A 47,587-nucleotide genomic window follows, 5' to 3' on the forward strand; every position below is an offset into this window, starting at 1 on the left:
GCCTTCCTCGCTGCGCTCGCAATGACGGTGGAAGGGATTTGGCAGCGCGTCGAACCAGGTTCGCACAATTATTGCCGCCGCTCGGAAGTTGTGCCTACCGGTTCTGATAGTAATCCCAGACCAGGAAGGCCGGGAATGGGATCATGATGGCGAAGAAAATCCAGTCGAACATCTGAGGCATGGCGAGATCCATTCATTCGGGGGTCTCTGCAATCTACCGATGCGAACCGCCGAAGTTCCTGGAGCGGGCGCCCGCCTCCCCGGCTAATCCCAGAAGTGGGGTCGGCTTTCTTCGAGGTTCGGTCCGAGCCGAACCGCCGCGACCTTGATGGCGAGGCCATCCGCCTGGGTCTCCACCGCGACGCCGCAGAGCGTGGCCTCGCCGCCGGCCACTTCCCAGCGGGAGCCCGGCGTCTTCTGGATCATCCGCCGGATCGGCTCATCCTTCTGCATGCCGATCACCGAGTCGTAATCGCCGCACATGCCGGCATCCGACATGTAGGCGGTGCCGCCGGGCAGGATCCGGTGATCGGCCGTGGGCGTGTGGGTGTGGGTGCCGACCACGAGGCTGGCGCGGCCGTCGAGATAATGGCCGAAAGCCTGCTTCTCGCTGGTGGCCTCCGCGTGGACGTCGACCACCACGGCGTCGGCGGCGGCCCCGAGCGGGCAGGCGGAAATCTCACGCTCGACGGCGGTGAACGGGTCGTCCATGGCGTCGAGGAAGACCCGGCCCATCACGTTGACCACCAGCACCCGGGCGCCGCCCTGCGTCTCGACCACGGTGGCGCCGCGGCCGGGGGTGCCGGGCGGGTAGTTCGCCGGCCGCACCAGGCGCGGCTGTCGGGCGATGAACACAAGCGCCTCGCGCTGGTCGAAGCTGTGATTGCCGAGTGTCACAGCGTCGGCCCCGGCCTGGATCAGCTCGTCACAGATCGACTCGGAGATGCCGAAGCCGCCGGCGGAATTCTCGCCGTTGACCACGACGCAGTCGAGCCGCCAGCGCTCCCGTAGCTTGGGCAGGCGCTCGCACACGACAGTACGGCCCGGGCGACCGATGACGTCGCCGAGAAAGAGCAGCCGCATGGATCAGGACTTCCTGTCGAACCGGGTCACACCCGATTCGGTGATCACGAACTGGAGTGGCCGGTCATGCGGCTCGGCCGGCACGCGATCAACCCGCTGGACGGCGAATCCGACCCCGACGGTGAGGACGGGCCGTGTGCGGGACAGCCGCGTGATCGCGCCATCGTAGTAGCCGCGGCCATAGCCGATGCGCTGGCCTGTGCCATCGAAGGCAGCGAGCGGCACGATCAGAGCGTCGGGCTCCACCGGGGGCAGGGATGCGTCCGGCTCGCTCAGGCCGAAGCGGCCGGCCACCAGCGCGTCCCCGGCCCGCCATTCCCGGAAGATCAATCCGTCCGGGGTGACGTGCGGCAGTGCGACAGCCTGGCCGCGGGCAAGGAGGCCCTCGGCGGCGGGACGCGGATCGACCTCGCTGCGGATCGGCCAATAGGCGCCGACCAATCGGGCCTCGACGAGTTCCGGTAGGGCGAGGAGCGCCTGGACGATGCGCGCAGAGGCGTCGTGCCGAGCAGCCTGTGCGAGCGCGTCGCGCGCAGCCAGGGCGGCGCTGCGCAACTCGGCCTTGAGGACCGCATCGGTCTTGGAGAGGCCGGCTTCAGGAGAGGAAGAGTGCGGAGCCACGTGAGCCGTTGGAGGATCGATCCCGGGAAACCTACAGAGTAGGTGGGCGCCGTGTTGGCCAAGTCCAGGGACGAGGCCAGGGACAGCTCCCGAGGGAGTCGATAAGGCCCCGGGGAAAGTGCTCCTGACGAACTCTGCAGCCCCGCCTCCGCAATGTAGCGATCTCGGGGGGCTCCCGCCAGGGCCGGGGGAAGCGAAATATCGACCGGCCGCGATCAGCCCGGCCGCTCGCGTGCGGTGAGAATCTCAGCGCGCTCGGTCGACCGCTCCGGCGATGACCGCACGGGTGCCGGCCAGGATCTCGGCCCGCACGGTTTCGGTGGGGGCCGCGTCCCAGAGCCGGATCAGTTCGATCAGGCCAGCCTGCGGCATCAACGCGGGGTCGGTGAAGAACGTGTCGACCGGCACACCGACGACCGCGGCGATCCGCGAGAGCTTGTCGCGCAGGGAACGCCGCACAGGCGCATCGGGCCGGATCGTCACGTTCACAGTCATGGAACAGCCACCCTGATGGACCGAATTCCCACGATATCAGACATTCTCAAACCGGAATTCAATCTATGCAATTAATCCCTCCGAATTAAAGCACGTATAAGTTGCGTTATCCACCATAGGGATATGGATCCGCCAGCCGGATACCGTTTTGGCGACTGAAAGCGGAAGGTCGACAGGCCGAAGCAATCAGGCGCGGCGCGGGATCCGGATCCGCGGCGCCCGTGCCGAGCCGTCGATGCATTCGAGGCCGCCGCCGGTGTTCAGGGTATGGAGGCGGCTCCCGGACCAGGACGGGCCGGGCTCGACACGGCCGATCAGGGTCTGGGCGAAGCCCTCCGGGTCGAGGCGGTCGATCCGTGCCAGCCCCAGGGCGCGGCCATACCCCTGCGCGCAATCCTGAACCGGGCGGATCAGGCGGCCGCCGCGCTCGACGATGCGCCCGGCGGGCCGGGCGGTGGCGGGGTCGATCAGCACCGGATTGGCCGGATGCGGCGTATAGGGGCCGCGGAAATCGGGGGCCGACCAGAGACACAGCGCGTCGTGGTAGGATCCCGAACCCGCGAGCGCGTTGGGGCCGGTATCCCGCGAAGTGGCGAAGATCCACCAGCGGCCGTCTCGCTCGAGGAGTGTCGCGTCGCTCGCGACCACGCCCGTGAGCAGCGTCGCCTCCTTCACCCAGCCACCGGGGTAGCGGGTCGCGCGGTAGAGATCGACCGTGCCGGACGCCGAGCTCTCAGGTACCATCCAGGCCTCGCCGTCGCGCTCGAACACGAACGGGTAAGAGAGGTGATGGGCCTCCTCCAGTACCGGGACAGGTGTGCCTTCGGGGCCGTGCGGACCGAAGCGAACGGCGGAGATGATCGCCTTGCCGGTCGCGTGCGGGAATTCCTCAACGAAGACGTGCGTGCTCCCGGCGAAGGCCAGGGGGAACGGGTCGGCATAGAAGCGGTGGCCATCATCCGGCAGGGTGTTCCAGCCGGTCTCGGGATGGCGCCCGAGATCGATCAGGTCAGGCCCGTCGAGGCGGCGCCAGCCGCAGCGCCAATGCGGGGCGCGGTAGCAGAGATGGTACAGGCGGTGGACCACAGCACCGGCCAGCATCCGGGCGGTGCGGCGGCCGAGTTCAGTCCCCGACAGGGTCCGTCCAGGCTCGGAGGGCGGCACGGGCGCGGCCGAGACGGGCGCGCTGGCCCCGGCTGCCCGGCGGCCCAGGGCGGCGACGACCAGCGTCACCGTCCGGGCGAGCGCGTCGTCAACACCGGCGAGCAGGATGCCCGGCCGGTCGGTCCCGAGCCGTCCCGCGGCGAGGATTTTCCCCGCCTCAATAAGAGTCAACCGCGGCACAGCCCCGGCGAGTAGGCTCGCCATCAGGGCGCTGTCGCCGAGCCGATCGTCATAGGCGATCTGCCAGACCGCCGGGCCGGACGGGAGATCGCCGCAGAGGTCGAGCACCAGATCGGGATTCGCGTCGGGCCGCCGCCATGGGTTGAGGGCGGTCGGCGGCAGGCGTTCCGAGCCGAGGCGCGGCAGGCCGTGGATCAGGGCCTCCAGGCGGAACAGCAGTTCGATCGTGTCGGGCCATCCATCCGGAAGCGCAGCGGCATCGACGCTGACGGCCCGGATGCCGCGGATGTCGGCGATTCGCTGCAGCAGGGCGATCTGCCAGCGGCGCGGCTCGGCGCCGTCCAGACGAACTCTCACATGCATGATGAGCGCCCTCACTCATAGCGCTCGCCGCCGAAGTGGATCCCGGTTTGGCGAAAGAGAGCGCGTGGCATCAGGATGCGGAAGCCGCACGCGGTCGCGTGCAGCTTCGTGGCGACGATCCGCCGGATGGCGCCCGCGGATCCGATCTAATTCCCAAACGGTAACGGGAACGATAACTCTACCGGCAGCCGAATTGGGATGAGGGCGTTTACCAGATGCCGAGTAATCGGTGCTTGGGCCGACGACCCTCGGCAGTCTTGAGGGATTGTCAGCAGTCCGCGCGACTCTTGCAGTTGAGGATGGAGCCCGCGAGGGACCGACCGAGTTCGAGACGATGGTGACCGATCGTGGCACAGATCGACCGTAACATTGCCGTCGCGAGCTGGCTTGCGCCGGTCCATTCGGCACAGCCGGAACGGGCGGGCCCGACCCGGCCCGACACCACCGCCGAGTTCGGCGACCTGTGGCGCATCCTGTTGCGGCGCAAGCGGACCGTGCTGGGAACGGCTCTGGTGCTGGGCCTGCTGGTCTTGGCCTATGCCCTCATCACCCCGTCCCTTTACACCGCCACCGCGCAGATCCTGATCGACCCGCGCGACCGGCAGGTGGTGCTGAACGACGTCAATCCGGGTGCCCTGTCGCCGGATGGCGGCATCGCCCAGGTCGAGAGCCAGGTGAAGGTGATCGAGTCCGACGCGGTCCTGGGCCGGGCCGTGACGCAGGCGGGACTGGAGAGCGAGCCGGGCTTCGGGGTCGCCCAGCAGGGCCTGATCTCCCGCACCATCGCGTCGCTGCGCGAGATGGTGCTCGGGCCGAAGGCGGAGCGGCCCGGGGATCCCCGCGGCCGGGCCCTCGACCAGCTGCGGCGCAAGCTGGCGGTCAAGCGCGCCGACAAGGTGTTCGTGATCGACGTGGTCGTCACCACGGTGGATCCGGATCTCTCGGCCCGGATCGTCAACGCGATCGCCAACGCGTACCTCGCCGACCAGACGGAGGCCCGCTCCGATGCGGCCAAGCGCGCTTCGGGCGACCTGCGCGGGCGCCTCGACGAGTTGCGCAACGCGGTGAACGCCGCCGACAAGAAGCTCGAGGATTACAAGGCGCGCAACGGGCTGATCACCTCGAGCGGCCGGCTCGTGAACGAGCAGCAGCTCACGGATTCGAATGCCCGGCTGGTCGCAGCGCGCGGTCGGACCGCCGAGGCCAAGGCGCGCCTGCAGGGCATCAAGGATGCGCGCGGCCAGGCGATCGGCTCCGGGGCGATGCCGGAGGCCGTCCAGTCCTCGGCGGTCGACCGGCTGCGTGGGCAATATGCCGAACTCGCCGCGAAGGAAGCGGATCTGCGCACCAATCTCGGCGAGCGCCATCCCTACATCGCCGCCGTGCGCACGCAGATGCAGGACGTCCGCCGACTGATCGACGCCGAGCTGAACCGCATCGCCGGCGCGGCCGAGACCGAGTACCAGCGCGCCCTGGCGAACGAGAAGTCGATCGCCGCCGATCTGGAGAAGCTGCAGCGGCAATCGGCGGTGACCGCGCAATCCTCGGTCCAGCTGCGTGAATTGGAGCGGGAGGTCGAAGCCGCCCGCACCGTCTACAACACGTTCCTGGTCCGCACCCGCGAGATCAAGGAGCAGTCGGCCATCGACAGCTCGAACGCCCGCATCATCACGTCGGCCCGGCCACCGCAGGATGCGAGCTGGCCGCCGCGGCTGATCCTGGTCGCCGCCGCCCTGGCGGGCGGCCTCGGGCTCGGCGCCGGCCTCGCGCTGACGCGGGAATATCTGGAGCCGACGGTACTGTCGCCGCGCCAGCTGGAGCGTCTGTCGAACGCGCCCGTCGTGGCGGTGATCCCGGGGCTGCAGCCGGGCGGGGCCAACACGGCGGCTGCGAGCTTCACCCTGGACCATCTCGCTACCGCAGCGGGCACCCGCGGCCGGTCCCTTGCGCTGCTGGTCACCTCCGGAGAGGCGGAGGCGACCGAGCGTCGGGCGGTGATCGCGCTGCTCGCCTCGGTGGCGGTGGGACGCGGCGACCGGGTGCTGCTGGTCGATGCGGACCTGCGCGCCGACGGCGCCGGCACGGCCGGCCTCCTCGACGTGCTGCGCGGCGAGCAGAGCCTCAACGCGGTGACGCAAATCGATGCGAAGACCGGCGCCCGGCGGATCGGGCTCGGCGACACGCAGAAACCGATCCGCGACGCACTGGTGCCGGCCAATATCGAGCGCTTCCTGGCCGGCGTGAAAGGCCGGTTCGAACTGGTGATCGTCGACGGCGGCGTGCTGTCCGAGAACCTGCGGCTCGGTCCGATCGCGGCGGCCGCGGACCGGCTGCTGCTGGTCGTCTGCAACGGCGCCACCCGCCAGCGTGACCTGATCGACCTCGTCGACACCTCCGAGGCTCTGGGCCGCCCCGTCTCCGGCTCCCTGCTGCTTGACCGGCGCAGCGCGTGAGCACGGCCCGGCCAGCGGGCTTCGCGCACCGGCAGGCGGCGCGGTCGCGGCCGGAACCGCGCCTCGGCGGCCTGGCGCGATTCGAATCGTTGGCCTTCCTGCTGCTGACCGTGGTTCTGGTCGGCGTCTCGGGCGGCCTGCTCTGGGCCCTCGGCCTCAACTACGACGGGATCAGCGGGTCCGCGCCCTCGAAGATCCATCCGGCAACCTACATGGCGGTGGCGCTCGTCGGCTGGACGATGCTGCGCGCCGGCAACCCGGTGATCCCGGTGGCCCAGGCGCTCAACCGCCGCCCGGCCTGCGTGCTTCTCGCCACCTGCGGCGTGTTGCTGCTCGTGCTGATCGCGGCCCGGGGCGGCACGGGGCTGGCCGGCTCGATCGACACCTTCGTGCTGGCCGGGCTGATCCCGATCCTGCTCATGGATCGCGACACCGCAACCCTGCGGCGGATCGAGACAATCTTCCACCTGATGATGCTCGCCAATGCGCTGCTCGGCCTGTTCGAGTTCGCCAGCGGCCAGCGTTTCTTCCCCTTCCGGTTCGACGGCATGGCGTTCGAGACCGACACGCGCTCGGCCGCACTCCAGGGCCACCCGCTGGTCAACGCGACCCTCACCGCCTGCTACATCCTGGCGCTCGCCAAGGGCGGCGGCCGGCTGAACCCGGCGCTCCGGGCGGGAATGATCGCCGTTCAGCTCGTGGCACTCGTCACGTTCGGCGGCCGGTCGGCGACGGTCACGACCCTGGCGCTCGGCGGGATGGTCGGGCTGTTCGCCCTCAACCGGACCCTGCGGAGCAACCGGATCCCCCTGATCGGGGCGGCCTGCGCCTGCTTCGTGCTGACGGCGCTGCCGGTGATGGTCGCGGTGCTCGCGGCAGTGGGGTTCTTCGACACGCTGCTCAGCCGGTTCGTCTCGGATGGCGGCAGCGCCCAGGCCCGGGTCGACATGCTGGCGATCTTCGACGCGATCCCGTTCCGGCAATTGCTGCTGGCCCCCGACCTCCTGCAGGTGAGCACCCTGCGGCGGATCTACGGCCTGGAATGGGGCATCGAGAACTCGATCGTCTCCGACGTGCTCTACCACGGCATTCTGGTGACGATGCTTCTGGTCGTCGCGGTGGGGCTCTATCTCGGCGAGATCGCCCGGACCTGTCGGCGTGGCGTTTGGCTGCCGATCCTCACCTTCGTGATCCTGATCAACACCTTCGAGGGCCTGGCCGGCAAGACAACCATGCTGGCGAAGTTCGCGCTGATGCTGATCGTGTTGTTTCCGCCGGGTGCGACCCGGGAGCGTGGCTGACGCCGCTGCGGGCCCTCCCCCCGGTCCCCCCTTCTCATCCTGGGGCGCGAGCGCTGCGAGCCGCGAAGGAGCCCTTCAGGAATCGCGCGGCTGGCTGGAGGCCTCCTCCGAGGCCCTCGCTTCGCTTCGTCGCCTCGGGTTGAGGGGGTAGGTGGAAGGAGACGCCTCTGGGCGAACCCGCTTACGGACGTCTGCCAAGCCCCAGCGCCGCGACCAGCGCCGGATCGATGGCGTGGGTGTCGTCCATCAGACCGAGCCCGTCGAACAGGTTCCAGAAGGACCAGCCGAAACCCGCCTGCTCCGCTGCCCGCCGCACGTCGCCGAGATAGGCGGTCCGGTCGGCGGCCCGAGAGGCCGTGTAGCGGGCATCGGTGCGCAAGGCTCCGAACTCCCCCATCAGCACATGCCGGGCCGGGATCCCGTAGAGGTCGGCCCAGGCCGAGACCGGGGCCAGTTCCTTCGCCAGATAGGCCGGTCCCGGCTCCGCCGCGCCGTACTCGCGCAGCTTCGCCTCGATCACCGCGAGGTCCCGGGCCTTCTCGGCCTGCGAAATCTTGGGGTCGGCCGCCATGCGGGCTCGGACCGCCGCCAGGGTTTCGGGCAGGCGCGCCGGATTGCCCGGCCAGGGCACGGCATTCAGCCAGCGGTAGAACGGTTCCTCGGTGAGCCAGGTCGCGCCCTGGTGGGAGAGCAGGTACGGCTCGTAGAAGTGGAAGGTGTAGAGCAGCGGCGCGAACCGGGCGAGGGTCGCCGGGTCGAGGCTGGTCAGACCGGAGACCAGGCTGCCGCAGGCGCCGGTCGCCACCAGGGTCAGGTCCGGCGCGGCCTCCCGGGCGGCGGTGAGAAGCCCCGCCTGGACCCGGGTCCAGGCGCCGGCCCCGCAAGCCTGCGGCGGCTCGTTCACCGGCTCCAGCGCCACCCGGCCGCTGCCCTTCCGGGCGCAGAGCCGGGCGAGTTCGGCGATCAGCGCGCGATAGGTCGGGTAGAGCGGCGCCCGATCGGAGCCGTAGAAGGCGTCGGGCGTGTAATGGTGTGTGGCGGCATTCGCCTGAACGTTGACGAGGACACGCATCCCGGTCGCCAACACCGCGTCGATCGCGTTGGACAGCATGCCGAAGAGTTCGGAACGGCGTGCGCCCGTGAACGCCATGAACGGTCCGGGATCCAAGGGAAGCCGCGTGAAGTCGAAGCCGAGCCCGGCCAGCCGGCGCAGGTCGTCGTGGGTCGGGATCGGGCGATCGGCCTGGAACGGCGGCCAGGCATAATCGGTCCGGGGCGCCGGAAATTCGGTTGTCAGCGAGAACCACGGCCACAGGGCAATGCCGCGGCGGAGCGGTAGCGGCTCGGTGACGGCCGAGGCCGGGAGCGCGCAGGTCCCTGCGGCCGCGAGGCCGCCGGCCAGGACATCCCGCCGGCTCGCCCTCATCCGTCCGTCCCAGCCGTGGCCCGGGCGGGGCTCGCGTCGACCCGGGATCTCGCCGCCGCCGAAGCAGGCGTCGGGAAGCCACCGACCCGGCACAACTCGCTCTCATAGGCCGCAAGCACGTCGTCCCAGCGGAAGCTCTCGGCTCGCGCCCGCGCCGCAGCGGCAGCGGTCGCCACCGCAGCGTCGTCGGCGATCACACGCTCGATGGCGTCTGCACAGCTGTAGCCGTCCGTGAAGTAGAACTGGCCGTCACCCGCGGTACCGCGGTTGAACGGGTTGTCGTGGGCGATCACGGCATTGCCGGCCCACAGCGCTTCAACCAACGACGGGTTCGTGCCGCCGACGGTGTGACCGTGGAGATAGGCGCGGGCGTGGACGCGCAGGCTCTGGACCAGTTCCGGCTCGTAGATCGCCCCCGGCATCAGAACCTCCAGCCCGGCGGCGTCCTCGACCGCCCGGTGATAGGCATTGCCGACCTTCAGGGTTCCCAGCACCACCAGCCGCATGCCCCTCGGCTTGCGGGAGAACGCTTCGACGAGGGTCAGGATGTTGTTGTCAGGCTCGATGCGGGCGATCGAGATCAAGTACCGGCCGGGTTCGAGCCCGAGCGGCGGCGGCCTCAGTTCTGCCGGGGGCGGATCGCCTCCGTAGGGGATCGTCGCGATGGCCTGCCGCGGGCGGCGGCGGGCGAGATGGTCCGCGATGGCCGGATGGTCGGCGACGAGCCGCTGCGACGACCAGGCCGCGATCCACTCGCTCACATAGAAGAACGCCCGCACCGGCAGGGGCCATTTCGGTCGGCGCCACTCGATCCCGTCCATGTTGGTCAGAATCCGCCCCCCGCGCGCCCGCAGGTACGGCAGGAACGCCGCGCCGTTGTAGCCGAGGACGAGGCAGACGCCGCCCCGCGCCGCCGCGTCGCGCACGCAGAACGCATCGAACGCCAAGGTCGCGGCCGGGCCGCGTAGGGCCACCTCGACGGTGATCAGCGTGATGCCGTTCCAGGTTCGGGTCGAGACCCGATCCCGCACCCGTTCAACCTCCTCCTGACAATACACGCCGACCCGCCAACCGCGATCGGCGAGATAGAACGCGAGTCGTTCCGCGAAAGTCTCGAAGCCGCCATGGGCGGCCGGAATCCCGCGCGTCCCAAGAATAAGTAGTGTGGGCGCATCGACGGGCACGGCTCTTCCTTTTCTGTGAGCGGCTCATATTGTACAGCGATAGGAATAACGGTCGCCTAAATAGGCGATACAACCCACGGTTGTTACATCCTGATAAGTATTCATCTTATGGTAGATAGCTCGATACTCGCGACATCTTCTAGCTCAGTTGGCACCGGCCCGGCACCGCATCCCTTCGCCCTGCGCCCGGATTCCGCCCAGACCCTGCGCCGCGACGCGTTCCCCGCCGAGGCGCGCGCCACCGGGACCACGGGGACGTTCGCGTTTCGGCGCGCTCCGGCGCTTGGCCCGGTCACGCGCATCACCTGCGTGCACCAGGGTTTCGAGCTCTACGGTTCGGATCGCTGCTTCATCGAGACGGTGCGGACCATCCGGGCCGCTCATCCGGCCGCGCAGATCGACGTAGTCCTGCCCCGGCACGGGCCGATCGTGGCGGCGCTAGAGCCCTATGCCAGCGCCATCGTGATCGAGCCCCTATGGATCCTGCGGCGGAAGAACCTCGCGCGGCTCGCCACGCTGGGGATGATGGCACTGCCCTTCGCGATGGCCCGGGCGCTTCGGCGCATCCGCAACAGCGACCTCGTCTACATCAACACCACCGTGGTCGCCGACTACCTGCTGGCCGCCCGGTTGCTGCCGGGGCGCAGCATCGTCCACGTGCATGAGATCCCGGAAGGCGCCGTGCTGAAGGTCCTGCGCGGGCTGATCCGCTGGAGCGGCGCCAACGTGGTGTTCAATTCCCGCGCCACCGAACGCACCTACGCCCTGCCCGCGGAATCGACGGCACGCGTCGTCTATAATGGTATCGCCGGGCCGACAGAGCCGAATGGTCGGGACTATGACGGCACGCGCCCCCTGCGGGTGCTGATGCTCGGCCGGATCAGCCGGATCAAGGGGCAGGACGTTCTGGTCGAGGCTTTGGCTTCCCTGCCCGAGGCCATCCGCAGCCGGATCGAGCTCAAGATCGTTGGCAGCGCCTTCGAGGACGCCGCCCGCGAGGAGGCGCTGGCCGCACGCATCGCCGAGACCGGCCTGTCGAAGCAGGTCACGCTCCAGCCCTTCATGGACGATCCGTCCGAACTCTACCGGTGGGCCGACGTGGTGACGATGCCGTCGCAGCGCCCGGAATCGCTCGGCCGGGTGGCGATCGAGGCGATGTCCTACGGCGTGCCGCCGCTGGTCACCGATATCGGCGGCCTCCCGGAGGTGGTGGCCGACGGCAAGACGGGCTGGATCGTCCCCCCCGGCGGCCCGGAGCCGATCGCCAACGTGCTCGCCCGCATCGCCACCGATCCGGCCAGCTGGCGCGGTTTCGGCGCGGCGGCCCGGGCGCGCTACGAGAGCCTGTTCTCGGAGGCCTCGGCGGCCGAGGGGATCGACGCCATGGTGCGGTCGACCCTGCGGCGGGCCCGCAACAGCGACGCAGCGGTGACGGTGGAACGGACCGCGCGCCCGACGGCCTGACCGCGGCGTTTTTGCTTGTCGCGCGGTTGCGACCGGAATTCGACTTCCATCGATCTTCGGTGGACAATCACCGGTGCTGTCGGATTCGGTAAGTACCAGTCGATGATAATGACCGCTTGGCCAGACGCTGGCGGCCCGGCGGCTTTGTCGGAGCTGCGGGTCTCACTCGCCGCGCGCGTCGGGCGTCTGAGAGGTTAGTCCGGCCGTCGCCCGCCGGCATGCGGGCCGGCCCGGCGGAGGGAAGGCCTCGTCATGGATGTCGTCCAGTTCATCACGCGGATCATCGACAAGGTCTCGGCCGAGAACCTCGTCGCCGCCGGCATGCTATTCGCGACCGCGTTCGGCTGCGCCCTGATCGCGTACCTGCGCACCGCGGAACGCTACTCGTTCGCCGAGTTCTTCGAATTCGCGTTGCCGCACGCGGTGATGACCCACCCCTCCGCCCGGGCCGACCTGCTGTTCTACATCACCCGCAAGGCGATCATGCCGTTCCTGCTGATCCCGGCCGGGGTCACTTTCGTGGTGGCGGTGGGCTACGCGACCAATCGGGTGCTGGGCACAATCTTCGGCATCGATCAGCCGGTCTTCGGTGAACCCGGTCCGGTGACCGTGGTGCTGTTCACGCTCACCATGCTGCTGGCCTACGATCTGTCCTACTACCTCTACCACACGGCCCAGCACCGCTACCCGTTCCTGTGGGAGCTGCATAAGGTCCACCACTCGGCCGAGGTGATGGTCGGCATCACCAAGGACCGCGTTCACCCTCTCGACGAGCTGATGAACCGCGCCTGGGATGGGGTGATCCCGGGGATCTGTTTCGGCATCTGGAGCCTGGTCGCCCTGAACCCGGTCGAGCTGACGGTGTTCGGGATCAACGTCTACATCATGCGCAACATCCTGATGATGGACTTCGTGCGCCACACGCATTTCAAGATCTCGTTCGGGCGGCTCAACGCCGTCATCCTGTGTCCGCACTGGCACCAGCTCCACCACTCGACGGCGCCACAGCATTACGACAAGAACTTCGGGCTGCTGTTCTCGTTCTGGGACCGCCTGTTCGGGACGCTGCACGTCCCGCATCCGAACGAGGATTTCACCTTCGGCCTCGTCGATCGGGATGTGGCCGATTATCAATCCCTTTCGGGGCTTTACCTCCTGCCCCTCAAAAAGATGGGCCGGCGGATCGCCCGGCAGGTTCGGCGCCTGCGCGGCATCCCGGCTCAGCCTCGCTCTGGCGCCTGACCATGTCCCCTGAACGCTTCGAGATCGTCCGCACCGCCGAGCGGCTGGCCGCCGTCGGACCGGCCTGGACGGATTTGTGGACCCGCAGCGACGCCCTGGTGTTTCAGAGCCATCCCTGGGTCTCGGCCTGGTGGGCCAGCGCCCCCGACCGCGAGCGGCGGGCCCTGGCGATCGTGCTGGCCTGGCGCGGCGACACCCTGGTCGGCGTGCTTCCGCTGGCGACCGTCCGGCGAAAAGGCTTTCGCGTGCTCGAATGGGCCGCCAAGGACTGCTCCGATTTCGGCGACGCCGTGCTGGCGGATCGCACGAATGCCGGGCTCGTCCGGCGGATGTGGCAGCAGGCCAGCCGGGCCGGCGGCTTCGATCTCGCCTATCTCAACCGGCTCCTGCCCGACGCCGCCGCGCGGGCGCTGCTGACCTCCATCTCGGGCAGCACACGGCTACGCCTCAACCATCGCGACGAGGCGAACTGGCGGGTGCGTGGTCCCTGGCCCACCGGGCAGGCCTGGTTCGACGCACAGTCGAAGAAGACCCGCCAGAATTACCGGCGCGGCCAGAAATTCCTAGGCGAGCAGGGCCCGCTGACCTTCCGGCTGCTCGGCCCCGAGGAACCGCTCTGGCCCATTCTGAATCAGCTCACGCAGTTCAAGCGGGCCTGGCTCGCGACTCACAACCTGCCCTCCACGGCCTTCTACGACGAGGGCTCCCAGGCCCTGCCCGCGATGGTCCGCGTGCTGCAGGAGACGGGGCTGCTGCACGCCTTCGTGCTCGAATGCGGCGGCGCCCTCGTCGCCGTCTCAATCAACTTCGTCCAGGCCGGCACGATGATGGCTTTCGTCACCACCTACGATCCGGCCTTCGAGCGCGGCTCGCCCGGCATGGTGCTGATGATGGACTACATCATGTGGTCGATCGACCGTGGGCTGCACACGGTCGATTTTCTCTGCGGCGACGAGGGCTTCAAGGGCCGCTTCGGCACCGAAAGTCTGACCCTGGCCTCGATGATGGGCGGCCGCACCCCGCAGGGCGCGGCGGCGCATCTCGTGGACCGTACGCGGCACGCGCTGCAACAGCGCTTCGGCAAACTGGAGGGCGCAGAGGCACCGGCGGCTGAGGCTGCAGCCTGACGGACTGAACCCACGGCACTCAGGTCAATCCTGAGCCGCCTTCGGAGTCGGCATACCTGCGGAGGCTCAGAGCGGTCGCGCTATGAAATCACCGCGGCCGCCGGCGCCTCGACCCCCACCCGTCCCGCCAAACGGCGAAACGCCGCCACCGACCACACGAGCGTCGCGATCTCGGACGCCAGAAGTCCGAGCAGCGCAGTGGCTGGCGGCAGCAGGAGGAGCAGCGGCACCATAAGGGCGAAGCCCAGGGCAGCGCTCGCCACCGCCCCGGCGGTGATCGTCCGGAAGGCGGCGCAGGCTTCGAGGTAGGCGCGTGGGATCGCGTAGAGCAGCGACGTCGTCACGACGGCCCAGACGCCCAGCCCGATCCAGCCCATGGCCTCACCAGCGAAGCGCCCCTTGAAAAGCACCTGCTCGATCAGCGGCAGGGTCGCGGCCATGATAAAGCCGTAGACCAGGCAGGCACAGCCGATCAGCAGAACGTGGCGCATCACGAGCCGCCGGGCGGCTTGGACTTGCCCGGCGGCCAGGAGGCCGCTGATCTCGGGTAGGACCATGTTCATCAGCGCGCTCGTGGGGATCCGCAACGGCGCGTAGAGCACCAGCGTTGCGGCGATAGGCGCGTAGGCGGCCGGCCCGGCCAGCAGAGCGAACAGGAGCGTCAGGCCCTGGCCCTGCACGGTGAGGCTCGTGACCCCGGCGAGCGACCAAGCCAGGGTCCGCCAGATCGCCCGGTAGCGTGCCCGCGCCCGGGGATGGAGCGAGATCCGCAGGCGCTGGCGCAGGGCCCCGTAGGCCACCGCGATGGCGATGGCATGCGCCAGAGCGATCGCCAGGAACGCCCGGTCGAGCAGAGCCGTGCCCTCGCCGCTCACCCCACGCCAGACGAACAGCGCGCCGCAGATCGCGTAGACAAGGTCGCTCAGCCCTGCGATCCGCGGTCGTCCGCGGGCGAGCAGCACGATTCGCAGATAGCTGCGGAAGCCGTAGAGCCCCACGAAGGCCCCGGCCGCCAGGGCGCCGGGGCCGATCACCGGAACGAGCGCCACGGTCGTGGCGAGCGCCATCAGCACGGAAACCAGGACCGCGCCGGAGCCGAACATCACGTCGTAGCCGAGAGCCGCCGGGCGGCCGAGGCTCCGGGCCAGATGGAGCGTCGCCGGTACCGCCACCAAAGCGCGGATATAGGTGATGCCGACGGCCCCGACCGTGAACACGATCGCGAACAGCCCGTAATCATGCGCCCCGAGTTCGCGCACCAGCAGGATGTTCAGCGCGAAGTGGAACAGGCTCTGGATCAGCTCTCCGGACAGGATCACGGCGAACCGTCCGGACAGGCCGGCGCGCACCGTCGCCGCGAGGCGCAGGCTGCGGGCCGGCATGGGAATCGTCTCACCGGGTCGCGGCATGAGTCTCGGCATGATCGTGTGTGCGGCATCCATCCGGGGACGACGGCCGCGCTTCGCCCGGAGGATCTAGAAGCGGCGCCCGTCGCGGCATCCGCATTCGCCCGGCGGACATACGGAAACTATCACCCGCTCGCTTCCGTTCGGTTTCCCGCGTCGTGGCCGAGCCCGTGTGCGAGTGCGGCGAGGCAACGGGTGACGTCATCTAGGTCGGCCCAGACATGGGGGCTGAAACGCAAGGCCCCCGACCGCTCGCTCACGAAGACGTTGGCCGCCTGGAGGCGATCCACCAAGTGTTTGGGCAGCCCGCCGGGCACACGTGCCCCGAGGATGTGGCCGGCACGCAGGTGGGGCTGTGGGATAGCAAGGCCGAGTTCGGCGACGCCATCAGCGAGGTGATCGGTGAGCCCACGCAGCCGCATCGCGATGGATGGCGCCCCCCATGCGGCGATCAGCTCAAGGCCGGTCGCAGCCATCGCAAGGGCCACGGGATCGTTCAGTTCACTGCGGTCGTAGCGTCGGGCACCCACGGCAGATGAGCGGTTTCCCGTATGCTCCTCGATCGGCACCCCTTGCTGCCGATGGGGCGCCGCATAGAGGAACGCGACACCATACGGGCCGAGTGCCCATTTGTAGGTCGGGAAGGCGAGAAAATCCGGCCGCCAGCGGGCCACGTCCACGGGCATCGCACCCACGGCCTGCGTTGCGTCGATCACCAAGGCCGCACCGGATGCATGCACCGCCGGTGCGAGCCGATCGAGGTCGATCAGGCCGCCATCGGTCCAATGCAGGGGCGTCAGGGTGGCGATGGCGAGCGGGTTTGCCGCCGGCCGACGGATCGTCTCCAACACGGCGCCGGTCCAGTCCCCATCCGGAGGTCGGGGAACCTCCTCGACGAAGAGATCGTGGGCGGCCGCCAGCCGATCGAAAGCGTAGCGCAGGGACGGGAACTCATCTTCAACCCGCAACAGGCGTCCGCCCGGCGCGGGAACGAGATTGCGCGCCGCCGTCGCCATGGCGTGGCTGACGGAGCCCACGATCGCGATGTCATCGGCACCAGCCCCGATCAGTTGGGCTGCAACCGCGCGGGTCCGCTCGGCGAGAGCCGGTATCCCCGTCCTGGGATAGGTCCAGGGCCGGCTCTTCATCAGGATGCCGGCCTCACCGGCCGCTCGAACGGCGCGGGGCAGCGGCGACCAGGCTGCGGCATCCAGGTAGGCGACGTCCGCCGGCACCTCGAACAGGTGGCGCTGGCAGGGAATCGCTTCGATGCTCGGCATCATCGGGCAAGCGTAGAGGATCGTACGCGATGCCGCCATGGTCCGGGCTTGATCGCTCCGCCCCGATGCCGCAAGCCGGCAGGCCACAGCCCCGCGAGGCCCCCGTGCCGACCCGCTCCTTGTCCAAGACTGCCAGCGCGTCACGATGGGACGCCTGAGCCGCGACTGCTTTGACGTAGCACCCGCACCGATGCGGGTCGCCGACGCGGTGGCGCTGCTGCGCGCGCGGCTGCCTGTCCTGTCGGGGATCGAAACGGTTTCGATCGATCGCGCGGACGGACGTGTCCTGGCGGAGGATCTGATCGCCCCGATCGACCTGCCCCCGTTCGATAATGCGGCGGTCGACGGCTATGCCGTGCGGGCCGGCGACCTTGCGCCCGGGGGCGAGACACGCCTGCCGCTGAGCGGCCGCGTTCCGGCCGGTCACGCGCCCGCCGATCCCGGGCCGGGCTTCGCGGTGCGGATCTTCACGGGGGCGCCGATACCGCCGGGCACCGACACGGTGGCGATGCAGGAGGATGTCCGGATCGATGGCGAGGCGGTGATCATGCCCACCGGCCTCGCCACGGGCGCCAACCGCCGCCGGGCCGGGGAGGATGTCGCGCAGGGCAGCCGCGCGATCCTGGCCGGTACCCGGCTGGGGCCGCGCCACCTTGCGCTCGCCACCGCATTCGGCCTGCCCGCCTTGCCCCTGCGGGTACCGCTCAAAGTCGCTCTGTTCTCCACGGGCGACGAACTGACGCCGCCCGGCCAACCGCTGCTGCCAGCCGGCATTTACGACGCCAACCGGCCGATGCTCGCCGCCCTGCTGAAGAGGCTCGGAGCCGACCCCGTCGACCTCGGCATCCTGCGCGACGCGCCCGGCCCCCTGCGCCAGCGCCTCGAAGCGGCGGCCGCCACACACGATCTGATCCTCACCTCCGGAGGCGTTTCGGTGGGCGAGGAGGATCACGTGCGCAACGCCGTGGAGGCGTCGGGCGCGCTGACCTTCTGGCGGCTGGCGATGAAGCCCGGCCGGCCGGTGGCCCTGGGCCAGGTGGCGGGAACCCCCTTCGCCGGCCTCCCGGGCAACCCGGCCGCCGCCTACGTCACCGCCCTGGCCGTGCTCCGCCCCCTGGTGCTCCATCTCTCGGGCGCGCGGGACGATGCGCCGACCCTGACGGTACGCAGCGGTTTCGCCCGGGAGAAGCGCCCCGGCCGGCGGGAATATTTGCGCGTCTGCCTGCGTGTCGGCGCCGACGGCATGCCCGAGGCTCTGCCCGCACCCGGCGGCGCCCTGTCCGGCCTGTCGATCAGCGATGGGCTGGTGGAACTGGCCGAGGATCTCACTGCGATCCGGATCGGCGATGCCCTGCCCTATCGGTCACATGGAGATCTGGGCTGACCTGTTGCTCCCGCCCATGACTCTGTAGAGCGTCAGGCCCGATCACGCCGACCCGTTCGAGATATCGTGCCCCTGCTTGCCGACCGCGCGCCCGCCAAAGTCAACCTCACGCTCCACGTCCTCGGGCGGCGTGCCGGCGACGGCTATCATGAGCTGGAGAGCCTGGTGGCTTTCGCGGGCACCGCCGATCGGCTGACGCTGGACCCCGGCGCACCGCTCGGCCTGACTGTCAGCGGCCCGACCGCCGGTCCGGCTGGGCCGAACGCGGACAATCTCGTCCTGCGCGCCGCCCGCGGGCTGGCGGCGCGGGTGCCGTCGCTGCGGATGGGGGCCTTCCATCTGGTCAAACGCCTGCCGGTGGCGGCCGGCATTGGCGGAGGCTCGTCCGATGCCGCGGCCGGCCTGCGTCTGCTCGCGTGCCTCAACGGCCTGCCGCTCGATCATCCGGCCATGATTGCCGCCGCCCGCGAGACCGGAGCCGACGTGCCGGTCTGCCTCGATCCGCGGGCGCGGATGATGCGCGGCGCCGGGGAAGAGATCGGCCCCGTCCTCGGCCTCGCGCCGCTGCCGGCAGTGCTGATCAATCCCGGCGTTCCGGTACCGACCGCGCCGGTGTTCAAGGCCTTGGGCCTGACGGTCGGGCAGCGTCTCGACGGCGCGGCCCATCCCATAGTCGCCGAGCGTCTCGGCGCGGATGCCCTCGTGGCGGCCCTCGCCCCGGCGCGGAACGACCTGGAGGCGCCGGCTCTCACGGTCGCCCCAGTGATCGGCGAGGCCCTGGCAGCGCTGCGGGACCAGGCCGGATGCCGCCTCGCGCGGATGTCGGGCTCGGGGGCGACGGTCTTCGCCCTGTTCACCGACCGGCGCGCGGCGGTGAGGGCCGCCGCCGCCCTGCGGGCCGCCCATCCGGGCTGGTGGGTGGCGCCGACCTTCCTGCGCTGACCGGAGGGACGGATCCCGTCAGCCCCCGATCGCACCCGCCGGCGCCCGGCCGCGGCGGAAATAGGCCCGGCGCTCGGCCTCGGCCCGAACCGTCGTGGCGCGCACCTGCAGCAGGTCCTTGCGGGTCAGGAGGCCGACCAGCACGCCGGTTCCCGGATCGGTCACCGGCAGGCGGCCCTGCCCGGCCGAAAGCATCACGTCGAGGGCGTGCGAGATCACGTCGCCCGGGTGAACCACCGCCAGGCTGGTATCCGACACGCGCTCCGCCAGCGTGCCAACGGCCGCATCGCCCTCTCCCGTCTCCACGGTCCAGCGGAGCGCATCGTCGCGGGTGACGAGCCCCACCGGCCGGCCGGCGCTGTCGAGAACGGGATAAGCGTGATGATCACCGGTGGTGATCGCCGCCAGCGCCTCGGCGAGTGGAAGATCACCGCTGAGGGTGACGACGTCGCGGCTCATCACCGCCTCGACCCGGGCGAGGTCGTAGGGGTCGATGCCGTATTCCCGGGTCACGTGCTGGCCGCGCCGAGCGATCTTCTCCGTGAGGATCGAGCGCTTGAGCAGCAGCACGGTCACCGCATAGGCCGCCATGGTGGCGGCGAGCAGCGGCGCCAGGGCGGCGACGTCGCCGGTCACCTCGACGGCAAACACCACCCCGGTGAGCGGTGCCGGTAAGGTGCCGCCGAGCATCGCCGCCATGCCGAGCAGGGCCCAGAAGCCGTGCGCGCCCGGGAGAACGAGGCCGATCAGCCAGCCGATCGCCCCACCGAGGATCAGCAGCGGCGCGAGCACGCCCCCGGAGGTGCCCGAGGACAGAGCCGCGAGCCAGATCACCGCCTTCACGACGAGAATCGTCAGAACGGCGCCGGCCAGCAGATGCCCGGCGAGGAGGTCACGGATCACATCGTAGCCGACGCCGAGCGCCCGGGGCTCGATCAGGCCGCCGAGGCCGACCACGAGGGCGCCGATGGCGGGCCACCACATCCAGTGGATCGGCAGCCGGCCGAACCCGTCCTCCAGCGCGTAGAGCGCGCGGGTCAGCGCGCCCGAGATCAGCCCGCAGGCGATGCCGAGCAGGACGCAGGCGGGAAGCCCCCACCACGGCAGGGCAGGATTGTCGGTGAAGGGGAACAGTGGCCCCGCCTCGAACAGCGCCGGGCGCCAGCACGCCGCCGTCACCGCCCCAACCGTCACCGGCACGAGGCTGCGCGGTCGCCACTCGAACAGCAGCACCTCGACGGCGAGCAGCACGGCCGCCACCGGCGTCCCGAAGATCGCCGTCATGCCGGCGGCAGCGCCCGCCACCAGCAGGGTCTTCCGCTCGGCCGAGCTGAGATGGAAGAACTGCGCGAACAGGGATCCCACCGCGCCGCCCGTGACGATGATCGGTCCCTCGGCGCCGAACGGGCCGCCGGTACCGATCGCCACCGCCGACGAGAGCGGCTTGAGCACGGCCACCTTGGGCGACATCCGGCTGCCACCGATCAGGATCGCCTCCATGGCCTCCGGGATGCCGTGGCCGCGGATCTTCTCCGAGCCATAGCGAGCCATCACGCCGACGATCAGCGCGCCGATCACCGGGATCGCGATCATCCACGGCCCGGGCGTGGCGCCGGCCAGGGATGTCAGGGCGGTGTCGAAGCGGCCGTACCAGACGGCATTGGTCACGAGACCGATCAGCGACAGCAGGATCCAAGCGGTGCCGGAGGCCGCTGTCCCTGTGATCACCGCCAGCCCGGCCAATGTCAGCACGCGTCGGTCCGCACTGAAATCGCCGAGCGCTCTCCGCAACGGCATGTCGCCGCTGCGCTCGATTTCTGATCCGCCGTCCATCCGATACTCCAATCTGCCCCCGTCAATTATATCGCAACACGATACATTCAATGGTCGGATGATCATCGAGAATGGCAGGTGCGACGCGGCTTCCGAGACCCTATGGATTGGACAGGGAATGCCGAATGCCCTTCGATCGACGTCGAGGAGACCAGGGTGAAGGCTCAAGAGCCCGAGGCCGAAGCGCTTTCGGCAGAGCAATATGCGGCACTGGCAGAATTCCGTTACCGGCTGCGGCGCTTCCTGGCCTTCAGCGAGGCGGCTGCGGCCCGGGCCGGCATTCCGACCCAACAGCACCAAGCGCTTCTGGCGTTGGCCGGCCATGCGGGCCGTATGCCGCCGACGGTGGGCTTGCTGGCCGAGCAACTTTTGATCGCGCCGCACAGCGCCGCCGAGCTGGTCGCCCGGATGGTCGAGGGCGGTCTCCTGACCAAGGTACGGTCCGCACAGGATCGCCGGCGCAGCGAACTCGCGCTCACGCCCCGGGCCGAAGCCGTGCTGCGGACCCTCACCGCGGCCCACCTGAAGGAACTGCGCGGGCTCGCACCAGCGCTGGTAGGCGCCCTCGGCCCTACGGCTTCTTGACGCGCATCCAGGCGACTGCTCTGTTTTACTGCGGGGTGACGGGATGGCGAATCAAGACGGTTCGATCGCGCAGAGCGCCAAGCTCCGCAGCTTCTACGCGGACCTCGTGGCCACCCCGAACGCGGCCGACCCGCGGATCGCAGTGGCCTTCGCGGCAGTGCCGCGGGAGCCTTTTGCCGGCCCCGGCTCGTGGTCGATCCTGGCTGCCAATGTCTGGCGGTCGCGGGAGCGAGGTCCGCTCTAAGTCACGACACCCGACGACGACCCGGCCTTCCTCTATCAGGACGTGCTCATTGCCCTCGACGCGGCGCGCGCCATCAATATCGGCCAGCCAAGCCTGCACGCCCTCTGCCTCGACGCGCTAGCGCCCCTGCCCGGGGAGACAGTGATCCAGGTCGGCACCGGCAGCGGATACTACACGGCCCTGCTCGCCCATCTGGTGGGGCTGGGGGGCCGCGTCCTCGGCTTCGAGATCGATCCCGGCCTCGCGGCGCGATCGGCGTGTAACCTCACTCCCTGGCCCTGGGCTCACATCGTGGCGCGCTCCGGCGCGGCGGACGTGCTGCCCTCCGCCGACGCAATCTACGTCAATGCCGGGGCGCCGCGTCCGGCCCGAGCCTGGCTCGACGCCCTGCGGCCGGAGGGACGGCTGTTATTTCCGCTCCAGCCCATGATGAGCCGGGGCGGAATGCTGCTGATCCGGCGGATCGCCAACGCCACCGCGTGGCCGGCCCGGTTCGTCTCACCGGCGGTGTTCATTCCCCTTCAAGGCCTGCCGGAGGACGCGAGTGGCAGCTTGGCCAAGGCTTTCGCGCACGGATCAATCACGGGTGTCCGTACGATCCGCTTCGGCGAGGAACCCGATGCCAGTTGCTGGTACGATGGCGGCGATTGGTGGCTGTCCACGCGAGATCCGTAAAGAAGGCCGCAGCTACCGGAACGGACAGGCCTGGAACGCCGGCAGCGCCTCGGCGCGGGCGCAGAGGGCGGCGAGGTTCGGATGCTCGACTTCTGAGACTGCCTCATTCCGGATGCTGTGGGTGAACCGGCAGACCACGGCGGCGGTGATGTCCGGCTGGAGCGGCGCCGAGCCGAACAGCCAAGGCCCCTGCGTACCGACCTCCCGCTCCAGTTCCGCATAGGCGGCCGCGAGCTGACCCTCGATCCGATCGAGCCAAGGCGCGTGCCGCTTCTCCTCGGGACGCAGGTTGCGCTCATAGACAAGCTGTACCGTCTTGTCCGCGGCGGCCAGCGCGAGGCCGAGGATGCGGCAGGCCTTGGCATGCGCCTCGGGCGCCGTGGGCATCAAGCGCGCCAGCCCGGGATGCAATTCAGCCAGGTGGGCCAGGATCAGCGTCGAGTCCATCAGCGTGATCCCCGCATCGGTGATGAGCGTCGGCGCCTTGACCACGGGGTTGACCGCGCGGAACGCCTCGACTTCCCGCAGGACCGACAGAGGCTCGTGCGTGAACGGGATACCGGCCATCCGCAGCGTGATCGCGACGCGGCGGACATAGGGCGAATCGAGCATACCGATCAGGCGCATGGCGCATCCTCATATGGGCCGCATCCCTCTGTGCGGACACGCGGATTGTCCCCAGCCAGCGTGACCGTTGCCAGTGGCACGATCGGCCATTACCGACGCGATCATGCCAAAATCGTCCCGACGCACTGTGATCATCCTGGCCTATGACGGGCTCTGCACCTTCGAGTACGGCTGCGCCGTCGAGGTCTTCGCCCTGCCCCGGCCGGAATTCGGGGACCGCTGGTACCGCTGCGCCATCGCGGCGGTCGAACCGGGGCCTTTGCGCGGCACCGGCGGGGTCGTGGTCCAGGCCGATGGCGGCCTCGAACTGCTCGATACGGCCGAAACGATCGTCATCCCGGGCTGGCGCGGGCCCTCGGGAGCGATCCCGCCCGGATTGCTCGACGCGTTGCGGCGCGCGCATGCGCGCGGAACGCGCCTCGTGTCGATCTGCGCCGGGGCCTTCGTGCTGGCAGAAGCTGGACTTCTCACAGGCCGCCGGGCGACGACCCACTGGCATTTTACCGACCGGCTCGCGGCTTACCCGGGCGTGGAGGTCGCGGCCGACGTGCTGTATGTCGACGCCGGCTCGATCCTGACATCGGCCGGGAGCGCGGCCGGACTCGATCTCTGCCTTCACGTGGTGCGGACGGATTTCGGCGCACAGATCGCCAACCGGGTTGCCCGCCGCATGGTGGTTCATGCCCATCGCGACGGCGGCCAGGCACAGTTCGTCCAGCGGCCGGTGCAGAAGCGGGCCGGCACCAAGCTCGGGCTGCTGTTCGATCGCGTCCGCGAAAGCCTCGGCGAGATCTGGACGGTCGAGCGCATGGCGTCCGAGGCGGGCCTCAGCCTGCGGAGCCTCCACCGCCATGTCCGGGCTGCCACCGGCCATGCACCCGGGACTTGGCTCATCGCCGAGCGGCTGGCCGAGGCGCGGACGATGCTCGAGGAGACGACCCACTCGGTGGACGAGATCGCCCGGCTGGTCGGGTTCGGATCGGCGCCGGTCCTGCGCAGCCATTTCCGCGAGCACGTCGGCGTGACGCCGACAGCCTACCGGCGTAGCTTCACCACCAACCCCGCTGGGCCGCTACGAGAGGCTGCCTGAGGGCGTAGCTCAGCGTGCCCGAGCGACGCAGAATTCCACCGCGCCATTAAGCGCGGCCTTGACCGGACCATCCGGGAAGATGTCGAGCGCGGCGCGGGCCTGGGCCCCGTAATGGTGGGCGCGGGCCACCGTCTCCTCCAGGGCGCCGTGGCGCTGGAGCAGATCGAGGGCGGTGCCGAGGTCGTCCTCGCCGATCTCGCCCTGCTGCAGGGTCCGCCGCCAGAAGCCGCGCTCGCCCTCGCTCGCCCGGCGGTGGGCCAGCACGATCGGCAGGGTGATCTTGCCCTCGCGAAAATCATCGCCGACATTCTTGCCGAGCTCGGCCGAGGTGCCCCCGTAATCGAGCACGTCATCGATCAGCTGAAAGGCGATGCCGAGATTCATCCCGTAGGCGCGGGCGGCGACCTGCTCGGCCTCGGGCCGGCCGGCGAGCACCGGCCCGACCTCGCAGGCGGCGGCGAACAGTTCGGCGGTCTTGCCGCGGATCACCGCGAGATACGCGGCCTCGTCGGTCTCCAGGTTCTTGGCGTTGGTGAGCTGCATCACCTCGCCCTCGGCGATCACCGTGGCGGCGGCCGACAGGATGTCGAGCGCCCGCAGGGAGCCGACCTCGACCATCATCCGGAAGGCCTGGCCAAGCAGGAAGTCGCCGACCAGCACCGAGGCCTCGTTGCCCCATTTGATCCGGGCAGCGACGCGGCCGCGGCGCATGTCGCTCTCGTCCACCACGTCGTCGTGCAGCAGGGTCGCGGTGTGCATGAACTCGACGCTGGCGGCGAGCTTCACATCGCCGTCGCCGGCATAGCCGCAGAGCTTGGCGCAGGCGAGCGTCAGGATCGGGCGAAGCCGCTTGCCGCCGGACGCGATCAGGTGGTTGGCCACCTCCGGGATCATCGCCACGTCGGAGCCGGTGCGCGACAGGATCGTGGTGTTGACCCGCGCCATGTCGTCCGCCACCAGCGCGACGAGGTCGTTCAGCCCCGCCTCGACCTCGGGCTTCGGATTCTCGATGGAGAGGGCCATACCCAAGATCCGCGACCTCCAGTCCGGTTCCCCCGCAGGGAGCGGGCGATCCCTTCGCACGCGCCTCGCGGCGCCGCAACATCGACGCGTGGGAGATATGGTGCGCCGGGAATGCGCAGCGAACGCGACGAATGCGCCGGACGACCGGCATTCCGCCGAAGAATTGCGATGATCGTGCTGATTTCCGCGAATGATCCGGTCCTGATCGGCTTCGCCCGCTCGGTGCTCGAGGCGGCCGAGATTCCGGTCCTGGTGGCCGACACGCATATGAGCGTGATGGAAGGCTCGATCGGGGCGTTCGGCCAGCGGCTGATGGTGCCGGGGGATTGGGCAGCCCAGGCCCGCCGGTTGCTGAAGGATGCCGGGCTCGCCCACGAGTTGCGCGACCCGTGACGGACGGGCCGGATGCCTTCCTGGGCGGGATCCTGCACCTGCATCAGCCGCCCCGGGGCGCGCACCGGGCCGGGACCGACGCCGTGCTGCTCGCGCGGCTGTTCGCGCCGGCGCCGGGGGACCGGCTCTGCGACATCGGCGCCGGCACCGGCGCTGTCGGCTTGGCCTGCGCGGTGCTCCACCCCGGCACATGCCTGACCCTGGTCGAGCGCGATCCGGCGTTGATCGCGCTGGCCCGGGCCAACGCCACCCGCAACGGCATCGCGGCGGCGGTGATCGAGGCCGACGTGCTCGCTTCCGCGGCTGAGCGTCGCGCCGCCGGGCTGGTGCCGGACAGTTTCGATCTGGTCCTGACCAATCCGCCGTTCTTCACCCCGGGCCGCCACCGCCCCTCCCCGCATCCCGGGAAGGCGACGGCGCACGATTTTCCCGAAGGCGGCCTGGACCTCTGGATCCGCACCTGCACGGCGATCCTGCGGCCGGGGGGACGGCTCGGACTGATCCACCGGGCGGACGCCCTGCCGGCCTGTCTCGACGCCCTGAAGGGCCGCTGCGGCGGCATTGCGATCCGCCCGGTTCAGGCCAAAGCCGAGACCCCGGCGATCCGCGTCCTGATCGCCGCGACCCGGGGCAGCCGGGCGGCCCTGGGCCTGCTGCCGCCGCTGGTGCTGCACGGCTCGGATCCCAACATGTTCACCCCGGAGGCAGAGGCGCTCCACCGGGGCGCCCCCTGGCCGCCGGACTGAGAGGCGGGCGCGTCAGGCTGCCAAGGCGGTCAGCGCCGCATCGTCGATCCCCAGAAACCGCTCCACGGCGGGCAGGTCCGAAAACCCGAGAAATTCCGGGCGCAGCGGCTCGGGCAGCCCGTCGAAGTTGAGCCCCGGGAACGTGTCGGGATGCGGGTAGAGCTGCCACGCGGCCCCCGGTTCCACCGGTGGGAACAGGATCGCGACCTTCTCGTCGCCGAGGCGCACGATCCGGGTCGGGCTGTACGACAGGGTCTCGATGCTCCAGCCCCGGTGATGGTCCCGGCGGGTTTTCAGGCTACGGCGGCTCGTCGCGCGATGCATGGCGGTCTCCTGCGGTTGGGGGGATGGTGTCGGGATCAGGCGGCGCTGCGGCGACCGGCGCGCTTCGGCCAGCCGAGCGCCACCAGGCGTGCCTTGGCGTAGTCGCGGACCTCGTCGCGGGTGCCGGGCGGCATCGCCGCCAGGATCGCCTGGGTGGCGCCGTCGAGCATCAGGTCGGTGACGTCGTTGATGGTCGCGGCCTCGTCGATCCGCCGCTTGAGGTCGCCCTCGGCCTCGGTGACCTCGTCGAAGGGCTGGGCCTCCTCGAAATCCTCGTCCACCGCCCGGACCGTGGGCAGCTGCGCGCGGAACTCGTCGGCCTCCTCCTCCGAGTAGACCAGGCCGTGCAATTCGATCAGCTTGAGGATGACGCGGTCCTTCCCGCGCTTCTCGGCCATGGCGTAGACGTAGGCCGCCTGCTTGCCCGAGACGCGGTAGTTCACGTTGACCAGCGCCTCGCCCATCGACCACTCGATCCGGTCGGCGGCCTGTTTCGCGCCGGCCTTGGCTCCGGGGAGGCGCCCGGTGACCAGCAGCACCGCCTCGTCGCGCTCGGCCCGGATGATGGTCGGCGGCTCGAACACGATCCCGGCCTGCGCGGCGATGCGCTCCAGGGTTTTGTGGTAGATCACGGCCGTGCCCTGCACGCGCCAGACGTTGCCCCCGAAGGGCTCCCCGTAGCGCACCAGGATGTCGGCGATCTGCTTGTCGGCGGTTCGCATGCGGGGCTCGTTCCGGTGAGAGACGGCTGCGTCATCCACAGCTTTCTAAGGCGACGCTCTTTGTTCCCGTTTTGTTTCACCGTATATGCGGGATCACCGAGGCGTGCGCAAGGGTGCGAGAGCTTTGTCCGCGCCGATTGGAGGGGGCTGCGTCAGTGCGCGCGGGGGTGTCGCGGGCGCTTGGCGCGGGCGCGTTTGCGGGTGTGGGTTCGTGGCGGGGAGCGGTGATGGCGCGGTCGTTCGGATCTTGGTTGCCCGGCTCAGGACGGCGTCTCGTCCGGGCCCGATCGGCACCGTTTCAACCCAACCCCGCATGCTGAGGGGCCCGGCGATCGATGATCACCGGACCTCGAAGGAGGCCTTCCATCAGCCGCGCGCGTCCCAGGGGTCGAGATCTGGCGCTGGGTCCCCGTCGGGACGTCCGCGACGGCTGGCTTTCGGCTTACCCGCGGCGGAGCATTGAGCCCCGAAAGCCGCCCCTGGAAGATCTGGCGGCCGAGCGCGCCAGACCGTCACTTCCTCAGCGGCACGCCCTTCGTGGTGAAACGCGGCGCGCCCGGATGGCGCATGGGGCGCGACTGGCCGCCTGCCTTGCCCGCACCGGCGCCCGTTCCCGGAGGCTGCGAGAGCGGAATGAGTTGGTCCGGCCTGGGCCCGATGAGGTCCGCGCGGCCCATCGCCCGCAGCGCCTCGCGCAACAGAGGCCAGTTCTCGGGGTCGTGGTAGCGCAGGAACGCCTTGTGGAGCCGGCGCTGCCGCATCCCCTTGATCGCGTCGACCGGTTCGCTGCCGCCGCGCCGCACACCCTGCAACGGATTGATCTCGGTGTGATACATGGTCGTGGCGGTCGCCATGGGCGAGGGCAGGAACGTCTGGACCTGATCGGCGCGATAGTCGTTCTTCTTGAGCCAGACGGCGAGGTTCATCATGTCCTCGTCGGTCGTGCCCGGATGCGCCGCGATGAAATACGGGATCAAGTAGTATTTCTTGCCGGCCTGCTTGGCGGCGGCGTCGAACATCTCCTTGAAGCGGTCATACGTGCCGATGCCCGGCTTCATCATCAGGTCGAGGGGACCGCGCTCGGTGTGCTCGGGCGCGATCTTGAGACGGCCACCGACGTGATGGGTCACGAGTTCCTTGACGTATTCGGGGCTCCGGACCGCGAGGTCGTAGCGCACGCCGGAGGCGACCATCACCTTCTTGACGCCCTCCACCTCGCGGACCTTGCGATAGAGCCGGATCAGGTCGTCGTGCGAGGTGTTCAGGTTCGGGCAGATGTCCGGAAAGACGCAGGACGGCAGGCGGCACGCCGCCTCGATCTTCGGATCCTTGCACGCCATCCGGTACATGTTCGCCGTCGGCCCGCCGACATCCGAGATCACGCCCGTGAAGCCCGGCGTCTTGTCGCGAATCAGTTCGATCTCGCGCAGGATCGAATCTTCCGAGCGGTTCTGGATGACGCGGCCCTCGTGCTCGGTGATGGAGCAGAAGGTGCAGCCGCCGAAGCAGCCACGCATGATCGTCACCGAGAACTTGATCATGTCCCAGGCGGGGATCTTCGCGTCGCCGTAGGCGGGATGGGGCGCGCGGGCGTAGGGCAGGTCGTAGACCGCATCCATCTCCGCGCTGGAGAGCGGGATCGGCGGCGGGTTCAGCCACAGGTCGCGGTCGCCGTGGCGCTGGACGAGGGGGCGGGCGTTGCCGGGGTTGGCCTCCCGGTGCAGCACCCGCGAGGCGCGGGCATAGGCCTCCTTGTCGTCCTTGACCTGCTCGTAGGCGGGGAGCCGGATCACGGTCTCGCCGGGGCGACGGGCGGCGGCCTCATCGGTCGAATCGAGATCGTCGGCGGGCAGCTCGGTGTAATGCTCGGGCACGCGGCGGAACAGGGCGACGCCCCGCACGGCGTCGAGGTCGTGCGGGGCCTCGCCGGCCGCGAGGCGGTTCGCCACCTCGACGACGGCGCGCTCGGCATTGCCGTAGATGAGCAGATCGGCCTTCGCGTCCGCCAGGATCGAGCGGCGCACCTTGTCGGACCAGTAATCGTAGTGGGCGATGCGGCGCAGGGACGCCTCGATGCCGCCGAGGATGATCGGCACGTCCTTGAAGGCCTCGCGGCAGCGCTGCGTGTAGACGATGGTCGAGCGGTCCGGGCGCCGGCCGCCTTCTCCACCTGCCGTGTAGGCGTCGTCGTGCCGGAGGCGACGGTCGGCCGTGTAGCGGTTCACCATCGAATCGAGATTGCCGCCGGTGACGCCGAAGAACAGCGTCGGCTTGCCCAGCGCCTTGAACGGCTCCGCCGATTGCCAGTCGGGCTGCGCGATGATGCCGACCCGGAATCCCTGCGCTTCGAGCAATCGGCCGATGATGGCCATGCCGAAGCTCGGATGATCGACATAGGCGTCGCCCGTCACCAGGACGACGTCGCATGCGTCCCACCCGAGCGTGTCCATCTCGGCGCGACTCATGGGCAGGAACGGCGCCGCCTTCCTGAGAGGCGGCACCTTGCAGGCGAGGGTCGCCAGGGATCGGCTCGCGGAAGTTTGGAGGTCCATGGGGTGGGTGCATAGACCGCCACGGCCGCGAGCTCAACGAAGAGCGAGGGGGCCGGACGCCGCAACCGGATCAACGCCCCTGACCCAGGGGCGGGAGCCCTGGAACAAAAAAACCCCGGCCCATACGGAGCCGGGGTTTTCCATGTCTTCAGCGCGGCCCCGCAGGGCCGCGCCGGACGCTCTCAGTAGTTGTAGGCGCGCTCGCCGTGATCGGCGATGTCGAGGCCCTCGCGCTCCTCTTCCTGGGTCACTCGCAGGCCGATCGTCAGGTCGACGAGCTTGTAGAGGATCGCCGAGCCGATGCCCGACCACAGCAGGGTCAGGCCGACCGCTTCCGCCTGGATGAGGAGCTGGCCCATCATGTCGTAGGCGCCAACCGCCAGCTCGCCCGGCTTCGAGGTGTAGTCGGGGATGCCGACGCCGCCGAGGTTCGGATCGACCAGGATGCCGGTCGCCAGGGCGCCCAGGATGCCGCCGACGCAGTGCACGCCGAACACGTCGAGCGAGTCGTCGTAGCCGAGCGCGTTCTTCACGGTGGAGCACATCACGAAGCAGACCACGCCGGCCACGAGGCCGAGCACGATCGAGCCCATCGGGCCGGCGAAGCCCGAAGCCGGGGTGACGGCCACGAGGCCGGCCACCGCGCCCGAGAGCATGCCGAGCAGCGACGGCTTGCCCTTGAGCGCCCACTCGGCGAACAGCCACGCCACCGCGGCGCCGCAGGTCGCCACGAAGGTGTTCAGCATCGCCAGCGCGGCGGTGCCGTTGGACTCGAGGTTCGAGCCGGCGTTGAAGCCGAACCAGCCGACCCACAGCAGCGAGGCGCCGATCATGGTCATGGTCAGCGAGTGCGGAGCGAGCAGGTCGCGGCCGTAACCGATGCGCTTGCCCATGATCAGGCAGCCGACGAAGCCGGCGATACCCGCGTTGATGTGCACCACGGTGCCGCCGGCGAAGTCGAGGGCGCCCTTCTGGAAGAGGAAGCCCGCATCCTTGTTGACCGCGTCCAGCGCCGCCTGAGCGGTCGCCTTCGAGGCGTCGTCGGTGGCGGCGGCGAGCGCCTTGGCGGCGTTGCCGACCGCGTCAGGGCCGCCCCAGTACCAGACCATGTGGGCCATCGGGAAATAGATGACCGTGACCCAGAGGATCGTGAACACCACGAGCGCGGAGAACTTCATCCGCTCGGCGAAGGCGCCGACGATCAGCGCGGGCGTGATCATGGCGAACGTCATCTGGAAGCAGAGATAGACGTATTCTGGGATCACGACGCCGTTGGAGAAGGTCGCCACCGTCGAATTCGCGTCGATGCCCTTGAGGAAGGCCTTCGAGAAGCCGCCGACGAAGTCATTGATGCCGCCGCCGTTGGTGAAGGCGAGGCTGTAGCCGTAGAACACCCAGAGCAGGCCGACGATCGACACGATCGCGAAGACCTGGGTCAGCACCGAGAGCATGTTCTTGGTGCGCACCAGGCCGCCGTAGAAAAGGGCCAGGCCCGGCACGCTCATCATCAGCACCAGCGCCGAGGAGATCAGCATCCAGGCGGTGTCGCCCTTGTTGGGCAGGGGCACGGCCGCAGCCGCCGCCGGTGCCGCGGAGACGGCTTCCGTCGTCGGAGTCTGCGCCAGGGACGGCTCGATCAGGAGGGCGGCGAGCGCCGCGCCTCCCAAGCCGAGCATGAGGGCATTACGAACTTTCATGGACTGGTGGCTCCGGTCACGATTCGTTGAGCGTTGGGGAAAGGTCGAGGCTGGCAGCGAGCCGGCTCAGAGGGCGTCGGCGTCGGTCTCGCCGGTCCGGATGCGCACCGCCTTCTCGAGGGGCAGCACGAAGATCTTGCCGTCGCCGATCTGGCCGGTGCGCGCCGCACCTGCGATGGCGTCGATGACGCTGGCGGTCAGGTCGGAGGCGACCGCGACCTCGATCTTGAGCTTGGGCAGGAAGCTCACCGCGTATTCCGCGCCCCGGTAGATCTCGGTGTGGCCCTTCTGACGGCCGTAGCCCTTCACTTCCGTCACCGTCAGTCCGTGGACGCCAATTCCGGTGAGCGCGTCGCGCACCTCCTCCAGCTTGAACGGCTTGATGATGGCCATCACGATCTTCATGGGCGGCGCCCCCTTACCGAGTCCCTGGGAACCGATGCCGTCGCCCGATCCCTGCGGCAGCCCGGTCCAGGCCGCCCGCCGAGCCGGGCTGGCCCGCGGTTGAGCGGGGCTATTCAAGGACTATGCCACGCAGGCCTCATGAGGAACTTTCTGGCCGGACGCTGATATGCCCAGCAAATAACCGGACCCGGCGAAGCACAAGGCAGACACCGCGGCGATCATGCTCACGAAGCGGGCAATCGCTGCGAAAGTGTGCAATTACCGTCGGTGCATTTCTGCAACACACGTCCGCGACGGCGTTTTAATCCCCGTGCGGGCGGATCAGGCCTTCCTGCGCCACCGAGGCGACGAGGTTGCCGGCGCGATCGAAGATCTGGCCGCGGGCGAAGCCGCGCGCCCCCCCGGCGGCCGGACTGTCCTGGGCGTAGAGCAGCCACTCGTCGATCCGGACCGGGCGGTGGAACCAGAGCGCGTGGTCGAGGCTCGCCGCCTGGATACCGGGGTCGAACACCGAGCTGGCATGCGGGATCAGCGACACGTCGAGCAGGGTCATGTCGGAGGCGTAGGCCAGCACCGCCTGGTGCAGGGCCGGGTCGTCCGGCAGGGAAGAGGCGGCGCGCAGCCAGACATTGAACACCGGCTTAGGCGGCGCCCCGTCCTTGCGGCGGGCGATGTAGCGGTCGAGGTCCACGGGGCGCAGCTCGATCGGGCGCTCGCGGCCGAAATAGGCGGCCACCGCCTCGGGCATGCCGGTGGCGCCGGAGGCGGCCAGCGCCTTGCCGTCGAGCAGGCCGTCGGGCCCCGCGACATCCGGCATCGCCGGTTGGTGCTCGAACCCGCCCTCGGAGACCTGATAGGAGATCGTGGTGGCGAAGATCGCCCGCCCGTGCTGGATCGCCTTGACCCGCCGGGTGGTGAAGCTGCGCCCGTCGCGGATGCGCTCGACCTCGTAGACGATCGGCGCGCGGGGATCGCCGGGGAGCATGAAATAAGCGTGGAGCGAATGGGCCGGCCGGTCGTCCGGCACCGTGCGGGTGGCGGCCACCAGGGCCTGCGCCACCACCTGGCCGCCGAACACCCGGCGCCAGCCGGTCTTTGGGTTCTGGCCGCGGAACAGGTCGACCTCGAGCCGCTCCAGGTCGAGGATGGCGATGAGCTCGGCGACCGCGTCGGTCATCGCGTCGGTGGTGGCGTCGGTCATGAGTCGCGGGGTTTCCGTTCGTCGTCCAAACGCGACATAGGCCTTTCGGGCAGAGCGATCCACGCGCTCGGCCCCCAGATCGGAGATCCGTGACGATGACGGCCCAGACGCCCCGCCCCGGCAGCCGCAGCCTCCTGATCGCCGGCGGCGGCCTCGCCAGCCTCGCCCTGACCTTCGCGCTCAAGCAGGCCCACGGCCCGGCGCTCGCCGTGACCGTGATCGACCCCCACGGCGCCGATCCCGCCCGGCATCGCGGCCGCGCCTATGCGCTGGCGGCGGGCGGGCGGCGGATGCTGACGCAGCTCGGGCTGTGGGAGCGAATCGCGGCCGCCGCCGAGCCGATCGCCGAGATGGTGATCTCCGACAGCCGCCTCGCCGACCCGGTCCGGCCAGTCTTCTTGACCTTCGGGCCGGAGGAAGAAGACCAGCCCGACCGGGCGGTGGGCGAGCCCTTCGCCCACATGGTCGAGGCCGAGCCCCTGGCGCGGGCTCTCTCCGACGCCTGCCGGGACGCGGGCGTCGACATCCGTACCGGGGGCGTGGTGCGGGCGGTACCGGAGGGCGCGGCGATCCGGGCGGAGCTGACCGCAGGTGCGCCCCTCAGGGCCGACCTGCTGGTGGCCGCCGACGGGGCGCGCTCGCGGCTGCGCGAGGCGGCGCGAATCGGCTGGGTCGGCTGGTCCTATCCGCAGGTCGGCATCGTCGCCACGATCGGGCATGCCCGGCCGCATCGCGGGCGCGCCTTCGAGCATTTCCTGCCGGCCGGCCCCTTCGCGATCCTGCCGCTGCGGGACGGCGGCCCCCTCGGCCACCGCTCCTCGATCGTCTGGACCGAGCGCGCCGACGAGGCCGACGCGCTGCTGTCGGGCGAGCCCAACGAGGTGCTGGCCGAGATCGAGCGCCGGTTCACCCTGGATCTGGGCACGCTGGCCCTGGAGTACGGGCCCAGCCGGCATCCCCTGGCCTTCGGCATCGCGCGGGCGTTCCGGGCGGAACGGCTGGCGCTGCTGGGGGATTCCGCCCACGTCATCCACCCGATCGCCGGCCAGGGCCTCAATCTTGGCCTGGCCGACGCCGCGGCGCTGGCGGAAGCGGTGACCGGAGCGCTCCGCCTCGGCCTCGATCCGGGAGGCCCGGACGTGCTGCGGGCCTACGAGCGCGCCCGCCGGTTCGACAGCTTCGCCATGGCGGCGGCGACCGACGGGCTGAACCGGCTGTTCTCCAACGACGCCCTGCCGCTGCGGCTCGCCCGCGATCTCGGCCTTGGAATCGTCGACCGGCTGCCCCGCCTCAAGCGGTTCTTCATCGGCGAGGCCGCGGCCTCCCGGGGCACCCGGCCCCGGCTGATGCGCGGCGAGGCGCTGTAAGGGATCAAACTTCAACCCGTCTACGGTTCGACAAGAGGCGCCGTTCAGACATGACAAGGCCCTGTCTGTCCCAGATTTTTGGTGCTCGCAGGTCGGCATCTGTGAGGCGCAACGCGCCCCCTCTCCCGTTCAGGAGAGGGTTGGGGTGAGGAACCAGGTCTTTCCGGAGAGGTCGCACCCCTCACCCTGTCCCTCTCCCTCACGGGATACGATATTCACACAACGGCTTGCGGAAAGCGCGGCGCGCTCTCCTCCCCCTTGCGGGGAGGAGTTGGAGGTGGGGGTCGCTCAGAAGGCACCACTGCGCCTTCTCCGGCACCACCCCCACCCCTGACCCCTCCCCGCAAGGGGGAGGGGAAACGCGTTGTGTTTCAGAGACTTGCGATAGAGCTTTTTGAAGTGTGAATCCGCTAGCCCGCACGGGAGAGGGGACCAGCGCTTCGTCCGGCACCTTCTGGCTTCGCTACCCAATCAATGAGGAGGAGCGGCGCACGGTCTCGATCTTGGCAGGCTCAGGCCGTCTGCCCTGCTCTTCGCTCGGTCACCCAGCGGGCCGCGTCGGCCCGGGGGGCGACCACGTCGGTGTCGGTGCGCAGCTGCGGGCTGTAGGCGGGGTCGTCGGTGAGCACGTCGTGCCAGCGGCGCAGGAAGCGCGCGATCTGCGAGCCCGGGGCGAAGCTGGTCTGCCGGGAGGCGCTCTCGTGGTGCGCCATCTCGGCGAACGGCGTGTAGACGATGCGGTAGCCGAGCATCCGCAGCTTGAAGCACAGGTCGACGTCGTTGAAGTCGAGGGCGAAGCTCTCGTCGAAGCCGTTCACCGCCTCCAGCACCGCCTTGCGGGTGGCGAACAGGGCGCCCGTGACCGACGAGCAGTCGCGCTGCGCCAGCGCCCAGTCGCCGTAGGTCGGCTCGGCCGCGTCGCGGTTGTACCAGGGATGGGCGCAGACATCGAAGATGCCGCCGAACATGCTGGCATGCTGGATCTTGCCGTTCGGGAACAGCAGCCGCCCGCCGACGCCACCGACGCCGCGGTCCAGCGCGAAGGTCAGGAGCGCCTCGATCCAGCCCGGGCGGCGCACCACCAGGTCGTCGTTCATCAGGATGACGAGGTCGGTCTCGGCGGCGCGCCAGAGGGTGTTCATCTTGGCCGCGTAGTTGAACGGCGCGCCCTCGGGCCGCGCGGTGAGCAGGCGGGTCACGGCGAAGCGGTCGGAGCGGCCGCGGTAGATCGCGTCGTCGGCCTTGTCGTCGCCGATCAGCACCCGGATCCGGTCGGCCGGGTAGCTGCTGCGTCCGAGGCTATCAAGGAGGTTGATCACGTGGGGCTTGGCGCCCTCGATCATCCGACCCTCTTCATCCCGGGGCCGGCTCTGGGCGGTGGGGACCACCAGGGTCACGGGCGGCCGCGCGTCGAGGCTGCGGCGGATCTCCAGCGTGTCCGGGGTCAGGCCGGGGACGGTGCGCAAGGGGGAACCGGAGCCCTGGAACCAGCGGTCGAGCACGTCGGCCCGGGCGGCGCGCTTCGCCTTCGGGCGCGCCAGCGGCGAGGCGATCAGCGTCTGCGGGATCCGGTCGATGCCGATGCCCGCCGCGATCGCGTCGAGCAGCAGCCGGAACCAGGCGGCGTTGCCGGTGCGACGGCCGAAATCCGGGGTGAGGCTCGCCAGGGCCGAGACGCGGATCACCAGCGGGAAGCCGATGTAATCGTCGGCCATGAGCAGGGCCGGGTTGAAGGCCGGCTTGCAATGGACGCTGCGGACCTGGCCCGCGCCGTCCACCACGGCGTCGTCGCCGTAGAAGATGCCGATATCCGGCCGCTCGGCCATCGCGGCGAGGATCGGCGCGAACAGGTCCGGGTGCAGATCGGACGCGGCCGGAGCCACGAACACGGCCCGGCAGGCGGGAAGCTGGCCGGCGGCGACCTGTCCGAGCTTGCGCTCGCCGACCGGGTGAAAGCGCTCGTCGAGGGGCAGCGGCAGGATCGCGTCCGGCCAGGTGCGCGCGCTCCAGGAGGCCGACGGGGCCGGGACCGGCTTCTTGTTCAACACGGATTGCGTCTCCCGGGCGTCAAATGCGTTCGGCAGCGAGGAGCCGGCTGACGCTCGCCTCCATGGCGGCGGCCACCGCGCCGATCGACAGGCGCTCGCGGATCCGGGCGCGGGCGGCGGCGCCGATCCGCGCGGCGTCGCCGCTGGTCACCGCCCGGGCGGCGTCGGTGAGCGCGCGGGCGAGGTCGGCCTCGTCCACCTGCCCCCATTCGGCGCCGCGCAGATACGGTCCGTAGGTCTGGTCCAGGGCGGCGATCTCGGCCTTCACCGGGAAGCCGCAGGTGGCGTCGAGGAAGTCGCGGCTGCCGCCGTAATCGGTGGCGACCACGACCTTGCCCATCTCCATCGCCTCGGCGATCGTTAGGCCGAAGCCTTCCGAGGAATGCGACGAGGCATAGACCGCGCAGAGCTCGAACAGGGCGCCGAGCTCGTTTTGGGACAGCGGCTGGTCGATCACCACCACGTCGCCGGTCTTGCCGACGAGGTCGAGCAGCTTCTTGCCCTCGTCGGGCAGGTCGAACACGTGCTTGGTCTTGAGCACGAGCTGCCAGCCGGATCGCGCCAGCCCCGCGGCCCGGAACGCCCGGATCAGCGCGTGCGGGTTCTTCCGCGCGAGGTAGCTCGACCCGTCGAAGGCGTAGAGGATGACGCGTCTGGCCGGGTCGATGGAGAACGCCTTGCGCAGGTTGGCCTTGGCGGCAGCGCTTGCCGGCTCGCCGGGCTCGTTCTCGACGACGTAGGGCACGACATCGACCGGGATGTCGGTGATCTGGCGGAAGATCGCGGCGCAGAACTCGGTGGGCGCCCAGATCGCGTCGAGACCGTCCACGGTGGGCAGCCAGCCCCCGGGCACGTGCGAGGTCTCCCAGACGAACAGCCCGATCTTGAGCCGCGCGCTCGCGGCGATGGCGAGCTGCCGTTCGCTCATCAGCGAATGCCAGCTGTCGCCGTTGAAATGCACCAGGGCGACATCCGGCGCCCCCGAGAAGGTCCGGGCCTGCCAGCCCGGCCCGACCCGGGCATGGACGTGGAACGAGCGCTCCATCGGATGCACGTTCAGGGCGAAGGGCGCCCGGTGCAGCGCCCGCACGTAGCTGCGCGCCGCGACGCCGAGCCCGTTGGCGTAGTTCATCGGCGAGACGTAGGAGACCCGCAGCGGCCGCTCCGGCGCCTGGGGCCTGCGCAGGTCGGCCCAGATCTTGGGGCCGGGATAGGTGAAGGTCTGGTCGAGCCGGTCGAGATCGAAGCCGCGCTCCTCGATCGCCGCGCGCACCGCCGTGCCGCCGATCGCGGCGTGCTCGCCCAGGAGCGAGCGCTTCACGAACGGGAAGCCCTGACCGAGCATGTTCTCCCAGTCGAACAGGGTGCGGTTGTTGCGCGGGTCGTTGACCAGCGTCATGTGCTTGTTCTGGGCCGAGAACAGGCTGCGCATGCCGAGCCCCGCGGCCCGCATCCGCCCGGAGAAGGTCAATTCGTACTCGGTGATGACGGTGTTCTTGTCCGGCCAGTTCGCCACCGACTGGATGAAGTGGTTGAAGGCGTAGGAGGACAGGCAGCGCTTCTTCAGGGCCAGGAAGAAGCTCTGCAGGTGGTGACTGTAGTAGAAGTTGTCGGCGAGCCCGATCACCGCCTCCGGGTAGGCATCGATCTTCGCCAGCAGCCCGGCAAAGTCGCCGCTGTCCAGAGGCCCGACCAGGCTGTCGTTGGCGAGATACAGGGTCTCGGAGTCGAGCAGGTCGTCGTCCTCCAGGAGGACATGCGCCCAGGCCGCGAAATCGAAGCCCGTGTTCTCGCGCAGGTAGGCTGAGGCGCACAGCGTCAGGATCGCCTCCGGCACCACGGTCTTGTGCTGGTCGGCCGCGATGATCAGCACGATGTCGATGCCGTTTTCGGAAAACGCCCGCAGGTAGGGCTCGACATGGCCGCGGATGCGCCCCTCCGGCGCGTGGGTGATGAACAGAGCAGTGCGGCCGTGCCGGCGCGGCTCCCGCTTCAGGCAGGACAGCCGGGCGTCGGCCGCCTCCGGGACCGCGGTGCCGGCGACCCGGCGGGTCAGCCGCCCCGCCTCAAGCCCGGTCGTGACGTAATCGACCAGGGGGTTGAGCCCAAGCGCCGCGACCCGGGGGTAGCGGGCGAGGTACCAGGGCGCGTCGAAGCGTGGGGACGGGCTCGTGCGCCGGCCATTGTCGGTCAGGAAATGCGCGAGCGGATTGGCCTCCGTCTCGTCGTCGGCGAGATAGGTCTTGGTGTACCAGCGCGTGTCGAACCAGGGGCCGGGATCGAGTCCCTCCCGGGCGCCGTGCTCCAGGAAATGCACCAGCGGGTTGAGGCTGTCGGCGCGCACCGCCGCCGATTGCGCGGCGTACCAGTCCGGGTCGAACAGGGGATGCGGGGCGTAGCGGCGATAGCCGCCGGCCATCACGTAATGCTCCAGCGGCTCGAGTCCGCTGGTCTCGGCCTCGGGGCAGCGCCCGCGATAGAACTCGGCGTCGAAGATGCCCGAGCGGCGGATCAGGTCGACATGCCGGGACAGCCCGGCGAACTCTTCCGGATTGCGCAGGTAGCCCTGCTTCCGCCCGGTCTCGAAATAGTGACTGAGCGCGATGCCGCCCGCCTCCCGGGCATCCGGGTAGCGCGACCGGTACCAGGCGGAGTCAAACAGCGGCGATGGGTCGGTGTCGGGGCTTTTTAGGAAGTGGAAGAACGCCCGGGCGCGGGCGTCGGCGCCGCCGAGATAGCGCTGCGCGTACCAGTCCGGGTCGAACAGCGGGTTGGGAGCGATGCCGGCATCGGCGCCGCGCTCGACGTAGTGGATCAGCGGGTTCACGCCCTCGGCGCGCAGGCCCGGGACGGCGTCGAGATAGCGGTCGCCGTGGAACAGCGGCGACGGCCAGCGGCCCTCGCGCCCGCCATGGACCGCGTAGTGCACGAGCGGATCGATCCCCTCGCCGACCACGTCGGGATAGCGCCGCGCGTACCAGGCCGGATCGAACAGGCCCGAGGCCTTCACGGCCGCCACCAGATCCGCCTGCCGGGGCTCGTTCGTCCGCCGCCGCTTCAGGCGCCGGGCCAGCGGGCGCGTGAGGGACCGCGCGGGCCCTGCGACGAACACATCTCGAAGGCGCATGGTGTTTACCGGATACGCGGGAGGCCCGCTGTGCTGCCCACGCCGCAATCCGCGAGAGACATCAGGAGGTTCAGCCGGCCGCCCCGGCTCGCGCGCCTTCCTAATGGTCCAGCCGGCCTGCGCCAAGGGCCGTGTCGCGGTGCTGCCGCGCAGCGGCTCCGACCCCTCGGATAATCCCGCCCAAACCGCGTGCGGCGATCCCGACCTTGCCAGCCCGGTGCGAACGGCCCCACATTGACCGGATGACCGACGGGGTTCCCCGGAGCCCCGGACAGGAGACGGACAACCGCATGACGCAGGCGATCAGCCCGGCCACCAGCCTTGACGACGGCATCGTGGCGACCGCGGAGACCTGCCTCGCCGCGGTGGGTCAGGCGCGCGACGCGATCCACGGGGTGATCTTCGGGCAGGAGAAGGTCGTCGATCTCGCCCTGGTGACGATCCTGGCGGGCGGCCACGGCCTGCTCGTCGGCCTGCCGGGGCTCGCCAAGACCAAGCTCGTGGAGACGCTGGGCACCGTACTCGGCCTCGACGCGCGGCGCGTGCAGTTCACCCCGGACCTGATGCCGTCCGACATCCTCGGCACAGAGATCCTGGAGGAGGATGCCGAGCGCCGCCGGGCGTTCCGGTTCGTGCAGGGGCCGGTCTTCACCCAGCTCCTGATGGCCGACGAGATCAACCGGGCGAGCCCGCGGACGCAATCGGCCCTGCTCCAGGCGATGCAGGAGGGCCACGTCTCGGTTGCCGGCGCCCGCCACGACCTGCCGCGGCCGTTCCACGTGCTGGCCACCCAGAACCCGATCGAGCAGGAAGGCACCTACCCGCTGCCCGAGGCGCAGCTCGACCGCTTCCTGCTGGAGATCAACGTCGGCTATCCCGACCGCGCCGCCGAGCGCCGGATCCTGATCGAGACCACCGGCATCGACGAGGTGCGCCCGCACGCGGTGATGTCCACCGAGCAGCTGCTCACTGCCCAGCGCCTGGTGCGCCGGCTGCCCGTGGGCGAGGCCGTGGTCGAGGCGATCCTCGACCTCGTGCGCGCCGCCCGGCCCGATGGCGGAGACCCGCTGGTCAAGGACAAGCTGCTCTGGGGCCCCGGCCCCCGCGCCAGCCAGGCGCTGACGCTGGCCGCCCGTGCCCGGGCGCTGATCGAGGGCCGGGTCGCGCCCTCCGTGGCCGACGTGAAGGCCCTGGCCGAGCCGGTGCTCAAGCACCGGATGGCGCTGAGCTACACCGCCCGCGCCGACGGCGAGACTATCGAGGGCCTGATCGGCAAGCTCGCCGAGAAGCTTTAGCCTTGGTCGGGACACACGCCCTCAACTCCGAACGGCGCACCCCCGGCAGGCGCGAGAGCGAGGGCGCGACCGCCCTCTCCGAAAAAATGCCCCGCCTCGTCCTGGAGGCGCGACGGGTGTCGAGCCTGCTGGCCCACGGCCTGCACGGCCGCCGCCGGGCCGGGCCAGGCGAAAGTTTCTGGCAGTTCCGCCCCTTCGTCACCGGCGAGGCCGCCGCGCGGGTCGATTGGCGCCGCTCCGCCCGGGACGACCGGCTCTACGTGCGCGAACGGGAATGGGAGGCGGCCCACAACATCTGGCTCTGGATCGACCGCTCCGCCTCGATGGGTTTTGCCTCCGACCTCGCGGCGGCCTCCAAGGTCGAGCGGGCCCTGATCCTCGGCCTGGCCCTCGCCGACGCCTTCGTGGAGGGCGGCGAGCGGGTCGGGCTCCTGGGGCTGACCCGGGCCACCGCCTCGCGGGGCATCGTCGAGCGGATGATCCAGGCGCTGATCGCGGACAAGTCCGGCCTGGAGCAGGACTTGCCGCCCCGGGCAACCCCGGCGCGCTTCGACGAGGTGGTGCTGATCGGCGACTTCCTCACCGATCCCGACCGGATCGCGACCGCCATGCAAAGCCTCGCCGGGCGGGGCAGCCGCGGCCATCTGCTGATGGTCGTCGATCCGATCGAAGAGACGTTCCCGTTCACCGGTCAGGCCGTGCTGCACGACCTCGAAGGCGGGCTCAGCCTCGCGATCGGCGACGCCGGCGCCTGGGGCGACCGCTACCGCGCCCGCATCGCCGAGCACCGCGCCGCCCTCCAGGCGATCGTCCGCCAACAGGGCTGGACGCTCACCATCCACCGCACCGACCGCCCTGCGAGCGAGGCAGCCCTGCGGCTGGCCACGCTGATCGCCGCGCGCGGCCCGGAGTGATGCCGCCATGCTCGGTCTGACCTTCGCGGCGCCCCTGGCGCTCGCAGCCCTGATCGGCCTGCCGGCCCTGTTGTTCCTGCTGCGGGTCACGCCGCCGCGCCCGCGCCGGATCGAATTCCCGCCGCTCAAGCTCGTCGCCGACCTCATCCCGCAACGGCAGACGCCGGCGCGCACCCCGCCCTGGCTGCTGCTCCTGCGCCTGCTGATCGCCGCCGCGCTGATCCTGGCGGTGGCCGGCCCGGTCTGGAATCCCGGTGGTGTCGGGGCGGGCGGCGGGCGCAGCGCGCTCCTTGTGCTGCTCGACAACGGCTTCGCCGCCGCGCACGACTGGCGCGACCGGCTGCGTGTCGCCACCGACGCGGTCGAGGGCGCGGCTCGGGACGGGCGGCCGGTGGCGGTGATCGGCCTGGCCGAGCCGCCTGCGGCCTTCGAGGCCAGGACGCCAGCCGCCGCCCTGGAGCGCCTGCGCGCCCTGGCGCCGCGCCCGATCCTGCCGACCCGCGACGCGCATCTGGCCAGCATCGGCGCGTTCCTGGAGAAGAACCGGGGCGCCGGCCTCGTCTGGATCAGCGACGGCGTCGCCGGCGCCAGCGACGAGCGCTTCGCTAAGGGCCTGGCCGACCTCGTCGGCAACAGCGGCGCTGCCCTGACGGTGCTGCGGGCGGAAAAACCGCCGGCCCTGGCGCTCACCGCCTCCGAGACCGGCGGCACCCTCACGGCCCGGGCCCTGCGGGCGGCCCCGAACGGGCGCGACACCGGCGTGATCCGGGCCCTCGATCAGAAGGGCCTGCCGCTGGCCGAGCGCGACATCGCCTTCGCGGCCGACGCCACCGAGGCGACGGCGACGTTCGAGATGCCCGTGGAGCTGCGCAACAGCATCAGCCGCCTGGAGATCGCCGGGGAACGCTCGGCCGGGGCCGTCGTGCTGCAGGACGAACGCGGCAAGCGCCGCCGGGTGGGGCTCGTCTTCGGCGGCACCTTGGATCAGACCCAACCCCTGCTGGCACCGACCTATTACCTTGCCCGGGCGCTCCAGCCCTTCGCCGACGTTCAGGAGGCGCGCGGCGCCAAGGGTACGGCGGAGTCGATCAACCAGCTCCTCGACAACCAGGTCTCGGTGCTAGTGCTGGCCGATGTCGGGGCGCTGGACGAGAAGACCACCGCCCGGGTCGAGAGCTTCGTGAAGGCCGGCGGCATGCTGCTGCGCTTCGCCGGCCCGCGCCTCGCCGCCGGCAACGACCCGCTGGTGCCGGTCCGCCTGCGCCGGGGCAACCGGACGCTGGGCGGCACCCTGTCCTGGGACAGCCCCAAGACCCTGGCGCCATTCCCACCCGAGAGCCCCTTCGCGGGGCTGACGCCGCCCGCCGATATCGGCGTGCGCCGCCAGATCCTGGCCGAGCCGGACGGCGACCTGCCGAACCGGACCTGGGCCTCCCTGCAGGACGGCACGCCGATCGTCACCGCGCAGAAGCGGGGCCAGGGCACGCTGGTGCTGTTCCACGTCACCGCCGACACGACCTGGTCGAACCTGCCGCTCTCGGGGCTGTTCATCGACATGCTCCGGCGCGTCGTGGGTCTCGCCGGCACCTCGGCGCCCCCGGCGGGCGAGGCGAGCCGCGCCTCCGCGGTGGTACTCGCCCCCCGGGCGACGCTGGACGGGTTCGGGGCGCTCGGCTCGCCCCCCGCCTCCGCCACCGCGGTCGCGGCCGACTATGCCGACCGGGGGAACGCCGAGCACCCGCCCGGTTTCTACGGACCGGCCGATGGCGGCATCAGCGTCAACGCCCTTAAGCCCGACGACCGCCTGAAGCCCCTCGACACCGCGGCGCTGGACGGCGCCCGGATCGGAACCCTCGCCGGAGCCGAGACCCTGGATCTGCGCCCGACCCTGTTCACCCTGGCGCTGCTGCTGCTCGCCCTCGACACCCTGGCCGGCCTGTGGCTCGGCGGCTTCCTGCGCCGCTCGGCCTGGGCGAGCCGCCTGCGCGGGCGCCCGGCCGTGCTGGCCTTCGCGGGTTTGCTCCTGTTCGCCGCAATGCCGGCGCAGCCGTTGCGCGCCGAGGAGCCCGCGGCCAACCGGCCGAACGGTATCGAATCCGCCCTCGTCACGCGGCTCGCTTACGTGATCACCGGCGACGCCGCCGTCGACGAGGCGAGCCGGGCCGGCCTGACCGGCCTGACCCAAATGCTCGCCTCGCGCACCGCCCTCGAACCGGGCGAGCCCGCCGGCATCGATCCGGCCAAGGATGAGCTGGCCTTCTACCCGCTGATCTACTGGCCGATCGCGCCGTCCCGGCCCCAGCCCTCCGAGGCGGCGATCCGCAAGATCGACGCGTTCATGCGCAACGGCGGCACGGTCCTGTTCGACACCCGCGACGCGCTCACCGCCCGCCCCGGCGCCCCCCCCTCGCCGGAGGCGGCTTACCTGCGCAAGATGCTGGCGACCCTCGAAGTACCGGAACTGGAGCCGGTGCCCCTGGACCATGTGCTGACCAAGGCGTTCTATCTCGTCGACAGCTTCCCGGGCCGCTACGCCACGGGCCAGACCTGGGTCGAGGCGCTGCCCCCCGCCGCCGAAGGCGCCGAACGCCGCCCCGCCCGGGCCGGCGACGGCGTCAGCCCGATCATCATCACCGGGAACGACCTCGCCGCCGCCTGGGCGGTGGGCCGCCGCGGCGAGCCGCTTTACCCGGTGGTCGGCGGCGACCAGCGCCAGCGTGAGATGGCGTTCCGGGGCGGCGTTAACATCGTGATCTACACGCTCACCGGAAACTACAAAGCAGACCAGGTCCACGTGCCCGCGCTGCTGGAGCGGCTGGGGCAGTGAGTTTTTTGGATAACCAGCGAGGCGCCGAAGCCCCTCCCCCCTCTGTGGACTACGGGCGACACGAACGCGATGCGCGGGCGCTGTCGCAGGCCGCGACGCGCCCCCTCTCCCGTGCGGGCTTGCAGATTCATATATCGAGGTCGGCAGAAGAGATGGGAAACACCGCGACTCTCCCTCCCCCCTCTGTAGGGGAGGGTGGCCCCCGAAAGGGGGTCGGGAGAGGGGAGCGACGGTTCAGGACAAGGCTGCGGCCGTCATGCCGCCCCCGCCCCTTTCGGAACCCGGGTTCCCCTCTCCCGACCCCTGCTGACGCAGGGGCCACCCTCTCCCGCAGAGGGGGGAGGGAGACGCGCTTGGGGTTAGCCTTGGCTCTCATCCGGCAGCAATATGTAAATCTGTTAGCCTGTCCTGGAAAGGATTGGGGTGGGGGGTCAGGTCTATCCAGAAAGGTCGCATCCCTCACCCTGTCTCTCTCCCGCACGGGAGGGGGGACCGGCGCCTTCCGCGGTCACGCCCAGACGACGGCCACGGTCAAAAAAGGCTTAGGCCGTAGCTCGCCCGGCGGAAGAAGCCACCGCACCACCGAACCGGAGCGCTCCGCCCCATGCTGAGCCTCAGCTTCACCCCTCTCCTGCCCTGGTCGGTCCTGGCCGCTCTCGGGCTCATCGTCGTCATCCTGGCCGTTCTCGCCTTCGTGGCGCGGGGCCGGACGGCGCTGCTGCGCGCCCTGGTGCTCGCCCTTGTGCTGGCCGCTCTCGCCAACCCGGCCCTGGTGCGGGAGGACCGCGAGCCGGTGAAGGACATCGCCGCGATCGTGGTCGACCGCTCCGGCTCGCAGGCGCTGGGCGACCGGCCACAGATGACCGATTCGGTCCGGGCCGAGCTGCAGCGCCGCTTCGGCGCGCTCACCAATATCGAGCCGCGCTTCATCGATGTGCCCGACGCCAAGGATGGCGACGACGGCACCAAGCTGTTCACGGCGCTGGGGCAAGCGCTTGCCGACGTGCCGCCCGAGCGGCTCGCCGGCATCGTGATGCTCACCGACGGCGTGGTCCACGACATCCCCACGGCGATAGCCCAGCTCGGCATCAAGGCGCCGCTCCACGTCCTGGTCACCGGTCATCCGGACGAGCGCGACCGGCAGATCAAGCTGTTGGAGGCGCCGCGCTTCGGCATCGTCGGCAAGGATCTCTCGATCCGCGCCGAGGTGATGGAGCGCGGCGGCACCGGCCATGCCGTGGTCACGGTCCGCCGCGACGGCGAGGAGATCGACCGGCGGGACGTCGCAACCGACAAGCCGTTCGCGCTGACCACCCGGATCGAGCATGGCGGCCCGAACGTCGTCGAGATCGAAGTCGAGCCGCTGCCGGGGGAATTGACCACGGTCAACAACCGCGCCGTCCTGCCGATCGAAGGCATCCGTGAGAAGCTGCGGGTGCTCCTGGTGTCCGGCGAGCCGCACCAGGGCGAGCGGACCTGGCGCAACCTGCTGAAATCCGACGCCAACGTCGATCTGGTGCACTTCACCATTCTGCGCCCGCCGGAGAAGCAGGACGGCACGCCGATCTCCGAACTGTCGCTGATCGCCTTCCCGACCCGCGAGCTGTTCGTTCAGAAGATCAAGGACTTCGACCTGATCATCTTTGACCGCTACGCCAACCAGAGCGTGCTGCCACAGTCCTATTTCGACAACATCGTCCGCTATGTCCGTGAGGGCGGCGCGCTGCTCGTCGCAGCCGGCCCCGAATATGCCGGACCGGCGAGCCTCGCCCGTACGCGACTGGCCAGCATCCTGCCGGGCGACCCGGACGGTCGGGTGGTCGAGCGCCCCTACAAGGCGACGCCGACCCAGGTCGGCGAGCGCCACCCTGTCACCCGCGACCTGCCGGGCTCGGACGCCAACCCGCCCGCCTGGGGCGACTGGCTGCGCATCGTCCAGGCCCGCACCCGGCCCGGCATCCAGCCGATCCTGTCGGGGGCCGATGGCCTACCGCTGCTCGCCCTGTCCCGAGAGGACAAGGGCCGCGTAGCGCTGCTCCTGTCCGACCACGCCTGGCTTTGGGCGCGGGGCTACCAGGAGGGCGGCCCCTATCTCGATCTGCTGCGCCGCCTCGCGCACTGGCTGATGAAGGAGCCGGCCCTCGAAGAGGAGGCCCTTCGGGCGCAGACCACGGGCCGCGGTCGCGAGGTGCGGGTCGAGCGCCAGACCATGGCCGAGCAGGTCGAGCCGGTCACCGTCACCGGGCCGACCGGGAAGGTCACGACGCTCACCCTGAAGCCCGGCGAGCCCGGCCTGTTCACCGGCACCTTCGACGCCGAGACCCTGGGGTTGCACACCCTGCGCTCGGGCAACCTCGTGGCCTTCGTTAGCGTCGGTCCGGCCAATCCGCGCGAGCTCGCCGACGTCTTCAGCGACACCGAGCGCCTGAAGGCGGTGGCGGAGGGCTGCGGCGGCTCGATCCGCCGGGTCGCGGATGCCGGCGGCACCACCCAGGTGCCGCGGCTCGCCACCGTGCGCAGCGGCCGGTTGGCCGGCGGCGACTGGATCGGTTTCCGCCCGAGCGACAGCGCCAACATCCGCGGCGTCGAGGTCTACCCGCTGGCGCTCGGCCTCGCGGCGCTCGCGGCGCTCGCGGCCGCTGTGCTCGCCATGTGGCTGGTCGAGGGCCGCCGCGGACGTGCGGCTTGATTTTTTGGTTTTTCGCGTCGCGGCTGTCCGACTGGATCGGACAGCCGCGACGCCCTCCCTCCCCCCTCTGCGGGGGAGGGTGGCCCCT

37 protein-coding genes and 1 other RNA gene are annotated in these 47,587 nt (G+C 70.2%); 18 read left to right on the top strand and 20 right to left on the bottom strand.

Features of this window, described 5'->3' with window-relative positions; all coding sequences use genetic code 11:
• Nucleotides 1-264 precede the first annotated feature (264 nt).
• From MKK65_RS06135 to MKK65_RS06155, 5 genes are all read right to left on the bottom strand, one after another.
• Nucleotides 265-1,083 (bottom strand): TIGR00282 family metallophosphoesterase, encoded by an 819-nt coding sequence (locus tag MKK65_RS06135; protein WP_058194782.1) that lies wholly within the window; start codon nt 1,081-1,083, stop codon nt 265-267.
• Between the two features lie 3 nt (nt 1,084-1,086).
• Nucleotides 1,087-1,704 carry a 5-formyltetrahydrofolate cyclo-ligase gene (locus MKK65_RS06140; RefSeq protein WP_243956316.1) on the bottom strand — a complete coding sequence of 206 codons (618 nt, stop codon included), beginning with the start codon at nt 1,702-1,704 and terminating at the stop codon, nt 1,087-1,089.
• A non-coding RNA gene (gene ssrS / locus MKK65_RS06145) (6S RNA) lies at nt 1,694-1,850 on the bottom strand. Before ssrS ends, MKK65_RS06140 begins: the two co-directional genes overlap by 11 nt.
• A 100-nt stretch (nt 1,851-1,950) precedes the next feature.
• Entirely contained in the window at nt 1,951-2,199 is a 249-nt protein-coding gene (locus tag MKK65_RS06150) for a hypothetical protein (RefSeq protein WP_243956318.1), read from the bottom strand.
• A 186-nt stretch (nt 2,200-2,385) separates the two neighbouring features.
• Complete coding sequence (locus MKK65_RS06155) at nt 2,386-3,906, bottom strand: formyl transferase (protein WP_243956320.1); 1,521 nt, start codon at nt 3,904-3,906, stop codon at nt 2,386-2,388.
• Nucleotides 3,907-4,253: 347 nt separating this feature from the next.
• On the opposite strand from MKK65_RS06155, the gene MKK65_RS06160 reads away from it, so the two are divergent.
• Together MKK65_RS06160 and MKK65_RS06165 are read left to right on the top strand one after the other, a co-directional pair.
• Nucleotides 4,254-6,359: a GumC family protein gene (locus MKK65_RS06160; protein ID WP_243956322.1), complete on the top strand. Its 2,106-nt coding sequence runs from the start codon at nt 4,254-4,256 to the stop codon at nt 6,357-6,359.
• Nucleotides 6,356-7,660: a VpsF family polysaccharide biosynthesis protein gene (locus MKK65_RS06165; protein WP_243956324.1), complete on the top strand. Its 1,305-nt coding sequence runs from the start codon at nt 6,356-6,358 to the stop codon at nt 7,658-7,660. Before MKK65_RS06160 ends, MKK65_RS06165 begins: the two co-directional genes overlap by 4 nt.
• A gap of 181 nt (nt 7,661-7,841) precedes the next feature.
• Here the strand turns inward: MKK65_RS06165 and MKK65_RS06170 are convergent, their stop codons facing one another.
• Both MKK65_RS06170 and MKK65_RS06175 read right to left on the bottom strand, forming a co-directional pair.
• Nucleotides 7,842-9,086 carry a glycoside hydrolase family 5 protein gene (locus MKK65_RS06170; protein ID WP_243956326.1) on the bottom strand — a complete coding sequence of 415 codons (1,245 nt, stop codon included), beginning with the start codon at nt 9,084-9,086 and terminating at the stop codon, nt 7,842-7,844.
• Nucleotides 9,083-10,270: a DUF1972 domain-containing protein gene (locus MKK65_RS06175; RefSeq protein WP_243956327.1), complete on the bottom strand. Its 1,188-nt coding sequence runs from the start codon at nt 10,268-10,270 to the stop codon at nt 9,083-9,085. The genes MKK65_RS06170 and MKK65_RS06175 overlap by 4 nt, the downstream gene beginning before the upstream one ends.
• A 108-nt stretch (nt 10,271-10,378) precedes the next feature.
• Between MKK65_RS06175 and MKK65_RS06180 the strand changes: the two genes are divergently transcribed.
• The 3 genes from MKK65_RS06180 to MKK65_RS06190 all read left to right on the top strand — a co-directional run bounded on the left by MKK65_RS06180 (nt 10,379) and on the right by MKK65_RS06190 (nt 14,103).
• Nucleotides 10,379-11,734 (top strand): glycosyltransferase family 4 protein, encoded by a 1,356-nt coding sequence (locus MKK65_RS06180; protein ID WP_243956329.1) that lies wholly within the window; start codon nt 10,379-10,381, stop codon nt 11,732-11,734.
• A 252-nt stretch (nt 11,735-11,986) separates the two neighbouring features.
• Nucleotides 11,987-12,976, top strand: coding sequence for a sterol desaturase family protein (locus MKK65_RS06185; RefSeq protein ID WP_243956331.1), 990 nt, complete (start codon nt 11,987-11,989; stop codon nt 12,974-12,976).
• Nucleotides 12,977-12,978: 2 nt separating this feature from the next.
• A complete protein-coding gene (locus tag MKK65_RS06190; RefSeq protein WP_243956333.1) occupies nt 12,979-14,103 on the top strand; it encodes a GNAT family N-acetyltransferase in 1,125 nt (374 codons plus the stop codon).
• Between the two features lie 80 nt (nt 14,104-14,183).
• On the opposite strand, the gene MKK65_RS06195 is transcribed toward MKK65_RS06190, so the two are convergent.
• On the bottom strand, nt 14,184-15,512 hold the full coding sequence (locus MKK65_RS06195) for a hypothetical protein (RefSeq protein WP_243956335.1): 1,329 nt from the start codon (nt 15,510-15,512) through the stop codon (nt 14,184-14,186).
• A 122-nt stretch (nt 15,513-15,634) separates the two neighbouring features.
• Nucleotides 15,635-16,828 (bottom strand): aminotransferase class V-fold PLP-dependent enzyme, encoded by a 1,194-nt coding sequence (locus tag MKK65_RS06200; protein ID WP_243956337.1) that lies wholly within the window; start codon nt 16,826-16,828, stop codon nt 15,635-15,637.
• Between the two features lie 106 nt (nt 16,829-16,934).
• Here MKK65_RS06200 and glp point away from each other — a divergent pair, with 106 nt between their 5' ends.
• Both glp and MKK65_RS06210 read left to right on the top strand, forming a co-directional pair.
• Entirely contained in the window at nt 16,935-18,173 is a 1,239-nt protein-coding gene (gene glp, locus MKK65_RS06205; RefSeq protein WP_243956346.1) for a gephyrin-like molybdotransferase Glp, read from the top strand.
• 66 nt (nt 18,174-18,239) lie between these two features.
• Complete coding sequence (locus MKK65_RS06210) at nt 18,240-19,115, top strand: 4-(cytidine 5'-diphospho)-2-C-methyl-D-erythritol kinase (RefSeq protein ID WP_243956348.1); 876 nt, start codon at nt 18,240-18,242, stop codon at nt 19,113-19,115.
• 18 nt (nt 19,116-19,133) lie between these two features.
• Here the strand turns inward: MKK65_RS06210 and MKK65_RS06215 are convergent, their stop codons facing one another.
• Entirely contained in the window at nt 19,134-20,948 is a 1,815-nt protein-coding gene (locus MKK65_RS06215; RefSeq protein ID WP_243956356.1) for a chloride channel protein, read from the bottom strand.
• Between the two features lie 156 nt (nt 20,949-21,104).
• On the opposite strand from MKK65_RS06215, the gene MKK65_RS06220 reads away from it, so the two are divergent.
• From MKK65_RS06220 to MKK65_RS06225, 3 genes are read left to right on the top strand one after another with little or no spacing between them, the layout of a single operon-like run.
• On the top strand, nt 21,105-21,533 hold the full coding sequence (locus MKK65_RS06220) for a MarR family winged helix-turn-helix transcriptional regulator (RefSeq protein ID WP_243956358.1): 429 nt from the start codon (nt 21,105-21,107) through the stop codon (nt 21,531-21,533).
• Nucleotides 21,534-21,576: 43 nt separating this feature from the next.
• Nucleotides 21,577-21,777, top strand: a complete 201-nt coding sequence (locus tag MKK65_RS31340) for a hypothetical protein (protein WP_313902024.1) — start codon at nt 21,577-21,579, stop codon at nt 21,775-21,777.
• 42 nt (nt 21,778-21,819) lie between these two features.
• Complete coding sequence (locus MKK65_RS06225; RefSeq protein WP_313902025.1) at nt 21,820-22,452, top strand: methyltransferase; 633 nt, start codon at nt 21,820-21,822, stop codon at nt 22,450-22,452.
• Nucleotides 22,453-22,464: 12 nt separating this feature from the next.
• Here MKK65_RS06225 and MKK65_RS06230 read toward each other — a convergent pair whose 3' ends face one another.
• Nucleotides 22,465-23,079 (bottom strand): glutathione S-transferase family protein, encoded by a 615-nt coding sequence (locus tag MKK65_RS06230; RefSeq protein WP_243956367.1) that lies wholly within the window; start codon nt 23,077-23,079, stop codon nt 22,465-22,467.
• A 103-nt stretch (nt 23,080-23,182) separates the two neighbouring features.
• On the opposite strand from MKK65_RS06230, the gene ftrA reads away from it, so the two are divergent.
• Nucleotides 23,183-24,169, top strand: coding sequence for a transcriptional regulator FtrA (ftrA, locus tag MKK65_RS06235; protein ID WP_279596558.1), 987 nt, complete (start codon nt 23,183-23,185; stop codon nt 24,167-24,169).
• 9 nt (nt 24,170-24,178) lie between these two features.
• On the opposite strand, the gene MKK65_RS06240 is transcribed toward ftrA, so the two are convergent.
• Entirely contained in the window at nt 24,179-25,192 is a 1,014-nt protein-coding gene (locus MKK65_RS06240; RefSeq protein ID WP_058194797.1) for a polyprenyl synthetase family protein, read from the bottom strand.
• A 168-nt stretch (nt 25,193-25,360) separates the two neighbouring features.
• Between MKK65_RS06240 and MKK65_RS06245 the strand changes: the two genes are divergently transcribed.
• Nucleotides 25,361-25,585, top strand: coding sequence for a DUF2007 domain-containing protein (locus MKK65_RS06245; protein ID WP_058194798.1), 225 nt, complete (start codon nt 25,361-25,363; stop codon nt 25,583-25,585).
• On the top strand, nt 25,582-26,331 hold the full coding sequence (locus MKK65_RS06250; RefSeq protein WP_243956375.1) for a tRNA1(Val) (adenine(37)-N6)-methyltransferase: 750 nt from the start codon (nt 25,582-25,584) through the stop codon (nt 26,329-26,331). The genes MKK65_RS06245 and MKK65_RS06250 overlap by 4 nt, the downstream gene beginning before the upstream one ends.
• A gap of 12 nt (nt 26,332-26,343) precedes the next feature.
• Here MKK65_RS06250 and MKK65_RS06255 read toward each other — a convergent pair whose 3' ends face one another.
• The 6 genes from MKK65_RS06255 to tesB form a co-directional block, all read right to left on the bottom strand.
• On the bottom strand, nt 26,344-26,655 hold the full coding sequence (locus MKK65_RS06255) for a hypothetical protein (protein WP_058194800.1): 312 nt from the start codon (nt 26,653-26,655) through the stop codon (nt 26,344-26,346).
• A gap of 35 nt (nt 26,656-26,690) precedes the next feature.
• Complete coding sequence (locus MKK65_RS06260; RefSeq protein ID WP_243956377.1) at nt 26,691-27,377, bottom strand: trna delta -isopentenylpyrophosphate transferase; 687 nt, start codon at nt 27,375-27,377, stop codon at nt 26,691-26,693.
• Nucleotides 27,378-27,889: 512 nt separating this feature from the next.
• Nucleotides 27,890-29,842 (bottom strand): YgiQ family radical SAM protein, encoded by a 1,953-nt coding sequence (locus MKK65_RS06265; protein WP_409565371.1) that lies wholly within the window; start codon nt 29,840-29,842, stop codon nt 27,890-27,892.
• Nucleotides 29,843-30,111: 269 nt separating this feature from the next.
• Entirely contained in the window at nt 30,112-31,626 is a 1,515-nt protein-coding gene (locus tag MKK65_RS06270) for an ammonium transporter (protein ID WP_243956381.1), read from the bottom strand.
• Between the two features lie 66 nt (nt 31,627-31,692).
• Nucleotides 31,693-32,031: a P-II family nitrogen regulator gene (locus tag MKK65_RS06275; protein ID WP_007559495.1), complete on the bottom strand. Its 339-nt coding sequence runs from the start codon at nt 32,029-32,031 to the stop codon at nt 31,693-31,695.
• A 301-nt stretch (nt 32,032-32,332) separates the two neighbouring features.
• The gene (gene tesB, locus MKK65_RS06280; protein WP_243956383.1) at nt 32,333-33,232 is read right to left on the bottom strand and encodes an acyl-CoA thioesterase II; all 900 of its coding nucleotides are present in this window, start codon (nt 33,230-33,232) and stop codon (nt 32,333-32,335) included.
• 95 nt (nt 33,233-33,327) lie between these two features.
• Here tesB and MKK65_RS06285 point away from each other — a divergent pair, with 95 nt between their 5' ends.
• Nucleotides 33,328-34,599 (top strand): FAD-dependent monooxygenase, encoded by a 1,272-nt coding sequence (locus tag MKK65_RS06285; protein WP_243956385.1) that lies wholly within the window; start codon nt 33,328-33,330, stop codon nt 34,597-34,599.
• A 512-nt stretch (nt 34,600-35,111) separates the two neighbouring features.
• Here the strand turns inward: MKK65_RS06285 and MKK65_RS06290 are convergent.
• On the bottom strand, nt 35,112-36,647 hold the full coding sequence (locus tag MKK65_RS06290) for a glycosyltransferase family 2 protein (protein ID WP_243956387.1): 1,536 nt from the start codon (nt 36,645-36,647) through the stop codon (nt 35,112-35,114).
• A gap of 19 nt (nt 36,648-36,666) precedes the next feature.
• Complete coding sequence (locus MKK65_RS06295; RefSeq protein ID WP_243956389.1) at nt 36,667-39,774, bottom strand: rhamnan synthesis F family protein; 3,108 nt, start codon at nt 39,772-39,774, stop codon at nt 36,667-36,669.
• 290 nt (nt 39,775-40,064) lie between these two features.
• On the opposite strand from MKK65_RS06295, the gene MKK65_RS06300 reads away from it, so the two are divergent.
• From MKK65_RS06300 to MKK65_RS06315, 4 genes are all read left to right on the top strand, one after another.
• On the top strand, nt 40,065-41,069 hold the full coding sequence (locus tag MKK65_RS06300; RefSeq protein WP_243956391.1) for an AAA family ATPase: 1,005 nt from the start codon (nt 40,065-40,067) through the stop codon (nt 41,067-41,069).
• A gap of 86 nt (nt 41,070-41,155) precedes the next feature.
• Entirely contained in the window at nt 41,156-41,983 is an 828-nt protein-coding gene (locus MKK65_RS06305) for a DUF58 domain-containing protein (protein ID WP_409565370.1), read from the top strand.
• Between the two features lie 7 nt (nt 41,984-41,990).
• Nucleotides 41,991-44,810 (top strand): DUF4159 domain-containing protein, encoded by a 2,820-nt coding sequence (locus MKK65_RS06310; RefSeq protein ID WP_243956393.1) that lies wholly within the window; start codon nt 41,991-41,993, stop codon nt 44,808-44,810.
• 604 nt (nt 44,811-45,414) lie between these two features.
• Nucleotides 45,415-47,499, top strand: coding sequence for a hypothetical protein (locus MKK65_RS06315; RefSeq protein WP_243956394.1), 2,085 nt, complete (start codon nt 45,415-45,417; stop codon nt 47,497-47,499).
• Nucleotides 47,500-47,587: the final 88 nt, after the last annotated feature.

Origin of the sequence: Methylobacterium sp. J-001, assembly GCF_022829565.1 — a bacterium.
Classification (GTDB): Bacteria; Pseudomonadota; Alphaproteobacteria; order Rhizobiales; family Beijerinckiaceae; genus Methylobacterium.

What these genes read in the sequence shown, in the direction of transcription:
- MKK65_RS06135 (WP_058194782.1), bottom strand. Translation starts at nt 1,083, where the DNA reads ATGCGGCTGCTCTTTCTCGGCGACGTCATCGGTCGCCCGGGCCGTACT.
- MKK65_RS06150 (WP_243956318.1), bottom strand. Translation starts at nt 2,199, where the DNA reads ATGACTGTGAACGTGACGATCCGGCCCGATGCGCCTGTGCGGCGTTCC.
- MKK65_RS06155 (WP_243956320.1), bottom strand. Translation starts at nt 3,906, where the DNA reads ATGCATGTGAGAGTTCGTCTGGACGGCGCCGAGCCGCGCCGCTGGCAG.
- MKK65_RS06170 (WP_243956326.1), bottom strand. Translation starts at nt 9,086, where the DNA reads ATGAGGGCGAGCCGGCGGGATGTCCTGGCCGGCGGCCTCGCGGCCGCA.
- MKK65_RS06180 (WP_243956329.1), top strand. Translation starts at nt 10,379, where the DNA reads ATGGTAGATAGCTCGATACTCGCGACATCTTCTAGCTCAGTTGGCACC.
- MKK65_RS06185 (WP_243956331.1), top strand. Translation starts at nt 11,987, where the DNA reads ATGGATGTCGTCCAGTTCATCACGCGGATCATCGACAAGGTCTCGGCC.
- MKK65_RS06190 (WP_243956333.1), top strand. Translation starts at nt 12,979, where the DNA reads ATGTCCCCTGAACGCTTCGAGATCGTCCGCACCGCCGAGCGGCTGGCC.
- MKK65_RS06195 (WP_243956335.1), bottom strand. Translation starts at nt 15,512, where the DNA reads ATGCCGCGACCCGGTGAGACGATTCCCATGCCGGCCCGCAGCCTGCGC.
- MKK65_RS06200 (WP_243956337.1), bottom strand. Translation starts at nt 16,828, where the DNA reads ATGGCGGCATCGCGTACGATCCTCTACGCTTGCCCGATGATGCCGAGC.
- glp (WP_243956346.1), top strand. Translation starts at nt 16,935, where the DNA reads ATGGGACGCCTGAGCCGCGACTGCTTTGACGTAGCACCCGCACCGATG.
- MKK65_RS06215 (WP_243956356.1), bottom strand. Translation starts at nt 20,948, where the DNA reads ATGGACGGCGGATCAGAAATCGAGCGCAGCGGCGACATGCCGTTGCGG.
- MKK65_RS31340 (WP_313902024.1), top strand. Translation starts at nt 21,577, where the DNA reads ATGGCGAATCAAGACGGTTCGATCGCGCAGAGCGCCAAGCTCCGCAGC.
- MKK65_RS06230 (WP_243956367.1), bottom strand. Translation starts at nt 23,079, where the DNA reads ATGCGCCTGATCGGTATGCTCGATTCGCCCTATGTCCGCCGCGTCGCG.
- ftrA (WP_279596558.1), top strand. Translation starts at nt 23,183, where the DNA reads ATGCCAAAATCGTCCCGACGCACTGTGATCATCCTGGCCTATGACGGG.
- MKK65_RS06240 (WP_058194797.1), bottom strand. Translation starts at nt 25,192, where the DNA reads ATGGCCCTCTCCATCGAGAATCCGAAGCCCGAGGTCGAGGCGGGGCTG.
- MKK65_RS06245 (WP_058194798.1), top strand. Translation starts at nt 25,361, where the DNA reads ATGATCGTGCTGATTTCCGCGAATGATCCGGTCCTGATCGGCTTCGCC.
- MKK65_RS06255 (WP_058194800.1), bottom strand. Translation starts at nt 26,655, where the DNA reads ATGCATCGCGCGACGAGCCGCCGTAGCCTGAAAACCCGCCGGGACCAT.
- MKK65_RS06260 (WP_243956377.1), bottom strand. Translation starts at nt 27,377, where the DNA reads ATGCGAACCGCCGACAAGCAGATCGCCGACATCCTGGTGCGCTACGGG.
- MKK65_RS06265 (WP_409565371.1), bottom strand. Translation starts at nt 29,842, where the DNA reads ATGAGTCGCGCCGAGATGGACACGCTCGGGTGGGACGCATGCGACGTC.
- MKK65_RS06270 (WP_243956381.1), bottom strand. Translation starts at nt 31,626, where the DNA reads ATGAAAGTTCGTAATGCCCTCATGCTCGGCTTGGGAGGCGCGGCGCTC.
- MKK65_RS06275 (WP_007559495.1), bottom strand. Translation starts at nt 32,031, where the DNA reads ATGAAGATCGTGATGGCCATCATCAAGCCGTTCAAGCTGGAGGAGGTG.
- tesB (WP_243956383.1), bottom strand. Translation starts at nt 33,232, where the DNA reads ATGACCGACGCCACCACCGACGCGATGACCGACGCGGTCGCCGAGCTC.
- MKK65_RS06285 (WP_243956385.1), top strand. Translation starts at nt 33,328, where the DNA reads ATGACGGCCCAGACGCCCCGCCCCGGCAGCCGCAGCCTCCTGATCGCC.
- MKK65_RS06295 (WP_243956389.1), bottom strand. Translation starts at nt 39,774, where the DNA reads ATGCGCCTTCGAGATGTGTTCGTCGCAGGGCCCGCGCGGTCCCTCACG.
- MKK65_RS06300 (WP_243956391.1), top strand. Translation starts at nt 40,065, where the DNA reads ATGACGCAGGCGATCAGCCCGGCCACCAGCCTTGACGACGGCATCGTG.
- MKK65_RS06305 (WP_409565370.1), top strand. Translation starts at nt 41,156, where the DNA reads ATGCCCCGCCTCGTCCTGGAGGCGCGACGGGTGTCGAGCCTGCTGGCC.
- MKK65_RS06310 (WP_243956393.1), top strand. Translation starts at nt 41,991, where the DNA reads ATGCTCGGTCTGACCTTCGCGGCGCCCCTGGCGCTCGCAGCCCTGATC.
- MKK65_RS06315 (WP_243956394.1), top strand. Translation starts at nt 45,415, where the DNA reads ATGCTGAGCCTCAGCTTCACCCCTCTCCTGCCCTGGTCGGTCCTGGCC.